The sequence below is a fragment of the Pantoea sp. EABMAA-21 genome (assembly GCF_030053335.1).
GTDB classification, from domain to species: Bacteria; Pseudomonadota; Gammaproteobacteria; order Enterobacterales; family Enterobacteriaceae; genus Pantoea; species Pantoea communis.
Window position 1 is genome coordinate 1 of record NZ_JASGBX010000019.1, and the last position, 57,671, is coordinate 57,671.

The window sequence follows — 57,671 nt, forward strand, 5'->3', positions numbered from 1 at the left end:
ACCCAAGGGCGGTAAAAAAGAAGCCGCAACGTTATCCGCTGCGGCCTCCATTAAGATCTTAACTGACAAGCATTACGCCCATTTGGGCGGCATTTTTTGTTTAGTGCGCTTTGCCCTGCGAAATGCCTACGCCCGTTTGTGAACGAATAAACTGACCACGGAATTTAGCCCGCTCTTCAGCACCCTGTCTGGAGTGATCGGTAATCGAGAACAGCCAGGTACCGATAAACGCTGCCGCCATTGAGAACAGCGCCGGATACTCATACGGATAGACCGGGGTGGCATGCCCCAGCACCTGCACCCAGATGGTCGGCCCGAGGATCATCAACACAACCGCCGTAATCAATCCCAGCCAACCGCCAATCATCGCGCCGCGCGTGGTCAGCTTCGACCAGTACATTGAGAGCAAAATAATCGGGAAGTTACAGCTGGCCGCAATCGAGAACGCCAGTCCGACCATAAAGGCGATGTTCTGTTTCTCAAACGCGATACCCAACACAATCGCCACCACGCCGAGAATCAGCACGGTAATTTTCGACACCCGTAGCTCATCACGCTCAGTCGCCTGACCTTTGCGAATCACGCTGGCATACAGGTCATGAGAAACCGCAGAAGCACCGGCCAGCGTCAGCCCGGCAACAACGGCCAGGATCGTGGCGAAAGCCACCGCCGAGATAAAGCCAAGGAACAGGCTGCCGCCCACCGCATTCGCCAGATGCACCGCCGCCATATTGGTGCCACCAATCAGCGCGCCAGAAGCATCTTTGAAGGCTGGATTTGCGCCGACCAGCAGAATCGCGCCAAAACCAATGATAAAGGTCAGGAAGTAGAAGTAGCCCATAAAGCCGGTGGCCCAGAACACGCTCTTACGCGCTTCACGTGCATCCGCCACGGTAAAGAAGCGCATCAGGATATGCGGTAAGCCAGCGGTGCCGAACATCAATCCAAGACCAAGAGACAGTGCCGATATCGGATCTTTCACCAGACCGCCCGGTTGCATGATCGCGGCGCCTTTCGGATGGACCGCCATCGCTTCGGTAAATAGCGTGTTGAAGCTGAAGCCGGTGGCTTTCATTACCATAATCGCCATAAAGCTGGCCCCAAACAGCAGCAGCACGGCTTTGATGATTTGTACCCATGTGGTGGCCAGCATGCCGCCAAACAGCACATACATCACCATCAAAATACCCACCAGTACCACGGCGATATGGTAATCGAGGCCAAACAGCAGCTGAATCAGTTTGCCTGCGCCCACCATTTGCGCTATCAAATACAGCGCTACCACCACCAGTGAGCCGCAGGCTGACAGGGTGCGAATGGGTTTTTGCTGCAGGCGATATGACGCCACATCGGCAAAGGTATAGCGCCCGAGGTTACGTAAGCGCTCCGCAATGAGGAACAGAATCATCGGCCAGCCCACCAGGAAGCCGAGCGAGTAGATCAACCCATCGTAGCCCGAGGTGTAAACCAGCGCCGAGATACCAAGAAACGAGGCCGCAGACATAAAGTCACCCGCCATCGCCAGACCGTTCTGGAAGCCGGTAATATTGCCGCCCGCCGTGTAGTAATCGCTACGTGAACGGGTGCGTTTGGAGGCCCAATAGGTGATGCCGAGCGTCGCCGCCACAAACACCACAAACATGATGATGGCTTCGTAGTTGGTGGCCTGTTTTTGCACTGCGCCGGTAATGGCATCGGCGGCAAACACGCTGGCAGGCACTACCGCTAACAAGGCTGAGAACAGGCGCTTCATGATTTCACCTCGCCTAGGATTTGTTTGGTCAGGCGATCAAACTCGCCGTTAGCGCGCCAGACATAGACGCCAGTGAGCAGAAACGACACCACAATGAGGCCAACGCCGATGGGTATGCCGCGTGTGACATTGGTGCCTTCATGCAGCGGCGTACCGAGCCAGCCAGGGGCAAAGGCAATCAGCAAAATAAAGCCGACGTACAACACCAGCATGATGATACTGAGCAACAGCGCAAAGGACTGGCGCTTGTGCACCAGTTCCTGAAAACGCGGATTACTCTCGATTTGTTGCCAGACTGCTTCCTGTTGATTTAGGGCTTCGTTCATCACAGTTTCTCCAGAGGAAAGGCAGGCAGATTTCTCACGGTTAAATGATTTAAACTGCTGAATATTCTAGTTATATAGGTTGTGCGATGGTAAAAAGCGTACGGCGTAAGGTAGGGATGACGGAGAGTAGCCTGCCGTGAACAGGCTGACACTCTCCGTCGCGTCGATGCCGGTTACGGCATGGTGATGGACTGCTTCTCCTCCAGCAATTTCTCTACCACGCCCGGATCGGCCAGGGTAGAGGTATCGCCGAGATTACTGGTATCGCCCGCCGCGATTTTGCGCAGAATACGACGCATAATCTTGCCGGAGCGGGTTTTCGGCAGTGAGTCGGTCCAGTGCAGCACATCCGGCGTGGCAATCGGGCCGATCTCTTTACGCACCCAGTTACGCACTTCGGTATACAGCTCTGGCGAGGGCTCTTCGCCGTGGTTCAGCGTGATATAAGCATAGATCGCCTGGCCTTTAATGCTGTGAGGAATACCCACAACTGCCGCTTCCGCAATCTTCGGATGTGACACCAGCGCCGATTCAATCTCTGCAGTGCCGAGACGATGGCCTGAGACGTTCAGCACGTCATCGACGCGGCCGGTGATCCAGTAGTAACCATCTTCGTCACGGCGTGCGCCGTCTCCGCTGAAGTAGCGGTTTTTGAAGGTGGAGAAGTAGGTTTGCTCAAAGCGGTCATGATCGCCAAACAGCGTACGCGCCTGTCCCGGCCACGAATCGTTGATCACCAGGTTGCCTTCGGTTGCGCCTTCCAACGCGTTGCCTTCGTTATCCACCAGCGCGGGCTGCACGCCAAAGAACGGCTTGGTGGCCGATCCGGCTTTTAGCTCAATCGCGCCTGGCAGCGGCGTAATCATAAAGCCACCGGTTTCGGTCTGCCACCAGGTATCCACAATCGGGCAGCGGCTGTCACCAATCTTTTTGTAATACCACTCCCAGGCTTCCGGGTTGATCGGCTCGCCGACGGAACCCATGATGCGCAGGCTGCTGCGGCTGGTACCTTCAATGGCCTTGTCGCCTTCGGCCATCAGGGCGCGGATGGCGGTTGGCGCGGTATACAACAGCGTCACCTTATGCTTATCGACGACTTCAGCCATACGGCTCGGCTTCGGCCAGTTCGGCACACCTTCGAACATCAGGGTAGTGGCGCCGCAGGCCAGTGGGCCGTAAATCAGATAGCTGTGTCCGGTGATCCAGCCCACATCGGCGGTGCACCAGTAGACATCATCCGGATGGTAATCAAACACATATTTGAAGGTGCTGGCGGCATATACCAGATAACCCCCGGTGGTATGCAGCACGCCTTTCGGTTTGCCGGTAGAACCGGAGGTATAAAGGATAAACAGCGGATGCTCGGCTTCTACCGCTACCGGTTCGTGCTGATCGCTGGCCTTCGCCACCAACTCGTGCCACCAAAGATCGCGGCCTTCGCGCCAGCCGGTATCTTTACCGGTGCGCTTGAACACCACCACGTTTCTCACGCTGGTGACGCTCGGGTTGTTCAGTGCATCATCGACGTTTTTCTTTAGCGGGATGCTGCGTCCGGCGCGTACGCCTTCATCGGCAGTAATGACCAGCTTCGCGTTGGAATCCACCACACGACCGGCAACGGCTTCCGGCGAGAAGCCACCAAAGATCACTGAGTGCACCGCGCCGATACGTGCACAGGCCAGCATTGCCACCGCGGCTTCGGGCACCATTGGCATGTAGATGGCGACCACATCGCCTTTCTTCACGCCAAGGCTCAGCAGCACGTTGGCAAAGCTGCACACGTCGCCGTGCAGTTCACGGAACGTGATGGTTTTGCTTTCGCTGGCGTCATCGCCTTCCCAGATAATCGCCGGGTGATCGCCACGCGTTTGCAAATGGCGGTCGAGGCAGTTGGCGGCGAGATTCAGCGCACCGTCTTCATACCAGCGAATCGAAATATTGCCGGGGGCAAAGGAGGTGTTTTTCACCTTGCTGTAAGGCTTGATCCAGTCGAGGATTTTACCTTGCTCACCCCAAAAGGCGTCGGGATCGTCAACCGATTGTTGATACAGCGCCGCATACTGATCGGCATTAATCAGGGCATTCGCTGCGACGGCAGCGGGTACAGGATGCTTATGTATTTGGCTCATGGCTGACCTCCTTGAAGATGTTAATCATATGTCAATCAAAGGTTAATTGAAGAGCGTGACTGGGCTTTGTTTCTGTTTTGTAGTCTGGATCACGACCTTTTGTATGCCTGAAAAGCGCCCGAATTCATACTGTTCATCACGGAAACCAATGAGACCCAGTCTGTGGTTTTTCGTGGAATCAGACGTTGTCGCTGGTTAAATAATCAGCAAACGCGCCAGGCGGTTTTTTGCCCGAAATTGAATAGCTATGCGGAAAATTATCGAATTAACACTTTTCATAACAGCGAGTTATGACTAAAAGTTAATGTCAGCATTTTATGCTACTCAGTTGCGCAGGATTTACGCTAACCCCCCAGGGGTTGCAATTACTGCAGTGAAAATGGTACTTATCTCGGCCCTGTTCAGCAGGTATCCACTCAGGCTGCATCATCGCGCAGGCGCAAAATGCTTACGCAGCAGTGTCTGATGCAGTCCACTATAACCCTCTATTTTATCGGGCTTTTGCTCACTTCCCTGTGCGTCATGTCTTCTGCAGCTTCGCAGAGGAGCAAAGGGGTTTTTACTGAGGAAAGTAACGCGTTATGAAAGGTTTTAAGCTCACCCTTGCCTGGCAAATTTTGATTGCCTTGATTCTCGGCGTTATCGTCGGAACCGTGCTGCATAATCAGCCAGACGATCGTGAATGGTTAATCACTAACATTCTCACCCCTGCAGGCGACATCTTCATTCATCTGATCAAGATGATTGTGGTGCCGATTGTGATTTCCTCCCTGATTGTCGGCATTGCTGGCGTTGGCGATGCGAAAAAACTGGGGCGTATTGGTGTCAAAACCATCGTCTATTTTGAAGTGATCACCACCATTGCCATTGTGGTCGGCATTACGCTGGCCAACGTATTCCAGCCAGGTAGCGGCATTGATATGTCTACGCTGGTAACGGTGGACATCTCTAAATACGAAGCCACAACGGAAGCGGTACAGGGGGCGCCCCACGGCCTGGTGACCACCATTCTGTCGCTGATCCCGCAGAACATTTTCGCCTCGCTGGTGAAGGGCGACATGCTGCCGATTATCTTCTTCTCGGTGCTGTTTGGTATGGGCTTGTCAGCGCTGCCTTCAGAACATCGTGATCCGCTGGTGACCGTGTTCCGTTCAGTGTCTGAAACCATGTTTAAAGTGACGCACATGATCATGCGCTATGCGCCAGTCGGTGTGTTTGCGCTGATTGCGGTCACTATCGCTAACTTTGGTTTTGCCTCGCTCTATCCGCTGGCCAAGCTGGTGTTGCTGGTGTACGTGGCGATTCTGTTCTTTGCCTTCGTGGTGCTGGGAACGGTCGCGCGCATGTGTAAACTGCGTATTACCACGCTGATGCGCATCCTGAAAGATGAGCTGATTCTGGCCTATTCTACTTCCAGTTCAGAAACCGTGCTGCCACGCATCATGCAGAAGATGGAAGCCTACGGTGCGCCGAAAGCCATCACCAGCTTCGTGGTGCCGACCGGTTACTCATTTAACCTCGATGGTTCAACGCTGTATCAGAGCATCGCGGCGATCTTTATCGCGCAGCTGTACGGTATCGACCTGTCGCTGACCGATGAAATCATTCTGGTGCTGACGCTGATGGTGACCTCTAAAGGGATTGCTGGCGTGCCGGGCGTCTCCTTCGTGGTGCTGCTGGCGACGCTGGGCAGCGTGGGTATTCCACTGGAAGGCCTGGCGTTTATCGCCGGTGTGGACCGCATCATGGACATGGCGCGTACTGCGCTGAATGTGATCGGTAATGCGCTGGCGGTGCTGGTGATTGCACGCTGGGAAAACCAGTTCGACACCAGGCAGGCCGAAGCCTACGAGCTGGAACTGCGCACACAGAAAGCCAGTTAAGGCCATCAGCCTTAACGAAATGACGACTTCAGCTGCGTAATGCACCTTGATGCGTAGTTAACGAAACCCGCCATCCGGCGGGTTTTTTTATATCAATTCAAGACGTGTCCTGGGTGTTTGGCCGCCGGAATTGTGATTAATTTCATACCCACCATAACCACTAATAATTTGTTTTGTGATTATGGTGGGTATATTCTTAGCGCTAAGATAACCGGAGGTTTGATTGAGCAGCAGGGAGCTGATCAGGATGTTGCTGGAGCGCGGTTGGGTTTTAGACCGAGTAAAAGGCAGCCACCATGTGTTTGTGAGAGCAGATAAGCCGTATCACATCTCACTTCCTCATCCTGAAAAAGACCTGGCAACTGGAACATTACGTAAGTTAATGAAGTTAATGGACTAAATGTATACGGGGGCAATGCCCCCGATTTGGAAAAAATTAGCAATGTCAGTTGCAGCAGACATTGCAATGAATTCCTAACTGAATATTTCTTTTTAGTGAGGACTGAACATGAGATTCCCCGTTTATCTGCATAAGACAGAGGACAACAGCTGGTCAGGTTTTGTGCCAGATGTGGAGGGATGTTTTTTTGCAGGTAAAAGCGTAGATGATGCGCTGCGCGATGCATGTAACGCGATTGATGTACACGTAGAATCTTTAGCGGATGCCAGCAAAGCCATCCCTAAAGCGGCAGACATTGAGACTCACATTCATGATGAAGCCTGTCAGGGAGGTTACTGGGCATTTGTGGAGATCGATCTGAGTCGCTATGAAGGTAAAGCGGTAAAGCTCAATATCACTTTGCCACAAAATTTACTCAGCAAAATTGACAGTTATGTCGAATCCCACCGCGAATATGGTTCGCGCAGCGGTTTTCTGGCGGAGTTAGCGCGCAGAGAATTAGCGAACGCGTAATCAACATAGCTAAACATCTACCCGCCATCCGGCGGGTTTTTTTATGCCAGCCTCTGCAAAAAGTACAAAAACATGACAACCGAGCAGGAATTAACAATTCAAAATAGTATATAGTTTTTCGAATAAATTATTCTTTCACAGGAGTGCGTGATGCAGATCGACCTGAGCCAGATGATCACCGAAGGGCGTAACCCAGCGAGCCAAAACATTGACGAGCTACCCACCGAAGCGATGCTGCGCGTCATTAATGATGAAGACAAAAAAGTGGCACTGGCAGTGGAAGCGATTGTGCCGCAGATTGCGCAGGTGGTGGATGCGATTACTGCAGCCTTCAGTAAAGGCGGGCGCCTCATTTATTGCGGAGCGGGCACGTCGGGCCGCCTCGGTATTCTCGATGCCAGCGAGTGCCCACCGACTTTTGGCACGCCGCGCTCGCAGGTCGTCGGTTTAATTGCTGGCGGCCACACCGCGATTTTGCAGGCGGTGGAAAACGCGGAAGATAACGTCGAACAGGGCGCACAGGATTTAAAGGACATCGATTTCAACGCTAATGATGTACTGGTGGGGATTGCCGCCAGTGGCCGTACACCCTATGTATTGGGCGCGTTAGCCTATGCGAAACAGCAGGGCGCATTTAGCGCGGCGTTAACCTGCAATCCTAACAGCCCGATGTCACAGGCTGCGGATGTGGCACTCACCCCGGTAGTGGGGCCAGAAGTGGTCACCGGTTCTTCGCGTATGAAAGCCGGTACGGCACAAAAGCTGGTGCTCAATATGCTGACCACCGGCGCGATGATCCGCAGTGGCAAGGTGTACGGCAACCTGATGGTGGATGTCGAAGCCACTAACCAAAAGCTGGTGCAGCGCCAAATCAACATCGTCAAACAGGCCACCGACTGTGACGATGCCACCGCACAGCAGGCGCTGAACGCCTGTCAGGGGCACTGCAAAACGGCGATTGTGATGGTGCTGGCAGGATTGGATGCCAGCGAGGCCCAGGCGCTGCTGAAGCAAAACAGCGGTTTTATCCGTAACGCGTTGCGTGACGCAGGAGCGCAATAATGGCTGCCATCACCGAAGGATTACTGCGCGATATCCTGCAAGCGGTGGGAGGCGCACATAACATTGTGCAGTGCGGCAACTGCATGACGCGTCTGCGCCTGACGCTCGCGGATGCCACATTAGTCGATCATGCCCAACTGAAAACGCTGCCCGGCGTATTGGGTGTGATCGACAGTGATGCGCAGTTGCAAATCGTACTGGGGCCCGGCAAAGCGCAAACCGCCGCTGAGAAAATGCAGGGATTACTGGATAGCGATGAAACGGAAAAACCGCAGGATCTCAGCACTATTGCTGCCGCCCAAAAGCAGCAGATGAAAGCGAAGCAAACCAGCGCGCTGCACCGTTTTCTCTCCTGCTTCGCCACCATCTTCACGCCATTGATTCCCGGCTTTATTGGTGCCGGTTTGCTGTTGGGATTTGCCACGCTGATTGAGCAGATTTTCCACCTCAACCAGCCCGGTGAACATGCGCAGTGGCTGCTGGATACCGTGGCCTACATGAAAGTGTTCGGCAAGGGGCTGTTCACCTTCCTGAGCATCCTAATTGGTTATAACGCGCAGAAAGCCTTTGGTGGCACTGGCGTGAACGGTGCCATTATCGCTTCACTGTTTGTGCTCGGTTATATGCCAAAAGCCACCGTGGGTTATTACAGCGGAATGTCAGATTTCTTTGGCATGGCGATTGACCCGCGCGGCAATATTATCGGCGTATTATTGGCGGCGATATTCGGTGCGTGGATTGAGAAACAACTGCGTAAAATTATCCCCGATAATCTCGACATGATTTTGACATCGTTACTCACGTTATTAATTACCGGCGCCATCACCTTTATGGTGATTATGCCGATTGGCGGTGAGTTATTTAAAGGCATGTCATGGTTGTTTATTCATCTCAATAACAATCCCTTTGGCTGCGCTATTTTGGCCGGTCTATTTTTAATTGCAGTGATGTTCGGGATTCATCAGGGTTTCATTCCGGTCTATTTTGCGCTGATGGAAACCCAGGGCTTTAACTCATTATTCCCGATTCTGGCGATGGCGGGTGCGGGTCAGGTTGGGGCTTCTCTCGCGCTGTGGTGCAAGGCCGATAAGCACTCGCTGCTGCGTACGCAAATCAAGGGCGCAATAGTGCCGGGCCTGTTGGGCGTGGGCGAACCGTTGATTTATGGCGTTACGCTGCCACGCCTGAAGCCATTTATTACTGCCTGTTGTGGCGGTGCGCTAGGTGGATTCTTCATTGGTCTGGTAGCCTGGCTCGGTCTGCCGGTGGGGATGAATACGGTATTTGGGCCTTCCGGATTGGTTACGTTGCCGCTGATGACCTCTTCACAGGGGATCTTTGCCGGTATGGCGGTGTATCTCGCCGGATTAATCGTGGCGTGGGTCGGTGGATTTGCCTTTACCTGGTGGGGCGGAACCAAAGGCGTCGATCTCAGCTAATGCCATTGCTATTCACCGTAGCAGCACACGACATCATGCCGCTACGGTGAAGCTGGAATGAAGCCTGCGATGGCGTGCCGCTATGGGGGATACGCCGGCAAAACCTTGAAGATTTAATGAATTTAAATGTGATTTATGTCACGTTTTTTGCAATTCGCCGTATCGCTTAGCCTGGCGCTGATATCGCCGAATATGCCGTGCCATTCGTAAGTAAACTGCTAAGGAAAAATAAAGAAACTATTAGTAAGATAGCGGGCTAATTATTGGAAACTTCTGGACTCAATTATTGCCAATAATTTATCCCGCCTCACAAATATTTCGCCATTATGACAACGGGTTATCTTTATTTACCTTTTGCGTCCGATGGCAGAAAAGTCTATACCTAAAGCCAATTAATCTATAAAAACAGTTTTAACCGCTTATTCGCTGCACCAGACTTTCTTCACACAGTGGCTCTCAGAAATTAATTGCTCATCGGGGTTGGTGTTATTCCTGCCGTTGTATCCCTCGCGATGAATTTAACGCTGTTGCAATAACAGCGTGGACGCTGCACGCCCACTGGAGGAAGTATGAAGTTCACATTAAATCCGATTGCGTTCGGAATATTAGCTGCGCAGGCGCTGTTCTATCCGGCAATAAGTGCGCAAGCCATTACGTTGGGAAGTTATTCACCGCAGGTTAATGACAACCTCTTTGGCGAGCAGAGTATTAACGTCAACGGCAGCAATGAAACGCTAACGGGCAATCCTGATTTCGCGCCGGGAACGGATGGATCAGTGAACTCCAGCCTGGGGCAGGTCAACATCACATCGGGCGCGCAGTTTCTCAATCAAACTCGTCTCGATCCCGGCCCGCAGAACTTCGCCATCACCGTGCCCGATCCTACTACTGGCGGGAATACCACCTTCCAGGTCTATAACTCCGCCAGTCTGGTGGCTCAAACGCCAGTCACCTCCGATACCGCCGTGCCGGACGTGGTCAACGTTAACGGCGATCAATACATCAATACGCGTGTTGCGGATGTCTCGAACGGTGGCACGCTTGATGTGAATATCGGGCAAGCGAATGCAGCCAGCAGCGCCAGCACCAACAGCTGGAGCATGGCGGCGAAGCAGACCACGCTGTTTCAGGTGGGCAGCGACAGCACCCTGAACTGGAATTCCAACAACCGCATCAGCTTCTTTGGCACCGCCGCCACACCGGATGGTGCCGGCGCGACGCAAACCTTTCAGGTGCAAAACCTCGCCACCTACAATGGCAGCGTGAGCGTACAGACGCTGGATGGCGCCACCAACACCTTCACCGTGACCAATGCCAGCGAACTGCAGACCTACAACAACTGGCTGATTAGCCAACTGCAAGCGGGCAATCTGGACAAAGCCAACTATCTGACCGAATTCAACAAAGCGGTGACCGTCACCAATGGCAATATTGTGTACGACGTCAGCGCCACACCGCCGGATGAAGTCACGCAGCCGATTGGCAACCGCATCGTGGTCAATGCCGATGGCCCAGACGCTCGCGTCAATCTCGCGGCGGGCAACACACTGGAAGTCGTGGGTTCGACAGGCGGGGCGATTAAAGCCTCCAACGGCGCGCAGGCGGTGATTGATGGCAAGCTCGCCAGTCGCGGCACCCTCGCCAATAACGGCACGGCACTGGTGCTTTCTGGCAACAGCAACGGCAGTACCAGCACGACTGGCGTGATCAACGGTGGGTTCCTCAATCGCCAGGATGGCACGGGTATTGGCTCCACCGGCTACGGTGCCAATGGGGTGCTGGTGCAGAGCGGCAGTGCGTTTAACAACAACGGCATCGTCAATCTGGCGACGATCGGTAGTAACTCGCAGTATGGCGTAGCCGGTATTCGGCTGGAGGATGACGCTACATCCCGCAACAGCGGCAATATCAACGTCGGCGTGAACGGCTCCAGCGCGCGCGGTACAGCATCGGGCGTACTGCTGACATCGCCGACCTCCACCTTCACCAACAATGCCGATGGGCAGATTTATATTGGTCGTGGTCCTCAAAACAGCCTGACCGACAACGTGGCGGATACCGCCATGAATCAGAGCGGCCTGACCAGCGGGATCGCGCTGGTGGCAAACGGTTCTGCCACCAACAACGGCAACATCGTGATTGGCTCAAAGGTGCAGAACGCGGCGGGCATGTCGGCGACCGGTGCCAGCGGGGTCACGATGGTCAATAATGGCACCATTGATGTGAATGGTGCTGCCGCGACCGTGCCGCGTGAAAACGTCGGGATGTCGGTGACCAACAGCAGCGGCACCATCGATAACAGTGGCACCATTAACCTTAACGGCGTCAATGGCACGGGCGTGAAAGTCGTGGCGACCAGTGGCAATAACGCTTCTGCAAGTTCAACGGGGACCATTAACGTTGCCGGGGGGGCCGATCCCGCAAGCGGTACACGCAATTTTGGCGTGTGGGTGGAGGGCCAGGGCACCGGACAGGCCAGTGCAGACGTCAACGGCCCGGTGAATCTGAGCGGCACGGGCGCGATTGGCGTGCACGCACGCGGCAATGCCACGGTGGAAGTAGCGGCTAACGCAATACCGACGTTCAGTAACGGCAGTAATCAAATCGCTTTCTTCGCCTATGGCCCCAATGCGCGGATTAACATAGCAGGCAACAATCCCTTCAATGTCACCACCACCAACTCGACACTGTTCCGCGTTGAGCAGGGCGCGGATTTTGACGGCACCGATCTGTCACTCACGGCATCGGGCGCCGGTTCGGTCGCGGTGAACGGCAGCGGCACCGGCGGTACCGAAGTGAACACCCGCAATGCCACGCTCAACGTCAGTGGTGCAGGCGCCACGGGGGTGAATATCGAAGGCGGGGCAACGGGCACCATCGACAATGACACGACCATCAACCTCACCGGCAACAACGCGATTGGCGCGATTGTCGATGGGCAAAAGCATACGCTGGCAGGCAGTAACAGCGGCGCGCCGGTGACCAGCACGACGTTAAGTTCTGCTGCGGCACTGAACTCGTCTCAAAGCGGATTGATTGGCTATCTGGCGCGCAATCGCGCACAGCTCAATAACACTGGCAACATTGCTTTCAGCGGCGCTAACGCCACTGGCATTCGCGTGGAGAGCGGTGCGACCGGTACTAACAGCGGTAACATCAGCATCAACGATGGCGGCACCGGTATTGCGGTGAACAGCAGCGGCAGCACGGCCAATACCACGGCGAATAATAGCGGTAACATCAACGTCAATGGCGGCAGTACCATCAACCGCAGCCGGGGAGTCAGCGCCAGCGGCAGTCGGGCGATTGCGAATCACAACGGTGGCACCCTGAACCTCAACGGCTCTGGCGCGATTGGAGCAGAGGCAATCAACGGCGCATTGGTGAACATCGCCGCCGGATCTGTGCCGATCTTTAATGGCAGCGATCAGATGGCTTATCATGCGGCGGGCAGCGGCTCACGTATCAACTCGGCCGCCAACGCGCTGGACGTGAATACCCTCAATTCCACCGGATACCGTATCGATGATGGCGCGGCACTGAGCTTCAGCAATCCCACCTCATTGACCACCAGCGGCGCTAACAGCACGGGTGTGATCGTCTCGGGCAGCGGCAGTAGCCTCAACAGCGCCAATACCAGCTTCAACGCCAGCGGTCAGGGCAGCACCGCAGTACGTGCCGAGGGCGGCGCGAATGCCACTTTGGCCAGCGGCAGCAGCATTAATGTCAGTGGCAGCAACGCAGTCGGCGTGCTGGTCAATAATTTGCGCACCGATCTCAGCAACGCGCTGGATGGCACCTCAGCGGCCACCACCGTCACCAGCAATGGCAATCTTAACGGCGCAGGCAACAACGCCATCGGCTTTGATGTCACCAACGGCGCCACGCTGGTCAACAACGGTACGGTGGATCTTACCGGCAGCAACAATATCGGTATTCGCTCACGCGCGGGCAGTACGCTGACCAATAACGGTACGGTCAATGTGGCGAACGGCACCGGGTTGGATGTGTCTGGCAGCGGCAGCACGCTGGCCAAAGGCGGCGTGATCAATGTCGATAACGGTGTGGCAGGCGTGCGCATCAGTGACGGCGCACAGCTGGCGTTAACCGGCAGCGATACCGTGATCACCACGCGTGGCACTGCGCACGGCATCCTGGTCGATAACGGTGCCAGCGCGCTTAGCGCCAGCGACGCCACGGTCAACGTACTGGGCAGCGGTAATGGCATCGAAAACCGGGCAGAACTCAGCAATGTTAGCCTGAGCAACCTGACGCTCAACGTGGCGAATGGCAACGGGATCCGCACTGCGGTGCCGTTTGATCCGGCCTCAACGGTGACCACCAATGTGACCGGCAGCGGTACGGGCCTGAACATCGTCAATGCGGATGGATCGACCACCAGCGGCGATTTAACACTGGGCTCCGGCTATCAATTTAATGTCACCGGCGCGGGTGGCAGCGGCATCCGCGCCAACACCACCGGCAATGTCACTACCGCCGCAGATGTCACGATCGATAATCCGGCGGGCGGATCGGCCCTGATCTCCAGCACGGCGGGCACTATCATCAACACCGGGACGTTCACCTCCAACAGCCTGACGGCGCCGGTGGTGGATTTGCGCGGCGGTAAAACCCTCTTCGAAAACTTCGGTAACATCATCACAGTCAATCCACAAACCGTGGCGGTGGCAGGCAGCAATGCTAATGATGAAATCCTGCTGACCGAAGGGGAGGTGCGCGGCGATATCAACCCCGGCGGCGGGGCCGATGTGTTCCGCTGGACGGGCGGATCGCTTAACGGCAGCCTGACCATGGGCAATGACAATAACAATAATGCGGAGGTCAGTAAGGTGGATCTCGGCACCACCTACCACCTCACCAGCGGCAGCGGAACCGGAAACACGCTGACGTTTAATCAGATCGATTCACGTGGTGGCAGCCTGGGCGCTGACGATCTCAATAAAGGGGTAAACCTCGGCAGCGGTTGGAGCACCATCAATTTTGCCGATACCCAATGGACGCTCACTGACAACCTCAAACTGGCGCACAGCACCATTAATATCGATGAGAATTCAACGCTGTATGCGGGCAACAATGTGCATCCGACGTTAGCGGGTGGCACCGCGGACTCACTCACGGTGAATAACGCCGGTATTCTCGATCTGACCAACGGTGCGGGCTCGCCGGGCAACACCTTGAATATCGCTGGTTCGCTGGCGTCCAGCGGCGGGCAGCTTAATCTGATCACTGACCTTAACGCAGGTGGCGCGCTGAACAACCAGTTCACCGACCACCTCAACGTCACCGGCAACGCTACCGGCACTACGCTGGTGAACGTAAAACTGACCGACAGCAGCACCGGTGCGTTAACGGATCTTAATCGCAATGGCGGCATTGAGGGCAACGAGGGGATTTCGCTGGCACAGGTGGCGGGTAACGCTGGTCCCGAGAGTTTTGCCCTTAAAGACGGCTATCTCAGCGCAGGGCCCTGGCAATATCGGCTTTACACCTTCGCGCCGGGCAGCACCGATCCCAGCCAGCGTTTAGTCAGCGGCAGTGGCAACAATTACTGGGATTACCGGCTGGCGAATTATTACGTGTGTGAAGATGGCGGCAGCTGCCCATCGACCTTTATTACCGATGCGTTCGGCAGCGGGCAAAGCTACGATGCGCGTCCCGCTGTGGTGCCGCAGGTGCCTTCCTATATCTCCGCCCCGGTTGGCCTTGCTTATTACACCTCGGCGATTATCGACGATTTGCATAAGCGTCTTGGTGAGTTGCGTCATGAGCAGACACGACCGGAAGGCGATGGCGGCGAAATGTTCCTGCGCTACATCGGTTCCAATCTGAAATACAAAAGTGACCAGCGCTTCCGCGATTACGGCTATGACTTCGATCTGGATTACAGCGCGGTGCAGGTGGGGGGTAACGTGCTACGCCTCGACGGTGACAAAGACAGCCTGCGCGGTGGCTTAGCCTATACCCGAGGTAACACGCGCATCCGTCCGGATGCCGCCGACGGTTACAGCAGCACCACCTTCGATAGCGATAGCCTGGCCTTTTACGGCACCTGGCAGCGTCAGAACGGTTTCTATCTGGATGGCGTGCTGTCATTCGACTGGCATCGTGGTGAAACCGATATCGCACGGCAAAAACAAGAGGCGAAACTGAAAGGTCACGGCTGGACGGCCTCACTCGAGAGCGGTTATCCGTTTGCTCTCGGCGATGGCTACAAACTGGAACCGCAGGCGCAGTTGATGTACATGAAGCTGAATATGAACGATTTTACCGATGAAGACGGCAACAAGGTGCGTTACGGCGATTACAACCAGACCATCGGACGTTTGGGCGCACGACTCGATCGCACCTGGACGGATGACAGCAACCGCCAGTACACCCCTTACCTGCGCGCCAATTACTACAAAGGTTGGGGCGGCACGGCGGACACCAACGTCTCCTCGATGGAAAACCCGGCATTGAGCGCCACTTTCACCAGCGGCCACTTTGGTCAGATGTGGGAAGTGGGCGCAGGTGGGACCGCCACGTTGCAGAAAGATGTGTCACTGTATGCGGAGGCGGATTACCGCAAAGAGATCAGCGGCAACGGGGCCAAAGGTTGGCGCTATAACGTGGGCGTAAGGTGGCAGTTTTAAATGAGGACATTTCAAGCGTCGCCTTGAATATCGTCGTTCAATGGCTGCGGGATTTGGCCAGCTCAAGATAAATGGCGTCATTAAACAGATGCGAAATTGGCCAGGTCGCCATCAATTGCGGGTTGGTTCAGGTGCATATTGCTGTGCACCTTGCTCATCTTGCGCCTCGGCAAAACCTTGATTTCATATACTCTAAATAAAATTTTATCGATGAATTTCTGCCACAAAAAACAGGGATATTGTTCACTGTGGCTTTAATTCAGGATAAAAATTAATTCTCATCGCTAAAGACCGCTCCCTGCGCTGCCGAAAAGGTAAAAAAGTGTAATTGATTTTTTCCTTTAGCCTGCATTTTGCAAGGACAACACACATGCGGAACAACCAGCCTATCACTCAGCGTGAATTTATCTTTGATGATGACGCCACGCTGATGTCGACCACCGATCTCAACAGCCATATTACTTATGCCAACGACGCCTTTATTGAGGTCAGCGGATTTGAGCCGGGGGAGGTCAACGGTCAACCGCATAACATGGTGCGTCACCCGGATATGCCGCCGGAAGCGTTTGCCGATATGTGGGCTACGCTGAAACAGGGTGAACCCTGGACCGCGCTGGTGAAAAACCGTCGTAAGAACGGTGATCACTATTGGGTGCGGGCTAATGCGATTCCGGTGGTGCGTGAAGGCAAGGTACAGGGTTACATGTCGGTACGTACCAAACCTTCCGCCGAAGAGATCCGTCAGACTGAAGCGCTGTATCGTGATTTCCGCGAAGGGCGGGCCAAAGGTCACCGTTTCCATAAAGGGCTGCTGGTCGGCATCGGCTGGCGTCGTCTCGGATCACTGTTAAAAATTATGCCGCTGCGCTGGCGTATTCGCTCTACTTTGCTGACCCTGCTGCCGCTGTCCGTTATCGGCGTCTGGCTGCTGGGGATGGCACCGATAACGCTGGGCGGCTTTGCCGCAGGCATGGCAGGTTTGTTGCTGCTGGCGAGCCTATGGTTGGAGCAGCAGATTTCCCGTCCGATGGAGCGCATCTGCCGCCAGGCTTTAAGCGTCGCTACCGGTGCCAGTCATAAGGTGGAGCAGCTGGATCGCGTGGATGAAATCGGCATCACCCTGCGTGCCATCGGACAGCTCGGCCTGATGTTCCGCTGGCTGGTGGATGACGTCAGCGGTCAGGCGATCAATGTGTTGAGCGCCAGTGGGGCGATTGCGCGCAGCAACGATGAGTTGAGCCGCCGCACGGAACAGGCCGCGGCCAACGTGCAGCAAACCGCCGCCACCATGAATGAAATGACCGCCACGGTGAAAAGCAACACCGATACGGCTAATGAAGTAAACAAGCTGTCAGAAAATACCAGCCACGCCGCGCTGAAAGGCGGTGAAGTGATGCAGGAGATGGTGGGGATGATGGCGGAGATCGCCGACAGCTCGAAACGCATCGCCAATATTACCAGCGTGATTGACGGCATCGCTTTCCAGACCAACATTCTGGCGTTAAACGCCGCGGTGGAAGCGGCGCGTGCCGGTGAGCAGGGCAAAGGGTTTGCGGTGGTCGCGGGCGAGGTGCGCAGCCTGGCGCAGCGTAGCGCCAAAGCCGCCAGTGAAATCAAAACGTTGGTGGAAACCAGCGCGGGTCGCGTGCAGTCGGGCAGTAATCACGCTGATGCGGCCGGGCGCACCATGCAGGATATTGTCGACCAGGTGCAAAATGTCACGGCATTGATTGCCCAGATCAGTTCTGCCACGGCGGAACAGTCCATCGCGTTAAGTGAAGTGAGTACTGCAGTGGAAGATCTCGACGATATCACGCACCAGAATGCCGCTCGCGTGGCGGAAAGCGCCGAAGCGTCCGGGCGCATGACGCGTCAGGCGAATCGCCTGGTAGAAGCGATCAGCGTGTTTCGTTAAAGCGTCTCGCGCGCTGCCCTAAATGCGCCGGGTGGTGAGCCGACAATGCGTTTAAACGCCCGGCTAAACGCCGCCAGCGAGCCGTATCCGAGGTGGAAGGCGACGCTTTCCACCGCTTCGCCCTCATTGACGATACGTTCCACCGCCAGCCGCATGCGCAGTTCAGTGAGGTAGCGCAGCGGCGTCATGCCGGTAGCCGTTTGGAAACGGGCGGCAAACACTGAGCGTGAACTGCCCGATTCGCGTGCCAGCCGCTCCACCGTCCAGTTTTCGCCCGGCTCACGATGCATGGCTGCCATCGCCAGGCTAAGACGCGGATCGCGCAGTGCCTGCACTAATCCACTGCCTTTGCCGCAGCCGTTTTCCACCCAGCCGCGCACAATCTGCGCCGCCACCACATCCGCCAGTCGGGACAGAATTCCGGCGAAACCGGCTTTGCGCTCGCGGGTTTCACGCTCCATCGCATCGAGAATCGGCTGGATTTCCGGGTACTGCGCCAGCAAGGTACTCACCAGCATGACATCCGGCATGGTGTGTACCAGCGGCTGCATACCGCCGAGTTCAAACGCCATGCAGGCGCTAAATAAAATGACATCGCTGTCGTCCGGGCAACCTTCGCTGCTGTCAGCGATGTCACAGACGCTGCCACAGATCGGTTTGCTGTTGAAGGTGCCAATCGGTTCACAAATGGCGTCTTCGCTGGAGATCAACGCGTGCGCTTTGCCGTGCGGGATCAGCATCGCATCGCCTGCCTGCAACGGATAGATCACGCCAGACGCTGAGCGGATCATTAACGATCCACGGCCAACAAAGTGCAATTGTGCTTTGCCCGGCGCGTCATCGTATTGCAAACCAAAAGGGTTATGTAAGGCGATACGCTGATATTTCACGCCATACAGGCGCATGCCCATCAGCAGTTCACTGGTCAGATCTTCATAGCGGCTCATACGAATCCAGACGAATTATCAAAAAACAAAGTTTTTGTATCATAGATCGTCTTGCGTCATCTCACTATGCTTACAACCTGAATTTTTGTGATGGGGATCGCAAATGAGTCTGGATACTGAAGTAGTCGAAACAAGTATAGCGGTGGATAAACCCGCATGGGGCGCGGTGTTTGCCATGGCGTTTGGCGTGTTCGGCCTGATCACTGCCGAATTTCTGCCGGTGAGCTTGCTGACACCGATTGCCGACTCGCTGCAGGTGAGCGAAGGGCAAGCGGGCCAAACGGTGACCGTGACTGCGCTGGTGGCATTGCTCACCAGTCTGGTGGTCGGCAACCTTACGCGTCGTCTCGATCGTCGCGTCGTGATGCTGGCCTTTACGCTGCTGCTGATTGCCTCGGCGCTGCTGGTGGCATTTGCAGAGAATCTGCCAATGATCCTGCTGGCGCGCGTGCTGCTCGGCATGGCGATTGGCGGTTTCTGGACGCTTTCCACTGCGATTACCATGCGGCTGGTGCCCAGCGATCAGGTGCCGAAGGCGCTGTCGATAGTGTTTAGCGGCATTTCGCTGGCGACCATCATTGCCGCACCGTTGGGCAGTTATCTCGGCGGCATTATTGGCTGGCGTAATATCTTTCTGCTGACCGGTGCATTGGGCGTGCTGGCGTTGTTCTGGCAGTTCTTCACACTGCCTGCGATGCCGCCAGAGAATAAAGCGCGCAGCGGCGGCGTGCTGGATCTGCTGCGTAACGGCCTGATGCGCTGGGGCATGCTGGCGGTGATCATGATGTTCACCGGACACTTTGCCTTCTTTACCTATCTGCGTCCGTTCCTGGAAAGCAGCGCGCAGCTCAATATCAATCAGCTGTCGCTGGTGCTGCTGGCGTTTGGCGTGGCGAACTTCTTCGGCACCTCACTGGCGGGTTACCTGGTGACGCGCAGCGTGTCGCTGACGCTGACCGGCATGGCGCTGGTAATGAGTGTGACGGCGGTGGTGCTGGTGAGTTTTGGCAATCTGCCGTGGCTGGTCGGTGCCGGCGTGGCGGTGTGGGGCCTGGCATTCGGTTCGATGCCGACCGGCTGGTCAACGTGGATCTCCCGTGCGGTGCCGGATGATGCGGAATCCGGCGGCGGTTTGCTGGTGGCGACGATTCAGTTGGCGATCACCGCAGGTGCTGCGGCCGGTGGCTGGATGTTTGATCTCAACGGCGCGGGCGGTGTGTTCCTCGCCAGCGGCGTGCTGATGCTGCTGGCGGCCATCACTATCTTTACCCGCGTTCGTCATCACGGTTAATTTACCTGCGGCACCGGTGTTTAGTCACGCGTGATCACGCAGGCTGGGGCCGCTTTGGGACTGGCGTCCTCGCGCCGCTACGCGGTGCCCTCACGTCATTCGTCTGCCTGACGGAACGGCGGGGGATGGCACATCCCTGTGCCGCCCCGCCTTCTGCCCGCGTCCTGCGGGCTATCCTGGCAGACTCATTCTGTTCGGCGCTGCGGATTGCCTGTCCCAAAGCGGCCCCAGCCTGCTTCTGAACACTTGTGCGTATTGTTAGCAATCTCTTTGAAATGCCTGCCTCAAGCCATGAACGGTGACAGATTGAAAAGCAGCTGTTTCAGACATAAATCCTGCACCACTCTAAAAACCCAGTTTTTTAACCCTTTGCACACAGGTTAATCCAAATGTGCTTTTTATATTCAAATTAATCGAATAACTACGGCAAATCTCTCTGCTTTTTTGTGATCGAATTCACGCCTATTATTTATCTCAGCAAGGCGATGACGCCTTATTCGATAAAAAATCATTGAGGAATTGACCATGAAATCTATCAAAACTTTTGCTGCTGTTATCGCTCTCTCTGCTCTGCCATTCGCCAGCTTCGCGCAAAGCGTCACCGCATGTGCTTCAACACTGGATGGTGCAGAAGCGCAAATCGCTGCTCAGGCGCATAAAGCTGGTGCTTCCTATAAAGTGACTGAAGCCAATTTCAACAACGGCGTGCACATGACTGCCGAGTTGACCAAATAAGTCTGCGTTAACGATCTGTGCTGACAGGGTGCCTTAGGGTGCCCTGGCGGCGTTGGTAACTGCATAAAATTCTGTTACTTTCCTACCTAAATGATTACTATTCTCAAAAACTAACATCCTTCGTCGGCTCACCTCGGGCTGTCATTCTGAAATTGGTTGCATTGTCGGGCTTTCACTTCACTGCCATGAGGCGGTGGATTTGCTATGGAGAAGTTATGAAAGCGATTAAAACAACATGGGCGTTACGTCCATTGCTGCTGGCAACGGCGCTGTTATCTTCCGCTGCGGTACTGGCAGCGGAGTCTCAGCCGCTGAACCAGGTGATTTCCAAAGGGGCTTACGAACTGGCGTTCAGCAACAGCGATAACGCGCTGTTCCTCGCCACGGCGCAAAACGCCAGCACCAAAGGCGGCACCGTTTATCGTCTCGATCCGCAGGATCTGTCGGTGAAGCAGACCATCAATACCGATCTGCCGACCTTTGGCGCCGCCATCAACCAGAAAACCAACACGCTGTTCTTTGGTAATACACGCGATGCGGCACTGACCTCGGTCGATGCCAGCAGCGGTAAAGTACTGAACTCGCTGGTGCTGGATGCGCGTCAGCGCAGCGAAACCGTCCGTCCACTGCAGCCGCGTGAAGTGGTTGCGGATGCGGCCACCGACCGCGTGTATGTCACCGGCCTCGGTGAGCAGAGCGTGGTGTGGGTTGTGGATGGCAAAACCCTGAAGCTGGTTAGCACCGTACCGAACACCGGTAAAATGGGCACCGGCCTGGCCATCGATTCTGCGGCACAGAAGTTGTACGTAACCAACGCCGATGGCGAACTGGTGACCATCAATACGCGCCTGAACGCGATTGAAAAACGTCAGAAAATCGATGGTGACAAAGACCACTTCTTCCTGAATATCGCGCTGGATACCCAGGGCCATCGCATCTTCCTGAGCGACTCTAAACAGCCTCAGGTGCTGGTGCTGGATTCCCGCACTCAGCAGGTGATTCATAAGATTGATGTGCCAGAATCGCTGGCGGTGCTGTTCAATGCCGACCGCAACGAGCTGTATGTGACGCACCGTAAAGCCGGCGAGATCAGCATCATCGACGCCAGCTCTTATAAAGTGAAGCGCACGGTGAAAGCACCGGGCCTGCCAAACAGCCTGGCGCTGTCAGCAGACGGTAAAGTGCTGTTTGTCAGCATCAAGCAGCCGGGCACGCGTAAAGAGCCACCAAAAAACCCGGATAGCGTCCTGCGCATCGCGCTGTAAGCGGCAGTTATCTGAAACTCAAGGGCGGCGTGTGCCGCCCTTTGCATTTCCGCACTTTCCTTCCCCGCTCGCCCCGCGATATACGCTACCTTTTACCTCGACAACACCAATGGAGAGGAAGCAATGAGCCAGTTTTTTATGCATGAGAAAAACGATCTGGTGAACGAAGCCATCGAAGGGGTTTTGCTGAGCACGCCCTGGCATAACCTGAGCCGCCTCGATCTCGGTGATGAGATCCGCGTGGTGGTGCGCACAGATTGGGATAAGAGCAAAGTGGCGCTGATCTCCGGCGGCGGATCGGGCCATGAACCGGCGCACGCCGGTTTTGTCGGCAAAGGCATGCTCACGGCGGCGGTATGCGGCGATATCTTTGCCTCACCGAGCGTCGATGCGGTGCTCAATGCCATCATCAATGTCACGGGCGATGCAGGTTGTCTGCTGATTGTGAAGAACTACACCGGCGACCGGTTGAACTTCGGGCTGGCGGCGGAGAAAGCGAAAAATCTCGGCTACAACGTCGAGTTGGTGATGGTGCAGGACGATATTGCACTGCCCGAAAATCCTCAGCCGCGCGGCATCGCTGGAACCGTGCTGGTGCATAAGATCGCCGGTTTTGCCGCCGAGCAGGGGCAATCGCTGGATGAAGTCAAAGCGCTGGCGCAGCGTGCCATCGACGCCACCTCATCGATTGGGCTGGCGTTTGCGACCTGCCATATCCCGGGCGAAAAGCGTGATGAACGTGTCGAAGCGGGCCACAGCGAGCTGGGCATGGGCATCCACGGCGAACCGGGCGTGGTGACACTGGATACCCAAAACAGTCGAAAAATCAGCAGTATTATGACCGATAAGCTGGCGCAGTCGCTGCCAGACGGCAAACAGGCGCTGCTGTTGATCAACAACCTCGGCGGCTTCTCCCAGCTGGAGCTGGCGGTGTTGACGCGCGAAGTATTGCAATCGCCACTGGCGGCGCGGGTTACCCACCTTATCGGTCCGGCAACCCTGGTCAGCGCTTTAGATATGAAAGGCTTCTCGCTGTCATTGCTGGCGCTGGAGGAACCCTTCCTTGAGGCACTCAATGCGCCGGTGCAGGTGCTGGGCTGGGTACCGGTCTATGATTTTGCACCGATCAGTTTGCAGAGCGCGGAAAAAGTCGGCAGCGTGCTGGATTTCGATTCGTCCGACAACGCTGAAGTGGCAAAACATGTCGAGCGCGTGACGCAGACGTTGATCGATCTGGAAAGCGAACTCAATGCGCTGGATGCCAAAGTCGGCGACGGCGATACCGGCTCAACCTTTGCTGCGGGTGCGAAGAAGATTCAACGCGGCCTGCGTGACAAGCAGTTGCCGCTGGATGAGTTGCCGACCTTAATGGCGCTGATCGGTGAGCAACTGGCGACGGTGATGGGCGGTTCAAGCGGCGTACTGATGTCGATTCTGTTCACCAGCGCCGGGCAAAAACTGGAAGAGGGCAGCGCACTGCCGCAGGCATTAATGCATGGTCTGGAGCGCATGAAGCATTACGGTGGCGCGCAGCCGGGGCATCGTACGTTAGTGGATGCGCTGCAACCGGCGCTGGAGGCGTTAGTGGCGGGTGAGTCACTGGCCGCTGCGGCGAAAGCCGCTCAGCAAGGCGCGGATGCCACGGCAAAAATGCAGAGTGCCAAAGCGGGACGTTCGGCTTATCTGAACCAACAAAGTCTGGATGGAGTGAAAGATCCGGGTGCGTATGCGGTTGAGAAGGTGTTTACGGTGTTAGCAGGCTGATGGCAGCTGATTGATGAGAAGGGTAGCGGCGCGATTTATCGCGCACACCTGAAGCGATATAACCGCTGACAGATGCGCAATAAATAACGCCGCTACAACAACCTTACTCCGCCGACTCGCGCATCATCTCTTGATGCGGGATATCCGACAGAATCTGCTCGAAACTGCGCAGACGTTTGTAGATCGACATCAGTTCGACCAGTGTTGACCAGGAGGAGATCAGATACTGGAACGATGAGCGCACCTGGTCAAACACGTTAGTAATCTGGTTGAGCAAACCGAGTGTGATGGTCCCGGCAACAATCGACGGAAACAGCAGGAACAGCCCAAACACGTTATCGACCTGCAGATAGAGAATGCGGGTGATGTTGAAATAGAGATAGTGGAAATAGAGACGGAAATAGTTAAAGCGCACGCGGCTAAACAGCTCATTTACCGTCGGCGGTGACGCGCGATCGGCGTTGTCTTCGCCATACACCAGCTCTTTACGATAGGCCGCTTCCACACGTTGATTGCGGAACTCCAGCCCTGGCAGCTTAATCCCGACGATTGCCAGCAGTCCGGTACCAAACACCGACCACAGCACCGCCGCAATCACCAACGCATACGGGATATTGCCCAACAGCGGGATATCTTTCACGTGATGTGACAGGGTGATCAACACCGGCAGGAACGCTACCAGCGTCATGATCGCCTGAATAAAACTCACGCCCCAATCTTCCAACGTGCTGGCAAATCGCATGGTGTCTTCCTGCACACGCTGAGCGGCACCTTCCACATGGCGCAGGCGCTGCCAGTTGTGCATGTAGTAATTGTTCATCGCGGTGCGCCAGCGGAACACCCAGTGGCTGATAAAGAATGAGTTCATCACGCCAATCACCACCGCAATCAATGCGATACCTAAAAAGGCAAGAACCTGCTGGTAAAATTCAGCAATCTGCACCGATCCGGCTTTGGTTAAGGCTTTTTGAATCAAGTCATAGAATGGACCATACCAGGCATTGACCGCTACGCCGACCTGCACACCAAACCAGGTGACAAAGATGATCAATGCTGCACCCCACACTGACCAGCGCTGCCACGGATGGTTATCGATCACCTTCCATGCAAGGGCGAAAATCGCTGCGACGATCCAGTAATAGGCATAAAACCATAGTTGGCTCGCATGAATAAAGCGGCTGGCATTGGTTGGCAATGGCTGCTGCATTGCGGCCTGTAGCGCAGGCCAGCGTGCTGGAAAATCATTGAAAAAGCCAAACCAGGCAAAAATCGCAATCAAACTCCAAATCGCGGCCGAGCTGAAAAACAGCGCTGGCCGCGGAAAATAGGACTTAAACATAGGCACTCCGCTGTTATGTGTACTCTTTTATACCGCGTCAGACAGTGCTTTGTCTGTTGTGGGTTGTATCTGACGATGACAGCATCGCTGCTGCGATGTAAAGCGACACCATGACTTGTTAAGTATTTTGTGCGCATTTGTTTCGAGAAACTAAATTAATAACAGTTGTGGTGTTACACTATGTGCACTGTTACCGGTAACAGTGACGCTGTATCCCTTAAGCCACAACTAAAAAAACAATACAACGCAACGAGTTAACTTTCATACCGCATTCATGTGGTAATGAGGCAATGTCATGTCAGAACAAAAAAATGGTCACAGTCGCAGGGATTTTCTGCTGAGAACCATCACCCTGGCGCCAGCGATGGCCGTTGGCGGTTCGGCAATGGGCGCGTTAGTGGTGCCGATGGCCGCAGGAGCAGCAGAGCAACCCGTCGCACCTCAACAAGCACGCGCTTATCAGCCAAGCTGGTTCACGGCGGAAGAGTTCGCCTTTATCACTGCGGCAGTGGCGCGCCTGATCCCCAATGATGAACGCGGTCCTGGCGCACTGGAAGCCGGTGTGCCGGAGTTTATCGATCGTCAAATGAACACGCCGTACGCCACCGGCAGCAACTGGTATATGCAGGGGCCGTTCAATCCCGATCTGCCTAAAGAGCTGGGTTATCAGTCTCCGCTGGTGCCGCAGCAGATTTATCGCCTGGGTCTGGCCGATGCCGATGGCTGGAGCAAAAAGCAGCACGGCAAAGTGTTCGCTGAGCTAACCGGCGAACAGCAGGACGCTCTGCTGACCACGTTTGAGAGCGGTGAGGCTCAGTTCCCGCAGCTCAATAGCAAAACCTTCTTCTCCTTCCTGCTGCAGAACACCCGCGAGGGTTACTTCAGCGATCCGATCCACGGTGGAAATCAGGGCATGGTGGGCTGGAAGCTGATTGGCTTCCCTGGCGCACGTGCCGACTTTATGGATTGGGTGGAGCGCGGGGAACGTTATCCGTTCCCGTCAGTGGATATTCGCGGAGAGAGGGCGTAACCGTGGCAAATGAATTGAAAAAAGTAGACGCGGTGGTGGTGGGTTTCGGCTGGGCCGGAGCCATCATGGCGAAAGAGCTGACCGAAGCCGGTCTGACGGTGGTGGCGCTGGAGCGCGGTCCACATCGTGATACCTATCCTGATGGATCTTATCCGCAGTCGATTGATGAACTGACCTATAACATCCGTAAAAAGTTGTTCCAGGATCTGTCGAAAAGCACCGTGACCATCCGTCACGATGCCTCGCAAACTGCGGTGCCGTATCGTCAGCTGGCGGCGTTTTTGCCGGGCACCGGCACCGGCGGTGCAGGTCTGCACTGGTCAGGCGTGCATTTCCGTGTCGATCCGGTGGAGCTGAACCTGCGCAGCCATTACGAGCAGCGCTACGGCAAAAACTTCATCCCGGAAGGCATGACCATCCAGGATTTCGGCGTCAGCTATGATGAGCTGGAGCCGTTCTTTGATCAGGCTGAGAAAGTATTTGGTACATCCGGCAGCGCCTGGTCGATCAAAGGCCAGCTGCAGGGCAAAGAGAAAGGGGGTAACCCTTACGCGCCGGATCGTTCCAGTGCTTTCCCACTGCCTGCGCAGAAGCGTACTTACTCGGCACAGCTGTTTGCCCAGGCTGCTGAATCAGTGGGTTATCATCCCTATGATATGCCGTCAGCCAACACCTCTGGCCCGTACACCAACACCTATGGTGCGCAGATGGGGCCGTGCAACTTCTGCGGTTACTGCAGCGGTTATGCCTGCTACATGTACTCCAAAGCTTCTCCGAACGTGAATATTCTGCCCGCGCTGCGTCAGGAGCCGAAGTTCGAACTGCGTAACAACTCCTACGTGCTGCGCGTCAATCTGACCGATGACAAGAAGCGCGCCACCGGCGTGACCTATCTGGATGGTCAGGGGCGTGAAGTGGTGCAGCCAGCGGATCTGGTGATCCTGTCTGCGTTCCAGTTCCACAACGTGCATCTGATGCTGCTGTCAGGCATCGGCAAACCGTACAACCCGATCAGCAACGAAGGTGTGGTGGGTCGTAACTTCGCCTATCAGAACATCTCGACCCTGAAAGCGCTGTTCGACAAAAACACCACCACCAACCCGTTTATTGGTGCGGGCGGTGCGGGCGTGGCAGTGGATGACTTCAACGCAGACAACTTCGACCACGGCCCACATGGTTTTGTTGGCGGCTCCCCGTTCTGGGTGAACCAGGCGGGTACCAAACCGATCTCCGGTTTGCCGACGCCGAAAGGCACGCCAAACTGGGGCAGCCAGTGGAAAGCCGCTGTGGCTGATACCTATAACCATCATATTTCGATGGATGCGCACGGCGCGCACCAGTCGTATCGCGCCAACTATCTCGATCTCGATCCGAACTACAAAGATGTCTATGGCCAGCCGCTGCTGCGCATGACCTTTGACTGGCAGGACAACGACATCAAGATGGCGCAGTTTATGGTCGGCAAGATGCGCAAGATCACCGAAGCGATGAACCCGAAAATGATCATCGGCGGCGCCAAAGGACCAGGCACGCACTTCGATACCACCGTGTACCAGACCACGCATATGAGCGGCGGTGCGATCATGGGTGAAGATCCGAAAACCAGTGCGGTGAACCGTTATCTGCAGAGCTGGGATGTGCCTAACGTGTTTGTGCCAGGTGCCTCTGCGTTCCCGCAGGGCCTCGGCTATAACCCAACCGGCATGGTGGCGGCGCTGAGCTATTGGTCAGCGAAAGCTATCCGCGAACAGTATCTGAAGAACCCCGGCCCCCTGGTTCAGGCATAAGGAACACGGCGATGATCAAAAGCATTTTGGCCCTGTTTCTGGGCACGATGACGTTCGCCGCAGTGGCGGACGAAGCAGGTTCGGACGCTCTGGTGAAGCGCGGTGAGTATCTGGCACGCGCGGGTGACTGCGTAGCCTGCCATAGCACCGAGGGCGGCAAGCCGTTTGCCGGTGGATTGCCGATGGCGACACCAATTGGCACCATTTACTCCACTAACATCACCCCGGATAAAACCACCGGTATTGGTGACTACAGCTACGACGATTTCCAGAAAGCGGTGCGTCATGGCGTGGCGAAAAATGGCGAGACGCTCTATCCGGCGATGCCATATCCGTCCTACGCGGTAGTCAGCGATGAAGACATGCAGGCGCTGTATGCCTACTTTATGCATGGCGTACAGCCGGTGGCGCAGGCTAACAAAGACAGCGACATTCCCTGGCCGTTGTCGATGCGCTGGCCGCTCTCCATCTGGCGTGGCATCTTCGCGCCAGACGTGAAAGCGTTCCAGCCCGCCGCGCAGGAAGATCCGGCGCTGGCGCGCGGTCGCTATCTGGTGGAAGGTCTGGGTCACTGCGGTGCCTGCCATACACCGCGTAGCATCACCATGCAGGAAAAAGCGCTGACCAACGGCGAAGGCAATGATTACCTGTCAGGCAGTAGCGCACCGATTGATGGCTGGACCGCCAGCAATCTGCGCGGTGACAACCGTGATGGGTTAGGCCGCTGGAGCGAAGACGATCTGAAGCAGTTCCTGCGCTTTGGCCGCAACGATCACACCGCCGTATTTGGTGGCATGACCGATGTGGTGCAGCACAGCCTGCAGTATCTCAACGATGAAGATATCAGCGCGATTGCTAAATATCTGAAGTCGCTGGGTGCGAAGGATGCCAGCCAGACGGTGTTCACGCAGGATGATGCGGTCGCCAAAGCGTTGTGGAAGGGCGATGACAGCCAGCCAGGTGCTTCGGTGTATGTCGATAGCTGTGCGGCCTGTCATAAGACCGACGGCAGCGGTTATCAACGTTTCTACCCGGCACTGCGCGGCAATCCGGTCGTCATGGCGGAGGACCCGACCTCGCTGATACACATCGTATTGGTGGGCGGCACCTTGCCTGGCGTGCAGGGCGCTCCGTCAGCCATCACCATGCCGGCATTCGGTTGGCGTCTGAACGACAACCAGGTGGCAGATGTGGTGAACTTTATCCGTGGCAGCTGGGGTAATGGCGTGAAGTCGACGGTGACGGCGAAGGATGTGGCGAAGCTACGCAAGGATGAGGCGGTCGAGTCGAAGCAGGGCAGCGCGGACATTAAGGTGCTGGAAGGGCAGTAAAGTGACATAAAGCGGGGCGCAAATTTGCGTACCGCTTTAACCAGATAGGGCCGCCATTTTCATCATTGGCGGCCTTTTTACAAAACGCCAGACCCTAAGCGGCTCCAGACTGCGTTATCACCCGTTACTTACCGCTGGATATCAAGACTCCTTACGTCTTGTTAAATATTCTCCAAATCCAGCCCGCGTGTTTTCGGACCGTAAATCCCCACTGACAGCATCACCATCAGCATGCTCAGCACGATAAAGACGATCACGCCCTGGCTGCCGGCGTACTGCAAAATAATGCCGATCAAAATGCTGCTGAACACCGTGGACAGGCGGCTAAAGGAGTAGCAGAAGCCGACCGCACGCGCGCGAATATGCGTCGGGAAAATCTCGGTCTGATAGGCGTGGTAGCTAAAGGTCAGCCACGCGTTGCTGTAGGTGATCAGGAAGCCACAGATGATCATCAGCACCGGATTGGTTGCCAGCGCGAACAGCGTGCCGAATACCACGGTCATCAGGGAGGAGAAAACGATCTGCCATTTGTTCTCGAGCTTATCGGCGTAGCGACTGCAAATCAGTGAGCCGAGCGGATAAGCCAGGGTGATAAAGAACGCATACAGCAGGCTGTGGGTCACCGTTGCGCCTTTGCCGGACAGCAGTGCAGGCAGCCAGTTACCGAAGCCGAAGAAGCCAATTGCCTGGAAGAAGTTCATCACTACCAGCATCAGCGTACGCTTGCGGTAAGCGGGGGACCAAATCTCGCTGAAGCGACCTTTTTTTGGCAACGCTGCTGCGGCATCGCTGTCAGAGAAATCTTCGCCCGGCGCAATCCCGCAGCGTTTTTCCATCTCACTCAGCACCTTATGCGCTTCCTGATGACGGCCCTGCTGCGCCAGCCAGCGCGCCGATTCCGGCAGGTTTTTACGAATCAGCCAGATCACCAGCGAGCAAACCGCACCGGCGATCACCACCCAGCGCCAGCCTTCAAGGCTGAGAATAGTTTGCGGTACCAGCCACCATGACATCAGCGCCACCGCGGGTACCGACAGGAACTGGATAAAGAAAGAGTAGGCAAAAGCGCGGCTGCGCAGATGAGCAGGCACCCATTCGGACAGATAGGTATCAATGGTCACCAGCTCAACACCGAGGCCGATACCGACCAGGAAGCGGAACAGGATGATCATTTCGGCGCTCTGCTGGAAGGCCATCAACAGCGAGAACACGCCATACCATGCCAGTGCGCACATAAAGGTCAGACGACGACCAAAGCGGTCGGCATAGGGAGCCAGCAGGCTGGCACCGACAAACAGGCCGAGGAAAGTGGCAGAAGCAAAGGCGGCCTGGTCAGCAATGCCGAAGACCCCTTCCGAGCCGGTATGAAACACGCCAGCAGCCAGTAGACCAGAACTGATATAGCCGGTTTCAAACAGATCGTAGAGCTCAAAAAAACCGCCCAGCGCCAGCAGCGTAATAAAACGCCATAAGCCTGCGGATGAGGGCAGTGCATCGATGCGCCCGGCTAAGGTGCGGCGATCCGCTGCGATGTGATCGTTCGCCATCCCTGTCGAAGTGATTGTTGTCATTATTGGATAAACCTCGGTGTTTGCAGAACTCGCACGGTTTTATGGGTTTTAAAAATAATTAACCGTTAGCAAGCGAAGGAATAGCAGGATAATCAATTCATCGCGGGTTGCCGAGAGGGGCAACGGTGACATTTTCGCAATCTACGTTGCAGTTCACAGAAGTGTGATCGCCGTCCATGGCGATGCGATTAATGCAGGCTGGGGTAAACGCCCGGTCCAATCGGTAAACCCAGTGCGTACCATGCCAGCAGCAGGATGATCCAGCTGATAAAGAACACCACCGGATACGGGAAGATCAGCACATAATAGGTGCCAAGTTGCGCATCTTTTTGGTATCGCTGCAGGAATCCGAGGAACAGAGGCAGAAACGGTGACATCGGCGCGAGGGGCAATACGGCAGAATCCGCGATACGGAAAATCATCTGCGCGAAGGCCGGATGGAATCCGAGCAGCATAAACATCGGCACGAACACTGGCGCCAGAATCGACCAGATGGCTGAGCCGCTGGCAATAAACATGCACAAGAATGCCGACAGGAACATCAAACCGAGGAACGCGGGCGCGCCACTGATGCCGGCACTTTCCAGCATATCGGTCAGACCGATCGCCATGAATTTGCCCATATTGCTCCAGTTAAAGAAGGCGACAAACTGCGACAGCGGGAACACCATCACAATAAAGCCCGCCATGCTCTTCATCGGATCGACCAGCAGCTGCGGGATGTCATCGGCCCGACGAATCTGCTTCGTCACGGCGCCGTAAGCAATTGCCACCACAAAGAAGAACAGGATGATGATCGGCACAATGCCCTGAATAAACGGCGAAGGAATGATGCCGCCGGTTTTCGGGTTACGCAGGGGGGCATGTTCTGGCACCACCAGCAGGGCCATCAGGGCGATAAACACCAGCGCGGCAATGCCCGCAGCCCGCAGGCCCCGGTTCTCCAGCGCGGTCAGCGGCGGCAGGCGATCGTTGTTGCCGCCGTTCCACGCAGGAAGACGCGGCTCGACAAACTTATCAGTAAGGATGGCACCGGCAATCGTCAGCACAATCACCGAGCTGGCCATAAAGAACCAGTTATCGATCACACTCACGTGCACGGTATCGCTCACCGCTTTCGCGGCTTCGGTACTGATGCCGGAGAGCAGCACGTCGGTGGTAACGATCAGCAGGTTGGCGGTAAAGCCGGAAGCGACACCCGCGATAGCCGCCAGTAAACCCGCCACCGGATGACGACCCACGGCGAGGAAGATCAGCGCGCCCAGCGGTGGCATCACCACCAGTGCGGCATCCGATGAGATATGGCTGAAGAAGGCGATAAACAGCACCATATAGCTGGCGTAGCGGCGGCTGACGCGTGAGGCCATCTTCACCATCAGCGATTGCAGCAGGCCGACTTTCTCTGCTAAACCCGCACCAATCACCAGCGCCAGAATTGACCCCAGTGGCGTGAAGCCGCTGAAGTTTTTGATGATGTTAGGCAGAATCCATTGAATCCCGGCCACGCTCAGCAGGTTGTTGACCCGCACCAGTTCGCCATTGGTGGGATTTTTCACTGCCAGATCGAAGTAGCTGATAATCGCGGTGGCGACCATCAATACCACGATCAAATAGACAAACAGTAAGAACGGGTTGGGCACTTTGTTGCCGACCCGCTCAATCCAGCTAAACAGCTTCCCTGGGCTGCGGTTCTCCGTGGTCACTTCCATCGGTTATTCCTCGTCATGTCTGTTGTATTTGCGCCCGTCATACTTCAAGCCGCTGAGGCGACTCGAAGTATGACGGGCTTTAGTTTTTATTTTTTTGGTTACTGCATCCGGGTTTGCGCCGGATTGAATCTTTTATGCCGCTAAGGCTTTTATAATTTTGATGGCGTCACATCTGCCGGAATCGGGCAGCTGTAGGGCTGTTCGCGGCGCACGCGCTGGAACTCTTCGCGGCAGCGCGCCAGTGCTTCTTCATCCTGCAACAAGGTCAGCGCGGTGGCGCCCATCACTTTGGCGGCCAGACACATGCCTTTGTGGCCCAGCGAAGTGCGGCCCTGCGCCACCAGTTGCCAGGTGTGCAGCGGGGTACCAAAGGCGAAGCAAGGCGCAAAGCACTGCGCGGTTGGCGTCACCCAACTCACATCGCCGACATCGGTTGAGCCATACAGCAGCTCGCGCGTTATGGCATACGGTGCCACTTCATCCATCAAAATTTTGTCGCCCAGCGCCTCGGTCCATGCCACGCCTGCTTCACCGCCGGTGCGCGCTGCGTTCAAACGCGCATTGCGCAGATCGTCCTTTGTTAGCGTGGCACGAATCTCGGCGGCGAACTGCTGCTCCTCCGCGCTGTACTCGGGCAAGCCAAACTGATGCAAGTTGCGCTCCATCACCGCTTCCAGCGCGCGATTCGGCACATAGTTGGAGCAGGCTTTATCGAAGCGCACCGTCATGGTGGTGTCGGTCATCAGGGCCGCGCCTTTGGCGATATTGATCACCCGCTGATAAATATCCTGTGCCTGATCGAGTTCTGGCGCGCGGATCAGATACAGCACTTCGGCATCGGCTTGCACCACATTGGGGGAAACACCGCCGGTGTTAGTCACGGCGTAGTGCACACGCGCTTCCTGCACGATGTGCTCGCGCAGGAAGTTGGCACCGGTGTTCATCAGGGTGACGGCATCCAGCGCGCTGCGTCCCAGATGCGGCGAGTTAGCGGCGTGCGCGGCCACGCCTTTGAAGTGAAATGCGGCCTGGATGTTGGCCAGCGTGCTGAGGTTGAACATGCCGCTAAAGCCTTCAGGATGCCAGGTGACAGCGGCATCCACGTCATCAAACAGCCCTTCGCGTACCATAAAGGTTTTGCCAGAACCGCCTTCCTCGCCTGGGCAACCGTAAAAGCGTAGCGTGCCGCGCTGGCCGTTTTCTGCCCACCATGCCTTGATGGCAAAGGCCGCGGCCAGTCCGGCGGTGCCCAGCAGGTTGTGGCCGCAGCCGTGCCCGTTGCCGTTTTCCACCAGTGGTTGTGGTGTGGCGCAGCCTGATTGCTGGCTCAAACCGGCCAGCGCATCAAACTCACCGAGGATAGCAATCACCGGTTTTCCACTGCCGATGCTGGCGATAAAGGCGGTGTCGATATTGCCGACGCCACGCTCGACGGCAAAGCCTTCCTGCTCCAGCGCATCGGCCAGAATGGCCGCGGATTGCGTCTCTTCAAAGCGGGTTTCCGGTACATCCCAGATAGCATCGCTAAGGGCGGTGAAGCGCGGCTGGTTTTCGTTGATGTAACGATCGATAAAATCGTGATGGCTCATCGCTGACCTCCAAACTGTGCCTGGTTCAGCGCCAGCGTCGCGAGGGTTTGCACCGCTGTGGCCATAATCGCTTCGTCAAAATCGAACTTCGCGTTGTGGTGGCCTGCCGCCAGATCGCAACCAAAGATCACATAGGATGACTGACCGCCACGCTGCTGCACGCGCTCCAGCATGTATGTGGCATCTTCCGAACCCGCCGCCTGCTTTTTGGTATCCACTACCGAGGTGAAAATCCCCATGGCATCGGCCTGCTGGTGGATAAAATCGACCCACGGCTGGCTTGGGGTACAACTGCGTGCGCCACCCATTAGTTTGATGTCGTACTCAACGCCATACATCGCCGCTGCGCCGGAAATCACGCGCAGGGCTTGCTGATAGATGTCATCGTTAACCTGATTGCTGACGCCACGGGTTTCCACTTTCATCAGGGCATAATCGGGTACCACGTTGCGTCCGGAGCCTGCCTGCAGCACACCTACGTTGACGCGTGCGACACCGCCGCTGTGTTGTGGCAGGTTATGCAGCGCCAGTGTAGCTTGCGCGGCGGCCAGCAAGGCGTTACGACCCTCTTCTGGTTTACCGCCCGCATGCGCGCCGACGCCGGTGAAATTGACGTCCAGTTTGGTGGTGGCCAGGAAGCTGTCGCTGCCGCAAACGATTTCGCCAGCAGGTACGCCTGTGCCGAGATGGATAGCGGTAAACAGATCCACATCATCCACCACGCCTGCGGCCACCATCGCTTTAGCGCCACGCACGCCCTCTTCGGCAGGCTGGAAGATGATCTTAATGGTGCCGCTGAGCTGATCTTTCATCTCCATCAACACGCCCGCCAGCGCCAGGCCGATAGTAGTATGGCCGTCGTGGCCGCAGGCGTGCATCATGCCGGAGTTGCAGGAGGCAAATCCTTCACGGGTAGGGATGTGGTCGGCATCACGGCTTTCGTTCTGGTCCAGCGCATCCATATCGACACGGAAGCCCATCACCGGGCCGGGACGACCGGTCTCCAGCGTGGCGACTACGCCGCAGAAGCCGCCTGAGAAATGCGAGATCCACTGTGGCAGTGCGCCTTGCTCCAGTGCACGGGCTTCCTGTTGTGCCAGTACCTCGTCAGAAGGTAAGCCCATGCGCGCATCGGCATCGATCACGTCGCGGCCGAGCTTGAGCTGATAACCAAGACGATGCAGCTCTTCGGCCACTATCGTTGCAGTACGGAACTCCAGCCAGCCCGATTCGGCAAAATGGTGCAGATCGCGACGCCAGCTTTGCATCTGTGGAATCCGCGCGTTGACGAGGTCGGAGAGGGTTTTCATCGGCATATCCTTTGTGTTGGTTTTTTATGCATTATCCCGAATCTACACAATGGTATTGGTGCGCATAAGATGCGAATATCTTGTCACTGATAAACAACGGTTATCACAAAAATCATGCCTGCCAACCTCAAACTTCATCAACTGCGCGCCTTTGTCGATGTGGCCCGCCAGGGCAGTATTCGCGCTGCCAGCCGCTTATCGGGACTTTCACAGCCTGCGCTGACCAAAGCGATTCAGGAACTGGAGCTGGCGCTTGGCGCACGTTTGTTCGAACGTCGTCAGCAGGGCGTCACGCTAACGGATATCGGTGATAACTTTTTTCGTCATGCCAGTCTGGTGCTGGAAGAATTGCGCGTGGCGCAGGAGGATATTCAGCAGCGATTGGGGTTGGCGGGGGGAAGGGTAAATATCGGCGTGGGAGGCAGTATTGCGCGCACCATCATGCCTCAGGTCATCACCCAGTTTCATCGTGAATACCCGCTGGTGAAGGTGCGTATCGTTGAGGGGCAGCTGGTGTCGATGGTGCATGAACTGCGTCAGGGCGCCCTGGATTTCACCGTTAATACCTACGATCAACATCATCTGGATCAGGAGCTGATTTTTGAGCGGCTAATGGAGCGTGACTATCAGGTGGTGATGCGAAAAGGCCATCCGATGGCGCATGCCCGCTCACTGAATGAGTTGCAGCACTGTGACTGGACGATGCCGACGCCGCAGGGTAGTTACTATCGGTTGCTGCACGATCTGTTTGGTGAACGCGGTATGGCACCGAAGATCGTGGTGACCTGCGAAACCTTTATGGCCTGCACCAGCCTGGTGGCAAAGAGTGATTTTGTCAGCATCATCTCGCGCGATGTCATTGAGGATCCGACGCACGGTGGGCAACTTATTGCCCTCGATCTTGACGATCCGTTACCAAAAGCCACCTTCTATTTGATCCAGCGGAAAGACACCGCGCTGACCCCAATGAGCGCTTATATGGCCCAGCTGTTCCGCCGCTATTGTCAACAAAAGTAAGATTGTGTCCTGGATTGTCAGCAAAGTTAAGAGTGCGGTTTGGCTCGCAGCTTTTTAAAAATTGCGCATTACACTCGCTCCGTACGTTTACGTTAAGGAGAACCGACCATGCAAATTACACCTTATTTGTTTTACAACGGCCGCTGTGAAGAGGCGATCGCCTTTTATCTTGCGGCCACTGACGGCGAACTACTGTTTAAAATGACCTTCGGTGACATGCCGGATGAAACCCCTGTTGAGGATGAGGGCTGCCCCTCTGGCGTGACCTTCTCGCCAGAACAAATCATGCATGCCCAGCTGCGCATCGGTCAGGGTGAATTGATGATGAGCGATGGCGCACAGCAGGCAAACTACGCCGGCTTTTCCGTATGTTTATCGACACTCGATGAAGCGCAAGGAAAACGTTGGTTTGATGCTTTATCCGCAGGCGGAGAGGTGACGAAAGCGTGGGAGCCGACATTCTGGGCGCACGGTTTCGGCATGTTAACCGATAAGTTTGGCGTGCCCTGGATGGTGAGTGCGGACATGCCGCAGAGTTAAACCGGAACAGTTTGTGACCAGGTACGCATAAATGCGTACCTTACAAGGGTCGCCAGTGATGGCGACCCTTGTATTCATACGAATTAGAAGTTGTAACCCACAACCAGATAGTAACCCCAGCCCGTCGATTTCACTTCAAACGGACCGTTGCCGAAGTTCAGCTCCTGCCCATCCGCCCACTGACCGCCATTGTGGAAATAACGTGCCACGGTAGAAACGTGCCAGTGATCGTAGTTCAGCGACAGAATGTGGCTGGACGCGATCGAATTGCTGGTACGTGATGGACCGGTCTCATCGCGCAGGTCTGAACCCCAGTCGAAGTTGGTGAAGCCGATGTAGCTCAGCTTGCCGCCCCACAGATCGGTAATCGGCACAAAGTATTTCACTTTGAAGCGATAACCATCCCAGCTGTTTTCGTTCGCTGCACCGTAGTTCTGCCACTGGTATTTGGCATAAACGTTCAATGACAGACCGATATCGCTGTGGGTATCGATGTCGGTACCCAGACCCATGTACCAGGTGTTCTGACGCTGTGAAGCGTTGCGGCCCATGTCATAAATATAGTTGTTCGCGAAATACCACTCTTTAAACGGACCAAACGCCAGGCTGGTGCCGGTCAGTTTATCGATAGAGAAACGTGGCTCAATTTCCATGAACAACGGCGAACCGTGGTCGAAAATGCCGTTCGCGTTGCTGTTACCCACGCCGAAGAAGTTGGTTAAATCCGCATAGCCGTAAAAATCGAACCAGTCTTTTTTAGCAAAGGCTTCGTATTCGAGATACACGTCATTGTTGAACTGTGGTCCGAAACGGGTGTGTGTACTGCCCACCACGTTAACGCTCTGATGCCACCAGTCTGAAAGATACTGCGGATCGCTGTCTGCCGCTTGTGCCGCGCCGGTCCAGCTGCTGGCCAGTAAGGCCCCTGCTATCAATGCTTTAAATTTCATTATTTTATTAACCACATGCTAGTGATCGCCGCAGATGCGTCGCGATCGAGTGAAAGCGATCCCAGGGGATGGGCCGTGAGTTGTTTTTTAACCGGTCTAATTCGCCGAATTTTCAAGTGTGCGTAATGTGCCTGTAACACAGCGATAGGAAATAGATTTTGATCACGTTTGTCAAAAAATGTTGCATTTTGATTCATTAAAAATGTGACTATGATCACATAGTTGCCGTGTAGCGAACGGAACCCCGCAACCGTTTACGTTGTCGCGTACAACCGCAAAGATCTCAGATGAAGAAAAAGAACGTAGCGGCACGATTCATCGTGCGCCTTTAAAATATGACGTTGGAAAAAGCGTGGTTCGGCGCGCCTTTGGAATTGGCGGCAGAAAATGCGGGGTTCATCGCGCCTTTGGCATTTGATGGCGGAGAAATGTCCGGTGCATCGCGCCCAGGAATTTGAAGCGGAAAAATGTGTGATTTATCGGGGATTGCGAGTTTGAAGAGTAAAAGACTCAATACGTTGTGCCGCTACCGTGTTTGTTATTCAACACAGTAGCGCACGTTGATCATGGCAGGGTAACACGCACCTGCAGGCCGGAAATTTGTCCCTGGGCGTTATGGCAGTTCGACAGCGCGACCTGCATCTGATGCTTCTGCGCTACGCTGCGCACAATCGACAGACCCAAACCGCTGCCTTGCGCCTGAACATCTGGCGAACGGGTGAAGCGATCAAAGGCGCGTTCGATAAAGGACTCCGGCATGCCCGGCCCGTTATCGACGATATCCACCACGGTGTGATTGCCCACCCGATGCAGCAGCACATCCACCAGGCTGCCTTCCGGCGTGTGCAGCATCGCGTTGCCGATGAGGTTATCAAACAGGCTACGCAAATCGGAACGGCTGGCGTGCAGGCGATAGTGCGTGGTGCCATTAAAACCGATATCAATGCCGCGTTTATCGGCGACCACCATCAACTGCTCGATGCTCTCTTTCAGCAAATCATCGAGCTGGATGGTTTCCACCGTGGCCACCACTGACTGATCTTCCTGGCGCGAGATATTCAGCAACTGCGTCACCAGATGGCGCGTCCGCGTGACGCCGGCTTCCAGCTGATCAAACTGGCGACTGGCTTCACCAGGCTGAATATGCTGGCGCAGATTTTCCAGCTGCAAGGTGACGGCGGTAACCGGCGTGCGCAGTTCATGTGCCGCATCTTCAAGGAACTGTCGTTGCGATGACCAGGCTGCCCGTAGCTTATCGAGCAGAGAGTTATAAGCAGCGACCAGCGGCAGCACTTCATCCGGTAAGCCATCCGGCGATACCGAGTGTGGATGCAATGTTTCTTGTGCGGCAATCTGTCGCGAGGCAACGCGCAAATCTCGCGTGATGGCACGTACTATCAGCCAGATCACCAGCAGTGACAGCGGCATCATCAGCATTAAAGGAATGATGGCGGACAGCACCCGCTTCACCATCAAACTTTTCATGTAGCCGATGTTGTGTAAAACCTGAATATTACCGATTTCACTGCCCAGTTCGCCGGGACGGGTATACACGCGCCAGTCACAGTCATCGCCACAGTCGCCAACTTTTAAATCGGACCAGCCTTTTTTTGCCTGCAGCGGCGCCTGTAAAGCAGGCCATGAGCTGGCGCGCAGATGATTGTTGGTGTCCCACAGCTGAACGATGTAGGTGCTCTTCAGCTTTTCTTGCTGCATCACCATTGGCATCAGCGCAGGCATGCGCTGGCTGGAGGACCAGGCATCAGCAATCTTGGCGAGCTGATCGTCCTTCATGGTGCCCATCATGTCGCCATAACAATGGTAGAAATACCAGGTGACGCCGCCGATCATCGCCAGGTGCAGCAGCACCAGCGTGGCGAGCAGTTTGTTACGCAGGGAGCGCATAAAAGTGAAAGGTTTCATATTGCCGGTACTCGCCAGCCCAAACCGCGCACGTTGCGAATCACTTCGTTATCGAGCTTGCGGCGCATGCCGTGGATTAGCACATCAACGGCGTTGCTGGTGACTTCTTCACCCCAGCCGTAAATGCGGTTCTCTAATTGTTCGCGTGACAGGATGGCACCAGGGCGCTCCAGCAGAGCGTAGAGCAGGGCATATTCGCGTGCAGTCAGCTGTTCGCGTTGGCCTTTGTACAGCACTTCGCGCGTCATCATATCCAGCTGCACATCGCCACTGCCTAACAGGGAATCCGCCGCTCCGTGACGACGTCGGGTGATTGCACGCATGCGCGCCAGTACCTCTTGCAGATCAAAGGGTTTAAGCAAATAGTCATCGGCGCCGCTGTCGAGTCCCTGAATGCGTTGTTGCACTGTGTCACGCGCAGTCAGCACCAGCACGGGCGTTATATCGCCACGCGTACGCGCACGCTTCAATACGTGAATACCGTCTTCCCGCGGTAAACCGAGATCGAGCAGCACGCAGGTATAACCGCCTTCGGCCCAGGCGTTGGTGGCAAATACGCCATCGCGCACCCAGTCCACCGACCAGCCCGCCGCTTCCAGCGCCTGCTGCAAGTTGGCGCCAATCATTTCATCATCTTCTACCAGCAGCACACGCATAGAGTTCTCCCAAACTGATGGACGCAGTGTAGCGCCAGATAATTAGGCCAGAATTACCCTCCGTCATACTTCCCGCTGCAGAGGCGTGAGCTGCGAGCGTTCACCCCCTCACTGACTTATGCAAGCCTCTGAGGATTCACGCTCTTGCTGCCTTTCTGCCGCTGAACTTATTTAGGCGGAGCACCCACTTTCCCCCTTGCTAATTCTGCGCTAATTTTCTGCTAATTAAGGGATAAATTTAGCGCGCTACAGTGACTGCACTGGACATATTGTCGAAGCAGGAGGTTCCCATGAATCAGCGCGAATTTATCCGTAGTTTGCTGGACTGGATTGAAGACAACTTAGGGCACGATTTGCATCTGGATGAAGTAGCACGCCGCTCGGGATACTCCCGCTGGCATCTGCAACGTCTGTTCCGTCAGCACACCGGTTTTTCTCTGGCAGAGTACATCCGTCAGCGCCGGTTGACTGAGTCCGCGCTCACGCTGATCAACAGCGATGAAGCGATTCTGCAGGTGGCGATGAGCTACGGGTTTGATACCCAGCAGGCCTATACACGTACATTCAAAAACTATTTCAGCGTCACGCCGGGCCAGTTACGCCGCCAGCGCCGCGTTGAACAGGAACGCTTATTGTTCCCCTTAGCGGTGGCCAGTTGATCGATGACGCTAAGATTAGCTCGCACTGGAGACGTAGCGGCGCAATTTATTGCGCAGTGAATCGCGAAGGCGTTACACGATAAATTACGCCGCTCCGCAATGTGCGCTGATTAAATTCGATGCTTATTGCTGCTTTTACTTTTAAGCTGCTGTTCTCAGTTTGTTACTCATCAGAGAACATGGACAACAGCGACAATCTCACCGCCATGATGCTGTTTGCGCGCGTCGTTGAGCGGCAAAGTTTCAGTGAAGCCGCGCGAACCTTAGGCGTCTCTAAATCCCATGTCAGTCGCGAAATCGCGCGGCTGGAAGTGCGACTCGGCATCAAACTGCTGCAGCGCACTACGCGAAAAGTGGCGTTGACCGAGTTGGGTCAGGCTTACTATCCGTTTTGTACCCGCATGCTGGAAGAGATGCACCGCGCCGATGCGTTTGTGCAGCAGGTTCATCAACTGCCCGCAGGTAATGTGCGCTTACAGGCGCCAATCACCTATGGCTGCCAGTGCGTCGTTCCCACTCTGAATGACTTTATCCGCCGCCACATTCATATCAACGTCGATCTCGACCTCACCACCAGTGACGATCCACAGCCCAGCGCGGATGTGGCAATAGTGATTCGTGCGCGTGCGCCGGAAGTCGCTAATTATCGCGAACTGAGCACCATCGAGTGGGGACTCTATGCCACGCCGGATTATCTGGCAGCGCATCCCGCTATCGACCATCCAGAGCGCCTGACACGTCACGATTTGTTGCTGTTCCACGGACCCGCGCATACTGCCGCACTACCGTTTCGCCGCGATAAACAGCGACTGGCGCTGGATGTGCACAGCCGTTTCCGCGCCAACAACAGCATGGCGCTGCTGAATGCGGCGCTGGCCAGCACCGGCATCGCTTATTTACCAGCGTATATGACGCAAGAGGCGCTGGGGCGCGGCGAGATCCAACAGGTGTTGCCCGAGTGGCAAATGGACCGTTTACACAGTTATCTGCTGCTCAAAGAGCTGCCGCAACCCTCATCCCCCGTGACGTTGCTGTGTGATGCGTTAATCAATGCCTTGAGCGGCAGTTAATTGTTGTTGCCTGACAACAATATTACGCTGGTTGGCAAATATCTCTCTCTCCCTGTTTTATGTCGTGCTCCGCTGTTAGCCTGCTAAAAAAGCAAAAACAGGGAATGACTATGTCGCAATCATCAACAGTGTTAGCGCCTGAGCAGCAACACTGGAAACGTAATTTGTTTGTCTGCGTGCTGGGTTCGTTCAGCACCATTGTGGCGATGACGTTGCTGCTGCCGTTTCTGCCGCTGTATGTGCAGCAGCTTGGCGTGCAGGAACCTGCCGCGATTGCACGCTGGTCGGGGGCTGCGTATGGTGCCACTTTCCTCAGCGCCGCGTTAACCGCGCCGTTGTGGGGAAAACTGGCGGATCGCTATGGCCGCAAACTGATGTTGATTCGTGCCAGCCTCGGAATGGCGATTGCCATGTCGCTGATTGGTATGGCGACGGCGCCGTGGCAACTGGTTGCCTTGCGTTTGCTGGCGGGATTATTGGGGGGCTACGCATCGGGTTCAACCATCATGGTCGCGGCGCAAACGCCAAAAGAGCACACGGGTTGGGCGCTGGGTGTGTTGTCTTCCGGCATTATGGCGGGTAACGTGGTGGGGCCACTGCTGGGCGGGGTGTTGCCACCGCTGATTGGTATTCGCCATACCTTCTGGCTGACCGGCGCCGTGATTTTCCTCGCCTTCCTTGCCACCACCTTTTTATTAAAAGAAGCGCCGCGTCAGCCGGGTAAAAAGACGGTGCAAACTCACGATGAGAGTGAGAAGCCGGTCAATCTGCCACTGGTGCGACTGATGTGGCTGTCCGGCATGCTGCTGATTTTTGCCAATATGTCGATTGAACCGATCATCACGCTGTATATCGGTCAGTTCGTGCAGGGCGATCATGCGATTACGGTGACGGCGGGCGTGGTGATGGCGGCGGCTGCACTGGGCAGTATTCTCTCTGCGCCGCGTTTGGGGCGCCTGGCGGATAGAATAGGGCATGGCCGCGTGCTGGTGTATGGCCTGGTGGCCTGTGCTGTGCTGCTAATACCTCAAGCATTTATCACCGAAGCCTGGCAGTTAGTGGTGCTGCGTTTCCTGATGGGCATGGCGTTGGGCGGTTTAATGCCGTGCGTGACGGCGCTGATTCGCCACAATGTGCCGCAAGGGCAGGTGGGGAAAATGTTGGGGTATTCGACCTCGGCCCAGTATGTCGGTCAGGTCTCAGGTCCGTTATTTGGCGGGTTTGTTGGCGGTGCTTTCGGCATGCGGCCAGTGTTTCTGGCGACTTGTGTGATCATGGCGCTGTGCGCGCTGTTAAATGCGCGGGTGTTAAAGAAGCCGTAACGGCGACAGGTATGGCGCTTCGAATAACCTTTAGCTTCTTCATAATGACGCGATACGCCAGAGTGCAGGCAGTGAGACAATAAAAAAGGCGGGCTTCGCAGCCCGCCTTTGTCACATCAAACCAGAAACTTATTTAGCATCTGGCAGTGCGTAGGCAATGACGTAATCGCCCAGCTTAGTACCAAACGAACCGTGACCACCTGCAGCAATGACAACGTACTGCTTGCCATCCACTTCGTAGGTCATCGGTGTTGCCTGGCCACCGGCTGGCAGACGTGCCTGCCACAGCATTTCCCCGGTGTTGGTGTCGAACGCGCGCAGATAGTTATCGGCAGTCGCACCAATGAAGAACACGTTACCGGCCGTGGTAATTGGGCCGCCCAGCATTGGCATACCCATTTTGAACGGAACCGGAACCGGCGCGCTGTCGCGAACGGTACCGATACGTTTTTTCCACACGGTTTCGTTGGTTTTCAGGTCAACCGCTGAGACATAGCCCCAGGCCGGTTGTTTACATGGCAGACCCAACGGAGACAGGAACGGATTCAGCTCCACGCCGTACGGTACACCGTACTGTGGCTGAATACCGGTTTCAGTACCTGAACCGCCTTTGTCATCGGCTGGTGGCTCGATCGGGTTGCCCGGACCGCGTGGCACCAGTTTAGAGACAAACGGCAGCGCCATTGGGTTAGCAATCGCGATCTGACGATGTGGATCCACCGCGATGCCGCCCCACTCGAACATACCGAGGTTACCTGGGAACACCAGCGTACCTTGCTCAGACGGCGGCGTGAACGGACCTTCGTAGCGCAGACGCTTGAAGATCACGCGGCACACCAGTTGGTCGAACATGGTCGCGCCCCACATGTCCTTGTCCGTCAGATTGTTCTTCGGACGGAAGGTCAGTTCGGAGTACGGCTGAGTAGGAGAAACGTGGTCACCTTTCGCAGCGCCCTGTGGCACTGGAGTTTCCGGTGCGGGGACAACTGGCTTACCGGTACGACGATCCAGGACAAAGATGTTACCGGTTTTGGCCGGGGCATAAATCACCGGAACGGTGTTGCCATCTTTGTCAGTGATATCGGCCAGCGTCGGTTGTGACGGCAGGTCCATATCCCACAGATCGTGATGCACGGTCTGATACGACCACACCAGCTTGCCGGTGGTGGCATTCAGTGCCAGTACGCTGCTCGCGAAACGTTCCTGGTCAGGCGTACGGTTACCACCCCAGATGTCTGGTGTCGTCACGCCCATTGGCAGGAATACGGTATCCAGTTTTGGATCGTATACTGCCGGTGCCCAGGAGTTCGGCGAGTTCATGGTGAAGGTATGTTCATCATTTGGAATCGCGTTGGGATCTTTCGCGCCCGGATCAAACACCCACAGCAGTTTACCGGTGTTCACATCAAAGCCACGAATAGCGCCTGACGGTTCACGGGTAGAGTAGTTATCAGTGACCGCACCGGCAATCACGATAGTGGTATCCGTGATGATCGGTGGTGAAGTCGGCTCATACTGGCCTGGGGTCAGTACCGGCTGTTTGTGCTGCAGATCCAGCTCACCGTTGTTACCAAACGCGGCACAACGTTCACCGGTTTCGGCATCCAGCGCGAACAGACGACCGTCGTTCACTGGCAGATAAATGCGACGTGAACACAGCGCAGGCTGGGTGTTAGACGCATCCGCTGCTGCTGGCATTTCATGGTAAGAGACACCACGACAGGTCACATGCTGGAAGGTTGGATTCGGTTTTAAGCCCGGATCAAATTTCCACTTCTGCTTACCGGTTTTTGCATCCAGCGCAAACAGAATCTGGTGCGGTGAGCAGAGATACAAGGTGTCGCGGATTTTAATCGGCGTCACTTCGTCGGTGATTTCACCTGGGTCGTTCGGGGTTTTCAGATCGCCCGTCTGGAACTGCCAGGCTACCTGCAACTCTTTCACATTACCGGTGTTGATTTGCTTCAGTGGAGAGAAGCGCGTGCCTTGCTGGTCACGCGCGTACGCCGGCCAGTCAGCATCCTTGATGTTGCTCAGCGGCTGCGCTTGCGGGGCATTATCTGCCGCCGCTGGGATTTCACCGTTCAGCTCCTGCGGATCGTGGAACACTGCCCACGCCAGCACCAGCACGCTGGCAATCAGCGCAACGGCCATCAGACCCAGCGCGCCTTTACCTGCATGATTCAGACCGCGATACACAAACGGCAGAATCAGCCAGATGCCGAAGATCACCAGCACATCGGTACGTGGTGCCAGCGCCCAGAAGTCGAAACCAACTTCCCAAACGCCCCACACCAGCGTTGCCAACAGCAACAGTGCATACAGCATGATCGCTGCACCGCTACGGCGCCACAGCAGGATAGCGGTGATCAACATAATCACACCGCCAATAACGTAGTACCAGGAACCACCAATTGCGGCTAGCCATACACCGCCTACCAGCATAAATGCGCCTGTGAGCAGTGCGAACAGCACCGTCAAAAAGCGAATCACGCCAAAAGATGAGGAAGCTTTCCCCATAATATTAACCTCTTTCTTTGCCATAAACTTAAAAGGAAACAACGCATTAGGTTGTTTCCCGACATAGAGTACGAAGTGACTTAAAATGTTCGATCGCAGCGCTTCCGTTACGCCAGATGATCCCTTTGCGTTAAATTTTATCTTAAAAACGTTAACGGGTTTGATTTTTTTAGTGCTTTGCGCTTGTGGAATGGTAGTAGTGCGACATTTTATGAGGAGATTCTAACGTTATGCCCGAAGAGATCGGGACATAACGGCAAGAGGCGGCATTTCGTGTAAGCGTTTACACTTCAAACAGGGTGTTGCTGGTGCGTTGTTCCTGACAGCCAGAAAGTTGCAGGTCTTCATAGACAGACAACGGCAGAGTTAATTGCGGAGTGCGTAATATCACATCTGCTTCTCTTTCCCGGCAGGATCCGAGCAAAAAGGGAAAGCTGAACTTGAGATAATTATCATTGAAGAAATCATCGTTCAGGACAATTCCACTGAAGGGAAAAGAGGCAATATTCTTCCAGCACGTTCCTGGCGGAGCCAAATCATAAAGCCAGAATGCGTGATGCTGTACGGCTTCTCGCAATGCCGCTTCATGCTTAACTAAACTGGCATAATTGATAGCAAGGGAGACATTTTCCATTTGCAGGCTGGGATAATTTTCTGGCGCCTTTAAAAAGCGCGCAAGACTATTTCCCACTAAAGGGATAATTATTCGTTCGGGCGCATCGGGCAACTGATTGTGCAGTGAAATTATGTTGCTTCCGTTAAGTAATACTGTGCTTTCCTGTTCACAATGCATAAAGGGTGCTAAATAACACACGCCCATCAGTGCCCCGTCGAGGCGACGGATACGCTCAGTAACATAAGGATTGTATGAACTGTTTTCCATTTATCTCTATGAATAAATTAATTAACTGGAACGTCTTAATTATTATAAGGACGGCAAGGTTGCTGTGATCTTTACGCTTCCAATATAGATCGAAATGTTTGTTAAGGTCACCTTTTTTAGCTGTCTCTGATAGAGAGATATGGCGGCTAAAAGATGTATTTAATATTGAGTTATTGGAATTTCTGGAATGATTCAGATATTTTCAGGTGAAAACAATCAGCCTGCTAATATTCAGAACTCTATGCTTAGTTAAATTTTAGATAAGCAACTGTTTTTAAAGCGCACGGCTAGCCATTGCTTGCCAGCGTCAGATGTCGCACTCTGTGGCCGCAAAATGATAATGAGAGTCGGTAAACGGCTTTTCACCAGGCTGGTGCAATGATGCTGGCCGGAAGATGATTTAGGATGGGATAAAATATGGCTTCACCGTTATCCGCAGCAGAAGACTCTCTGTTGCGGCACAGGTCGTTTGTCGCCTTCTGGCTGGCGCGCACCTGTTCATCGTTTGGTTTCCAGATGTTCTCCGTGGCGGTTAGCTGGCAAATCTACGCCCTTACGCACAGCGCGATGGCGTTGGGGATGATTGGCCTGATGCAGTTCCTGCCTTCGGTATTACTGGCTCTGCCGGCCGGCCATCTTGCCGACCAGTTTGATCGCCGCCGCATTGTGCTGGTCGGGCAATTGATTGAATGGCTAGCTCTGCTTGGCCTGGTGGCACTGACGCTGATGCACTGGGCGGATAAAATTGAAATTTGGGGACTGGTGTTTCTGATCTCCGTGGCCAAAGCGCTGGAGTGGCCGTCGATCACGTCGATGCTCCCTGCGCTGGTGCCTCAACCGATTCTCGCGCGTGCCATGGCGGCGAGTTCAGTGGGCGGCCAGGCTGCAGTGATCGTCGGCCCAACCTTAGGTGGCCTGCTGTATGTGGCCGGTCCCGAGGTGGTTTACGGCGTCTCCGCCCTGTTTTATCTCTTCTCTCTGGTGTTGGTCAGCCGCCTTCGTTATGAACGTCCACCCCAAACGCGGATGCCGATGAATCTCACCACCATGTTTGCGGGCGTGCGTTTTATTCGTGAGCGCAAAGATGTGTTGGGTGTGATCTCTCTCGATCTGTTCGCCGTGTTACTGGGAGGTGCCACCGCGCTGTTGCCGATCTTCGCGCAGGATATTCTGCATACCGGCCCCTGGGGATTGGGCATGCTGCGCGGTGCACCTTCTGTAGGGGCGCTCATTGTTGGCGTGTGGCTCAGCCGTCACAAGCTGGAAAAACACGTCGGCATGATTATGTTTGGTTCGGTGGCGGGCTTTGGGGTCGCCACGCTGGTGTTCGCGCTCTCCACGCAATTATGGCTCTCTCTGCTGGCGCTGGCCGCGCTGGGTGGGTTCGACATGGTGAGCATGGTGATTCGCGGCGCGCTGGTGCAACTGGATACGCCGGATGACATGCGCGGTCGCGTGAATGCGGTCAACGCCATCTTTATTAACACCTCAAATCAGCTGGGCGAGTTTGAGTCAGGCTTGCTGGCGGCGTGGATGGGGGCGGTGCCTGCCGCAGCACTTGGCGGGATCGGCACGCTGGTGGTGGTAGCGGTCTGGATGACGATTTTCCCGCATCTGCGCAAACGGCAGAAGCTGGAGAATGAAAACGCAGGTTAAGTGCCAACAAAAACCGGCTCGCGGGCCGGTTAATGATGTCACCACTCTGCACTGCCATGAAAAGCCCCGCGCAAAGGGGGATCTGCGCGGGGAGGTTGACCTTATACGGTCGCGGTTTTCCCCAGGCTGGCGTCAAATTGTTTCCAGCTGTCTGTCATATCCACCACGGTTTTCGATTTTCGTGCTTCATCGATTTTGATCGCGGTCAGACCCGCTTCCAGTGCATCCACCACGGATACTTTCAGTGGCGTTCCCTGTTTAATGTGTTTGACGATCTCTTCAGCCATCAACGCATCGGCACCATAGTGACCGTCATAAGCATTGCCGCTGTAGGTGGTATCGACTTCACGCTCGCCGGTACGGGCGTTGTGTACGCGGAAGTAGTTACGTACAAAGTCGCCCTCGGCCATGCCGTCGGTGCCCATCACGCAGAAACGACGAAATTCATCCGGCACGTTGAGGTTGGCGTGGAAGGCGAGAGTTGCGCCATTGGCGTATTCGATCAGCGCCGTCTGGTAATCGACGATATCGGCGTCGCCGTCAAACACCGCATCCGTGCTCGACCAGCCGCTGGGCTTCACGTGATACACCTCTGATTGCGGCGTGACAGCCCCGGTGGGTGCATGCTGCGGGGTGAAGTTCTTACGTCCACCAAAGCTGGCAACGCGCACCGGGCGTTCACCGACCAATCCCTGATAGAGATCGATGTCGTGGCAGCATTTTTCCAGAATATAAGGACCGGCGTATTTTTCCAGACGTCGCCAGTCGCGCTGGAAGAAGGCGCCGTGATAAGGCTTGATGTGTTCAGTGGCTTCGATTGAGGTGATTTCACCGAGACGATTTTCATCGCGTGCGTTCAATAGATCGTGATACAGCGGTGAGTAACGCAGCACCAGGCCGACCAGAATGCGCTCATGGCCATATTGTTGTACCAGTTGCGCCATCGCCATCGTCTGCTCTTCATTGATCACCACCGGTTTCTCGGTAAACACGGTGTAACCGGCGGCCAGCCCCTGACGGATATGCTCGAGGTGCATAAAGTTGGGTGACCCCACCAGCAACAGATCGAAACCACCGTGCTGGAGCAGCGCATCCACGCTGTCGAACGCCTTCCCGGCATCAATACCGAAGGTGTGAAGATTTGGCAAGCCAGCGGGAGCCGGATCGACGTAACCCACCACGGAGAACTCTGCGTCAGCTTTGTTGAACTCTTTCACCACATGGGAAAGACGAAAGCCCAGACCAATAATGCCCACTTTCATGTTGTACCCCTGAAGCCCGTTGCTTGTTAGCTGCCCGACCCATCAGGCTGCTGATAATCTGACCATTAACTTATTACGGCAGAAAAACTAATGTCAATCCGTAACGCCGATCTCAAATTGGTACTTTTTGTTATCTTTATGTTTTAAATGAATATTAATTAACTATACGGAATGCGTATTTATTTGTGATTGCGATTTAAGTTTTTTTCCCCTATCTTTCGCACATCTATAAGCATCATGCCGTTCGTGGCAGGCAGGAGGAAGCGCGTGCAATCACTTTTGCTGGGTATTGATGGCGGTGGTACACACTGTCGCGGGCGCCTGACGGACCACGCTGGCCACGTGCTGGCGGAAGCAACGGGCGGGCCCGCCAATGTCTGGTCGCAGTATGATGCCGCCATCAACGCCATTGAATCGGTCATCGACACGCTCTTTCAACAAGCGGGGCTGGCTGCTGATGCGCGTGACCGCACTCTGCTGGTGGCGGGTTTGGCGGGGGCCAATGTGGCATCGGTGCATTCACGGCTGCAAAGCTGGCAGCCTCGTTGTCAGGCGCGTTATCTGTTTACCGATGTCGAGATCGCCTGCGCGGGTGCGCACGATGGTGCACCAGGCGCGGTGCTGATTGTCGGGACGGGCAGCCAGGGCGCAGCCTGGGACGGCGCGCAGTTTACCCTGCTGGGTGGCTGGGGTTTTGCCCTGTCGGATGCCGGTTCAGGCGCCATCCTTGGACGCCGTGCACGGCGCTTAGCGTTGCTGGCGCACGAAGCTATCGTGCCTGCTTCAGCGCTGACTGAACGTATTATGGCGTTGCATCAACACAGCCCGGAACAGATGTTACTCTGGTCACAGCAGGCAACACCCGCCGAGTGGGGCAGCGTGGTACCTGAAGTCTTTGCCGCTGCACAGCAGGGCGATCCCCATGGCATTGCGCTGGTGCAGCAGGCCGCTGCCGATATCGTGCAGATGGTGCAACCCTTGCTGGCACGCAGTCACGGCAAACTGGCCCTGATGGGGGGGCTTGCGGTGCCGATTCAGCCCTGGTTACCGGCCGAGATTGCTGCACAGCTTGTGCCGCCGCAGGGCGATGCCTTAAGCGGCGCACTGCGCCTTGCCAGCCAGTTCAGCCAGCAACCGGCTTAGCCTCTTCTAACTTAAAAAAGAGATCCATGAGCGCTCCCAACGTAACTGCACGCATTTTGCGGCTGATTGTCGAAAATGCGCCAATCAGCCAGTCTGACCTCAAAGTCCGTAGCGGCCTGAGTATGTCCACGGTTTCGCAGGCCACCAACCGCTTGCTCTCCGGCGGTATTGTGCAGGAGCTGGGGTTGCGTCGTGTATCAATGGGACGACCGAAAACCCTGCTCGGCCTCAACCCGGATCACGCCAGTGTGGTGGGCATTCAGCTTAACGCCGAACGTAATTTGATCGTCTTAACCGATCTCAGCGGCAACATTATTGGCGAACAGCAGATCCCTTCAGGCGCGATGACCCCCAAGCAACTGGGTGATGCGCTGGCGAAGTTTTTGCGTGGTGTGGAAGGAAAGAAAGTCGGTGCCATTGGGCTTGCACTCTCGGGGCTGGTGGATGCCAGCAACGGCGTTTGCGTCTTGTCACGCGCGCTGGGCTGGAACAACGTGCCGATTGCACGCCTGCTGGAAGAACGTTTTTCACTGCCGGTCTTTATCGAAAATGATGCCAATGCCTTAGCCATGGCCGCGCTGGTATTTGGTCAATTGGGCCATGCGCAGTCAGCAGTGATCGCCACCTTTGGCAAAGGGATTGGGGCCGGAATCTTGCTGGATCGCCAGCTCTATCGCGGCCGCCATGGCAAAGCCGGTGAGATTGGTGTGTCATTGCTCGGTGATGGCTCCGAACGTTTGCTGGAAGATGTCGCCTCGTCACAGGCGATTTTGCAGCGTGTGGCAGTTTCACTGAAAGAGGCGCTGCCGCAGACGTTACGCGATCTGGATAGCCAGCCCACACCTGAAGTGCTTAGCGCGCTGGCGGAGGCCGGGCAGCATCTGGGCATGTCGCTGGCGAATCTGTCGGTGGCTTACGATCCTGACGTGGTGTATCTGGCGATGGAGCCGCAGATGGCCTCGCGCATCCTGCTCGACCACATTACGCAGAGCTTCCAGACCTATCGCCTGAAGATCACGCCGCAGATGACGCCGCTGCAGTTCCTCACTGAGTCGAATCGGATGTGGGCACAGGGTGCGGCAGGTTTTGCGGTGAATAAGCTGTTGGATTTACTGGCGGCGCAGGCTGATGAAGAGACGGTGTCTTAAAGCAGCAATAGCTGTAGTGGCGCGATCTGCATCGACGTTGTTCACTCGTTATAAGGAGAGCGCCGTAGCATAACTACGGCGCTTGCTTCGTTCAGGCGCTTAACGCAGGCGCAATCCCTGCTCATCAAACAACATTCCGCGCTCAGCATTGATCTGATAGCTGACGCGGTCGCCAATCTCATGTTCTGCCGCGTTACGCTCCTCAATCACCAGTAACTTCTCCTCACCGATATCCAGGTAAAGATAGTTGGTATGCCCCAGCATCTCGCTGAATGACAAATCAGCGCTAAAGCTCAGCGTATCGGTTTCCTGCTGCGCCGGTGAGAAATGTTCGGGGCGAATCCCCAGCGTGACTTTTTGTCCTTCATGGCAGGCTGCGTCGATCTTCATGGTCAGCGTGTGAATGCCCAATACGGGCACGCGCAACTGCACGGCACCTGGCGCGATCGTAGCGATTTCCGCCTGCAGGAAGTTCATCTTCGGTGAACCGATAAACCCGGCGACAAACAGATTGTCGGGATCGTGATACAGCGCCATCGGTGCACCTACCTGCTCAATTTTGCCCTGACGAAGTACCACGATGCGATCGGCCAGCGTCATCGCTTCCAGCTGGTCGTGCGTGACATAAATCATGGTGTTGCCCAGTGAGGCGTGCAGGCGAGCGATCTCAATGCGCATCTGTAGCCGCAGCTCAGCATCCAGATTGGAGAGAGGTTCATCAAACAGGAAAATACGTGGATGGCGGATGATGGCGCGACCAATGGCCACACGCTGACGCTGGCCGCCGGAGAGCGCACGTGGCAGGCGATCCAGCAGTTCCGTCAGATGCAGACGCGCCGCCGTCTGGTTAATCGCTTTCTCAATTTCCGCTTTGGATTTCTTCATCACTTCCAGCGGGTAAGCCAGATTGCCGCGCACCGTCATATTCGGATAGAGCGCATAGGACTGAAACACCATGGCAATGCCACGCTCGGTGGCGGGCTGGTGCGTCATGTCTGCGCCTTCAATCAACAGCTTGCCGTCGCTGATCTCCTCCAGCCCGGCAATCATGCGCAGCAAGGTCGATTTACCGCAGCCGGAAGGGCCGACAAACACCACGAACTCGCCGCTGTTAATGGTGAGATCGATACCGTGAATCACATTCACATGGTCGTAGGACTTTTTAACGCTTTGCAGATGCAGGCTGGTCATGGTGATGCCTCAATCAGAGTAGTTGGCCCATGTAGATGGCGTTGCTGCGCATAATGGGCGTGAAACCGAGACGTTGATAAAAGCCGCACACCTTCTCGTTTTGCAGGCTTACGCCCAGATAAACACCCGGTACGCCAGCGGCACGCAGATCCTGCAGCAACTGCTCAATCAGTTTTCGTCCCCAGCCGCCCTGTTGCGCTGGCGGCAGCAGATTGATGTGCAGATGTGCAGGCCATTGCGCTACCAGTTGTTCTGCAGCGGTATCCGGCTGGAGGATGGCGTCCAGCACTTTGCTGTCGAGGGGGGCTCGCGGCGTGTAGTCGCGATATTGTTGTTGCAGTGGCGGCCACCACTGCGCATCCAGTTCTGCTTCGAAGGCGCGTGTATCCGGTGCTGCCACCGCATAACCCATCACTTCGCTTTCTATTTCAAGGGCATAAGCGAAGTCAGGCGCAAAGCGCGCGTAGGGAATGACAAAGCGCAGGCCGGGCAGTGCCGGGTCGGAATAGAGCGCGGTGGCGTCAGTGCCCGCATTGGCCGTTTCTAAGCAGATGCGCGACAGGGCCGGAAAATCGCTCTCGCTGGCGCGGCGAATAACACCTTTAGCCGTCATGGTGATGCCTCTGTGGTCATGAGATGAACAGATTTTACGGTAAATAAAGCTGACTTAGTTTTCAAGGTGTAATAATTGCGCTACCGCACAACATCGAGGTAAATCCTGAGGGCGGACGGTGGCGTGAACGGCCACGTGAAGCGGCGCAGAGCCTGTGGTGCCTGTGTTCTGGGATGATTTTGCCGCAAAGGCCTCTCACATCTCTCAATAAGTATAGAATTTTCATATGGTCTGTCAGTGGGTTAATGCGGCTGAATGGCGTAAGTGATTTGTGCTGTCGGCAGAGGCATGTCTTCTTATGGTGTGCGCTTCAGCGGCTGTCTTGCAGAATTCTCTACTGCATAGCCCGCTTTTCTTCTCACAGTTTGCACTGTATCACAGAGCAAAAATTCCGCAGTGAGGGTGTTTGACTTTCTTTTGTTCATAAAGTAAGTATGAATTAACGTCGTTATTACTGCTGCTGAATCAACCTGCCAGGACATGCAGGTGTCGCGATGAAGGGATGCCAGTCATCTGTTGGAGAAACCGAGCATGATGTGTGATTCAACCAAACGTCCGTCCCGTATGAAAAGCTCACTGCGCAGTGTGTCGCGTCTGGTTTCAGCCGGGATTTTGCTCGGTGCGACCCTGGCGACGGCACAAGCGGTCACGCTGAACGAATGGGATATTTATAACTATCCGCAGCAAACCGAAGCCGTGGATGAAGCGGTTAAAGCGTTCCAGCAGAAGAATCCGGGCATTACCATCCAGCGCTCGGTGCACTCTTTTGAAGACACACGCATTCCACTGAAGCTGGCGCTGACTGCCGGTGATGGCCCGCAAATCGCGCAGGTCAATCAGGGCGGTGGCGATATGGGTTCGCTGGTGAAAGACAAACTGCTGTGGCCGCTGGACGATTATGCCAAAACTTACGGCTGGACCACGCGCTTCCCGGATTCGATCCTCAAGCGTAACCGCTGGTCTGATAAGCAAGACTTTGGTAGCGGCAAACTGTATGGCGTGGCGAGTCTCGGTGAAATGGTGGGTCTGTATTACAACAAGGCGCTGCTGGACAAAGCGGGTGTTGCGATACCGAAAACCCTGCCTGAACTGGAAGCGGCAATGGAGAAACTGAAAGCCGCGGGTACGCCGCCGATGATGCTCGGCCTGCTGGATGGCAATATGGGCCAGCAGTTGCTGAGTACGGTATGGGAAGCACAGATTGAGAGTAAAGATCGCAAAGCCCTCGACGATCTGATTTACGACGTCGGCGGCACCTTCAAAGACGACAAGCTGGTGAAAGCGGCGAGCATGATGAAAAGCTGGAAAGACAAAGGCTACTTCTTCCCTGGCTTCGAAGGCATTGGCCATGATGATGCGGCCACGCTGTTCCAGAATGGTCAGGCCGCGTTCCTGGTGAGCGGCACCTGGTATCTCGGCCAGTTTAAAGACAATAAAGATGTGCACTTCGCGGCGATGCCGATGGGTGAGGGGGTACAGCATGCGCTAATGGTGGGCGGTACCGATCTGGCGTTCTCGATCACCAACACCGCGAAAACCAAAGAGCAGCAGGATGCGGCGGCCAAATTTATCGACTACATCGTTTCCGATGAGATGGCTAACCGCTGGTTGAAAGTGGGCTTCCTGCCGGCGGGTACCAGTAAGAATGCACAAATCCCTGCGGATAACCCGTTGCTGGCGGAGACGTATCAGGTATGGGTGACCCTCAACGAGCATGATGGCCTCGGCCATTATCTGGACTGGGCCACGCCGACCATGAATGCTGAGCTGAATCAGAACGTGCAGCTGTTACTGGCCGGAAGACAGACGCCGGAGCAGATGGTCACCAATTTCGACAACAACTATCAACGTTACCTGAAAACCCTGAAGCACTGATGACGTCCGGCCCGACAGCAATGCCGGGCCGTGAATTAGCCTGCAAGCGAGTAAGGTTATGCTGAACAAATCTGCCTGGCGCAATGCGCTCTATCTTCTGCCTGCCGTACTGGTCTATGCGGTGTTTTTACTCCTGCCGCTGCTGGCCTCGCTCGGCATCAGTTTCACCGAGTGGGATGGCACCTCCTTGCCGATTTTCACCGGTATCAGCAACTACGTGCGCATGTTCCAGGATCCGGTTTTCTGGGTGGCGCTCGGTAACAACGCGCTGCTGATGTTGTTTTACACCTTACTGCCGATTGGCGTCGGTCTGCTGTTGTGCAGCTTCCTGTATGAAACGCGCAACGGCAAAGAGCGCAGCGTATTGCGTATTCTGTTTTTCCTGCCTTACATCATGCCGATGGCGGTATTGGGCGTGGTGTGGCGCTGGCTGTATAACCCCGCGTTTGGTCCTATCGATCAGTTCCTGCGCGCGATTGGCTTGCCGCAGTTGGCTCTGTCGTGGCTGGGGGATTTCACCTGGGCGTTACCGGCCGTGGGTTTTGTCGCCACCTGGTATTTCTTTGGATTCTGTCTGGTGCTGTTTATGGCTGGATTACAGCGCATGGATCCCTCGCTATTAGAAGCCGCCGATTTGGATGGTTCTTCACGGCGTCAGAAGTTTATGCGTATCACGCTGCCCTCACTGCGCCCGGAACTGCGCATTGCACTGCTGCTGACGGTGATTGCCAGCCTGAAGGCCTTCGATCTGGTGTATGTGATGACGCAAGGTGGGCCGGGCACCTCGACCATGGTGACCAACATCTTTATGTATAAGCAGGGCTTTGATCTGCACTACTTTGGCTACGCGTCTGCGGTTGCCGTGTTCAGTATGTTGATTGTGCTGATGATCAACGCCTGTATTCATTTTGCTATTCGGGAGCGTCACTGATGCGCGGTACGCCTGTTGTCTCACGCGCACTGATTTGGATTGTCGCGCTGATGACCATCCTGCCGTTTTTAATGGCGCTGATGACTTCGTTCAAAACGCAGATGGAGCTGTTTCAGGGCGTGTTCACGCTGCCTTCATCGCTGAACTTTAAAAATTACGTGACGGCCTGGCAGCAGGGGCACTTCAACGTCTACTTTATGAACTCGGTGCTGGTAGTGATTCCGGTGGTAATCAGCAGCATTTTGCTAGGGATTCTGGCGGGATTTGGTTTTGCCTGGCTGAAAATCCCTGGTAAGAAGGTGATAGCGGCGATGCTGGGTCTGGGCATGGTGCTACCGAGCGAGGCTTTCATTATCCCGCTCTACCACGAACTGCGCTGGATGGGGCTGACGAACACGTATCTGGCGCTGATCCTGCCACAAATTGCCTTATCACTGCCGTTTACCACGTTGATGATTGCCACTGCACTGCAACAGGTGCCACGTGAACTGGTTGAAGCGTCAGTGATGGATGGTGCATCCCGGCGCAAAATCCTGTGGGGCATTCTGGTGCCCGCCATCTGGCCCACGCT

General features: G+C 55.4%; 42 protein-coding genes (1 of these 42 running past the window's edge). 25 read left to right on the top strand and 17 right to left on the bottom strand.

Annotation, left to right across the window (positions count from 1 at the left end):
• Window positions 1–100: 100 nt before the first annotated feature.
• The 3 genes from QMZ65_RS21530 to acs form a co-directional block, all read right to left on the bottom strand.
• Complete coding sequence (locus QMZ65_RS21530; protein ID WP_034826878.1) at window positions 101–1,753, bottom strand: cation acetate symporter; 1,653 nt, start codon at window positions 1,751–1,753, stop codon at window positions 101–103.
• Window positions 1,750–2,079 carry a DUF485 domain-containing protein gene (locus tag QMZ65_RS21535; RefSeq protein WP_034826875.1) on the bottom strand — a complete coding sequence of 110 codons (330 nt, stop codon included), beginning with the start codon at window positions 2,077–2,079 and terminating at the stop codon, window positions 1,750–1,752. Before QMZ65_RS21535 ends, QMZ65_RS21530 begins: the two co-directional genes overlap by 4 nt.
• Window positions 2,080–2,252: 173 nt before the next feature.
• Entirely contained in the window at window positions 2,253–4,208 is a 1,956-nt protein-coding gene (gene acs, locus QMZ65_RS21540) for an acetate--CoA ligase (protein ID WP_283216654.1), read from the bottom strand.
• A gap of 581 nt (window positions 4,209–4,789) precedes the next feature.
• Between acs and gltP the strand changes: the two genes are divergently transcribed.
• From gltP to QMZ65_RS21575, 7 genes are all read left to right on the top strand, one after another.
• Entirely contained in the window at window positions 4,790–6,091 is a 1,302-nt protein-coding gene (gltP, locus tag QMZ65_RS21545; RefSeq protein WP_058960091.1) for a glutamate/aspartate:proton symporter GltP, read from the top strand.
• Window positions 6,092–6,314: 223 nt separating this feature from the next.
• Window positions 6,315–6,491, top strand: a complete 177-nt coding sequence (locus QMZ65_RS21550; protein WP_097118966.1) for a type II toxin-antitoxin system HicA family toxin — start codon at window positions 6,315–6,317, stop codon at window positions 6,489–6,491.
• 108 nt (window positions 6,492–6,599) lie between these two features.
• On the top strand, window positions 6,600–7,004 hold the full coding sequence (locus tag QMZ65_RS21555; RefSeq protein WP_283216655.1) for a type II toxin-antitoxin system HicB family antitoxin: 405 nt from the start codon (window positions 6,600–6,602) through the stop codon (window positions 7,002–7,004).
• Between the two features lie 150 nt (window positions 7,005–7,154).
• Window positions 7,155–8,066: an N-acetylmuramic acid 6-phosphate etherase gene (murQ, locus tag QMZ65_RS21560; protein ID WP_211729085.1), complete on the top strand. Its 912-nt coding sequence runs from the start codon at window positions 7,155–7,157 to the stop codon at window positions 8,064–8,066.
• Window positions 8,066–9,505, top strand: coding sequence for a PTS N-acetylmuramic acid transporter subunit IIBC (murP, locus tag QMZ65_RS21565; RefSeq protein ID WP_034826865.1), 1,440 nt, complete (start codon window positions 8,066–8,068; stop codon window positions 9,503–9,505). Before murQ ends, murP begins: the two co-directional genes overlap by 1 nt.
• A 569-nt stretch (window positions 9,506–10,074) precedes the next feature.
• Window positions 10,075–16,158: an autotransporter outer membrane beta-barrel domain-containing protein gene (locus QMZ65_RS21570; RefSeq protein WP_283216656.1), complete on the top strand. Its 6,084-nt coding sequence runs from the start codon at window positions 10,075–10,077 to the stop codon at window positions 16,156–16,158.
• A 370-nt stretch (window positions 16,159–16,528) separates the two neighbouring features.
• On the top strand, window positions 16,529–18,073 hold the full coding sequence (locus QMZ65_RS21575) for a methyl-accepting chemotaxis protein (protein WP_283216657.1): 1,545 nt from the start codon (window positions 16,529–16,531) through the stop codon (window positions 18,071–18,073).
• Here the strand turns inward: QMZ65_RS21575 and QMZ65_RS21580 are convergent.
• Window positions 18,070–19,020 (bottom strand): AraC family transcriptional regulator, encoded by a 951-nt coding sequence (locus QMZ65_RS21580; protein WP_283216658.1) that lies wholly within the window; start codon window positions 19,018–19,020, stop codon window positions 18,070–18,072. The genes QMZ65_RS21575 and QMZ65_RS21580 overlap by 4 nt on opposite strands.
• 103 nt (window positions 19,021–19,123) lie before the next feature.
• Between QMZ65_RS21580 and QMZ65_RS21585 the strand changes: the two genes are divergently transcribed.
• From QMZ65_RS21585 to QMZ65_RS21600, 4 genes are all read left to right on the top strand, one after another.
• On the top strand, window positions 19,124–20,311 hold the full coding sequence (locus QMZ65_RS21585) for an MFS transporter (RefSeq protein WP_097118971.1): 1,188 nt from the start codon (window positions 19,124–19,126) through the stop codon (window positions 20,309–20,311).
• A gap of 525 nt (window positions 20,312–20,836) precedes the next feature.
• Window positions 20,837–21,046 (top strand): YdgH/BhsA/McbA family protein, encoded by a 210-nt coding sequence (locus QMZ65_RS21590; RefSeq protein WP_097118972.1) that lies wholly within the window; start codon window positions 20,837–20,839, stop codon window positions 21,044–21,046.
• A 215-nt stretch (window positions 21,047–21,261) separates the two neighbouring features.
• Window positions 21,262–22,311: a 7-bladed beta-propeller protein YncE gene (gene yncE, locus QMZ65_RS21595; protein ID WP_283216659.1), complete on the top strand. Its 1,050-nt coding sequence runs from the start codon at window positions 21,262–21,264 to the stop codon at window positions 22,309–22,311.
• Between the two features lie 123 nt (window positions 22,312–22,434).
• Window positions 22,435–24,075, top strand: a complete 1,641-nt coding sequence (locus QMZ65_RS21600) for a dihydroxyacetone kinase subunit DhaK (RefSeq protein ID WP_283216660.1) — start codon at window positions 22,435–22,437, stop codon at window positions 24,073–24,075.
• 103 nt (window positions 24,076–24,178) lie between these two features.
• Here the strand turns inward: QMZ65_RS21600 and sbmA are convergent, their stop codons facing one another.
• The gene (gene sbmA / locus QMZ65_RS21605) at window positions 24,179–25,414 is read right to left on the bottom strand and encodes a peptide antibiotic transporter SbmA (RefSeq protein WP_034826847.1); all 1,236 of its coding nucleotides are present in this window, start codon (window positions 25,412–25,414) and stop codon (window positions 24,179–24,181) included.
• Between the two features lie 295 nt (window positions 25,415–25,709).
• Here sbmA and QMZ65_RS21610 point away from each other — a divergent pair, with 295 nt between their 5' ends.
• From QMZ65_RS21610 to QMZ65_RS21620, 3 genes are read left to right on the top strand one after another with little or no spacing between them, the layout of a single operon-like run.
• Complete coding sequence (locus tag QMZ65_RS21610) at window positions 25,710–26,444, top strand: gluconate 2-dehydrogenase subunit 3 family protein (RefSeq protein ID WP_058962216.1); 735 nt, start codon at window positions 25,710–25,712, stop codon at window positions 26,442–26,444.
• A gap of 2 nt (window positions 26,445–26,446) precedes the next feature.
• Window positions 26,447–28,231 (top strand): GMC family oxidoreductase, encoded by a 1,785-nt coding sequence (locus QMZ65_RS21615; RefSeq protein ID WP_038643584.1) that lies wholly within the window; start codon window positions 26,447–26,449, stop codon window positions 28,229–28,231.
• Between the two features lie 11 nt (window positions 28,232–28,242).
• A complete protein-coding gene (locus tag QMZ65_RS21620; protein ID WP_097118975.1) occupies window positions 28,243–29,562 on the top strand; it encodes a c-type cytochrome in 1,320 nt (439 codons plus the stop codon).
• 161 nt (window positions 29,563–29,723) lie between these two features.
• Here the strand turns inward: QMZ65_RS21620 and QMZ65_RS21625 are convergent, their stop codons facing one another.
• The 4 genes from QMZ65_RS21625 to QMZ65_RS21640 form a co-directional block, all read right to left on the bottom strand.
• Window positions 29,724–31,133 (bottom strand): MFS transporter, encoded by a 1,410-nt coding sequence (locus tag QMZ65_RS21625; RefSeq protein WP_097118976.1) that lies wholly within the window; start codon window positions 31,131–31,133, stop codon window positions 29,724–29,726.
• 188 nt (window positions 31,134–31,321) lie between these two features.
• The gene (gene abgT, locus QMZ65_RS21630; RefSeq protein ID WP_058962220.1) at window positions 31,322–32,842 is read right to left on the bottom strand and encodes a p-aminobenzoyl-glutamate transporter; all 1,521 of its coding nucleotides are present in this window, start codon (window positions 32,840–32,842) and stop codon (window positions 31,322–31,324) included.
• Between the two features lie 149 nt (window positions 32,843–32,991).
• The gene (locus tag QMZ65_RS21635) at window positions 32,992–34,431 is read right to left on the bottom strand and encodes a M20 family metallopeptidase (protein WP_283216661.1); all 1,440 of its coding nucleotides are present in this window, start codon (window positions 34,429–34,431) and stop codon (window positions 32,992–32,994) included.
• Window positions 34,428–35,741 carry an amidohydrolase gene (locus QMZ65_RS21640; protein ID WP_160834348.1) on the bottom strand — a complete coding sequence of 438 codons (1,314 nt, stop codon included), beginning with the start codon at window positions 35,739–35,741 and terminating at the stop codon, window positions 34,428–34,430. The genes QMZ65_RS21635 and QMZ65_RS21640 overlap by 4 nt, the downstream gene beginning before the upstream one ends.
• Window positions 35,742–35,855: 114 nt before the next feature.
• On the opposite strand from QMZ65_RS21640, the gene QMZ65_RS21645 reads away from it, so the two are divergent.
• Window positions 35,856–36,758 carry a LysR family transcriptional regulator gene (locus QMZ65_RS21645; protein WP_097118980.1) on the top strand — a complete coding sequence of 301 codons (903 nt, stop codon included), beginning with the start codon at window positions 35,856–35,858 and terminating at the stop codon, window positions 36,756–36,758.
• A gap of 108 nt (window positions 36,759–36,866) precedes the next feature.
• Window positions 36,867–37,298, top strand: coding sequence for a VOC family metalloprotein YjdN (gene yjdN, locus QMZ65_RS21650; protein ID WP_283216662.1), 432 nt, complete (start codon window positions 36,867–36,869; stop codon window positions 37,296–37,298).
• Window positions 37,299–37,381: 83 nt separating this feature from the next.
• Here yjdN and QMZ65_RS21655 read toward each other — a convergent pair whose 3' ends face one another.
• The 3 genes from QMZ65_RS21655 to QMZ65_RS21665 all read right to left on the bottom strand — a co-directional run bounded on the left by QMZ65_RS21655 (window position 37,382) and on the right by QMZ65_RS21665 (window position 40,827).
• Window positions 37,382–38,248: a nucleoside-specific channel-forming protein Tsx gene (locus tag QMZ65_RS21655; protein WP_034826809.1), complete on the bottom strand. Its 867-nt coding sequence runs from the start codon at window positions 38,246–38,248 to the stop codon at window positions 37,382–37,384.
• A gap of 564 nt (window positions 38,249–38,812) precedes the next feature.
• Window positions 38,813–40,171, bottom strand: coding sequence for a sensor histidine kinase (locus QMZ65_RS21660; RefSeq protein ID WP_283216663.1), 1,359 nt, complete (start codon window positions 40,169–40,171; stop codon window positions 38,813–38,815).
• Entirely contained in the window at window positions 40,168–40,827 is a 660-nt protein-coding gene (locus tag QMZ65_RS21665; RefSeq protein ID WP_283216664.1) for a response regulator, read from the bottom strand. The genes QMZ65_RS21660 and QMZ65_RS21665 overlap by 4 nt, the downstream gene beginning before the upstream one ends.
• Window positions 40,828–41,117: 290 nt before the next feature.
• On the opposite strand from QMZ65_RS21665, the gene QMZ65_RS21670 reads away from it, so the two are divergent.
• The 3 genes from QMZ65_RS21670 (at window position 41,118) to QMZ65_RS21680 (ending at window position 43,878) form a co-directional block, all read left to right on the top strand.
• Complete coding sequence (locus QMZ65_RS21670; protein WP_034826803.1) at window positions 41,118–41,486, top strand: helix-turn-helix domain-containing protein; 369 nt, start codon at window positions 41,118–41,120, stop codon at window positions 41,484–41,486.
• A gap of 179 nt (window positions 41,487–41,665) precedes the next feature.
• Window positions 41,666–42,556 (top strand): LysR family transcriptional regulator, encoded by an 891-nt coding sequence (locus tag QMZ65_RS21675; protein ID WP_283216665.1) that lies wholly within the window; start codon window positions 41,666–41,668, stop codon window positions 42,554–42,556.
• Window positions 42,557–42,666: 110 nt separating this feature from the next.
• Entirely contained in the window at window positions 42,667–43,878 is a 1,212-nt protein-coding gene (locus tag QMZ65_RS21680) for an MFS transporter (RefSeq protein WP_283216666.1), read from the top strand.
• Between the two features lie 129 nt (window positions 43,879–44,007).
• Here QMZ65_RS21680 and QMZ65_RS21685 read toward each other — a convergent pair whose 3' ends face one another.
• Window positions 44,008–46,398: a glucose/quinate/shikimate family membrane-bound PQQ-dependent dehydrogenase gene (locus tag QMZ65_RS21685; protein ID WP_283216667.1), complete on the bottom strand. Its 2,391-nt coding sequence runs from the start codon at window positions 46,396–46,398 to the stop codon at window positions 44,008–44,010.
• 283 nt (window positions 46,399–46,681) lie between these two features.
• Entirely contained in the window at window positions 46,682–47,281 is a 600-nt protein-coding gene (locus QMZ65_RS21690; RefSeq protein ID WP_283216668.1) for a hypothetical protein, read from the bottom strand.
• A 417-nt stretch (window positions 47,282–47,698) separates the two neighbouring features.
• Here QMZ65_RS21690 and QMZ65_RS21695 point away from each other — a divergent pair, with 417 nt between their 5' ends.
• Window positions 47,699–48,937, top strand: a complete 1,239-nt coding sequence (locus QMZ65_RS21695) for an MFS transporter (RefSeq protein ID WP_283216669.1) — start codon at window positions 47,699–47,701, stop codon at window positions 48,935–48,937.
• A gap of 101 nt (window positions 48,938–49,038) precedes the next feature.
• On the opposite strand, the gene QMZ65_RS21700 is transcribed toward QMZ65_RS21695, so the two are convergent.
• On the bottom strand, window positions 49,039–50,199 hold the full coding sequence (locus QMZ65_RS21700) for a Gfo/Idh/MocA family protein (RefSeq protein ID WP_160834344.1): 1,161 nt from the start codon (window positions 50,197–50,199) through the stop codon (window positions 49,039–49,041).
• 267 nt (window positions 50,200–50,466) lie between these two features.
• Here QMZ65_RS21700 and QMZ65_RS21705 point away from each other — a divergent pair, with 267 nt between their 5' ends.
• Window positions 50,467–51,342, top strand: coding sequence for a glucosamine kinase nucleotide-binding domain-containing protein (locus tag QMZ65_RS21705; protein ID WP_176505788.1), 876 nt, complete (start codon window positions 50,467–50,469; stop codon window positions 51,340–51,342).
• A gap of 26 nt (window positions 51,343–51,368) precedes the next feature.
• Complete coding sequence (locus tag QMZ65_RS21710) at window positions 51,369–52,490, top strand: ROK family transcriptional regulator (protein WP_058961835.1); 1,122 nt, start codon at window positions 51,369–51,371, stop codon at window positions 52,488–52,490.
• A gap of 99 nt (window positions 52,491–52,589) precedes the next feature.
• On the opposite strand, the gene QMZ65_RS21715 is transcribed toward QMZ65_RS21710, so the two are convergent.
• The gene (locus QMZ65_RS21715) at window positions 52,590–53,681 is read right to left on the bottom strand and encodes an ABC transporter ATP-binding protein (protein WP_283216670.1); all 1,092 of its coding nucleotides are present in this window, start codon (window positions 53,679–53,681) and stop codon (window positions 52,590–52,592) included.
• A gap of 13 nt (window positions 53,682–53,694) precedes the next feature.
• Window positions 53,695–54,294 carry a GNAT family N-acetyltransferase gene (locus QMZ65_RS21720; RefSeq protein ID WP_160834342.1) on the bottom strand — a complete coding sequence of 200 codons (600 nt, stop codon included), beginning with the start codon at window positions 54,292–54,294 and terminating at the stop codon, window positions 53,695–53,697.
• Window positions 54,295–54,825: 531 nt separating this feature from the next.
• Between QMZ65_RS21720 and QMZ65_RS21725 the strand changes: the two genes are divergently transcribed.
• The 3 genes in view from QMZ65_RS21725 to QMZ65_RS21735 are tightly spaced (at most 58 nt apart) and all read left to right on the top strand, a layout consistent with a single transcriptional unit that may run on beyond the window.
• On the top strand, window positions 54,826–56,169 hold the full coding sequence (locus QMZ65_RS21725; protein WP_097118990.1) for an extracellular solute-binding protein: 1,344 nt from the start codon (window positions 54,826–54,828) through the stop codon (window positions 56,167–56,169).
• A gap of 58 nt (window positions 56,170–56,227) precedes the next feature.
• A complete protein-coding gene (locus QMZ65_RS21730; RefSeq protein WP_038643559.1) occupies window positions 56,228–57,100 on the top strand; it encodes a carbohydrate ABC transporter permease in 873 nt (290 codons plus the stop codon).
• Window positions 57,100–57,671 carry the 5' portion of a carbohydrate ABC transporter permease gene (locus QMZ65_RS21735; protein ID WP_034826777.1) on the top strand. Its footprint extends 244 nt past the window's final position, so the window shows 572 of its 816 coding nt (coding positions 1–572); the start codon lies at window positions 57,100–57,102; its stop codon lies beyond the right edge, outside the window. The genes QMZ65_RS21730 and QMZ65_RS21735 overlap by 1 nt, the downstream gene beginning before the upstream one ends.

What these genes read in the sequence shown, in the direction of transcription:
- QMZ65_RS21530 (WP_034826878.1), bottom strand. Translation starts at nt 1,753, where the DNA reads ATGAAGCGCCTGTTCTCAGCCTTGTTAGCGGTAGTGCCTGCCAGCGTG.
- QMZ65_RS21535 (WP_034826875.1), bottom strand. Translation starts at nt 2,079, where the DNA reads ATGAACGAAGCCCTAAATCAACAGGAAGCAGTCTGGCAACAAATCGAG.
- acs (WP_283216654.1), bottom strand. Translation starts at nt 4,208, where the DNA reads ATGAGCCAAATACATAAGCATCCTGTACCCGCTGCCGTCGCAGCGAAT.
- gltP (WP_058960091.1), top strand. Translation starts at nt 4,790, where the DNA reads ATGAAAGGTTTTAAGCTCACCCTTGCCTGGCAAATTTTGATTGCCTTG.
- QMZ65_RS21555 (WP_283216655.1), top strand. Translation starts at nt 6,600, where the DNA reads ATGAGATTCCCCGTTTATCTGCATAAGACAGAGGACAACAGCTGGTCA.
- murQ (WP_211729085.1), top strand. Translation starts at nt 7,155, where the DNA reads ATGCAGATCGACCTGAGCCAGATGATCACCGAAGGGCGTAACCCAGCG.
- murP (WP_034826865.1), top strand. Translation starts at nt 8,066, where the DNA reads ATGGCTGCCATCACCGAAGGATTACTGCGCGATATCCTGCAAGCGGTG.
- QMZ65_RS21570 (WP_283216656.1), top strand. Translation starts at nt 10,075, where the DNA reads ATGAAGTTCACATTAAATCCGATTGCGTTCGGAATATTAGCTGCGCAG.
- QMZ65_RS21575 (WP_283216657.1), top strand. Translation starts at nt 16,529, where the DNA reads ATGCGGAACAACCAGCCTATCACTCAGCGTGAATTTATCTTTGATGAT.
- QMZ65_RS21580 (WP_283216658.1), bottom strand. Translation starts at nt 19,020, where the DNA reads ATGAGCCGCTATGAAGATCTGACCAGTGAACTGCTGATGGGCATGCGC.
- QMZ65_RS21585 (WP_097118971.1), top strand. Translation starts at nt 19,124, where the DNA reads ATGAGTCTGGATACTGAAGTAGTCGAAACAAGTATAGCGGTGGATAAA.
- QMZ65_RS21590 (WP_097118972.1), top strand. Translation starts at nt 20,837, where the DNA reads ATGAAATCTATCAAAACTTTTGCTGCTGTTATCGCTCTCTCTGCTCTG.
- yncE (WP_283216659.1), top strand. Translation starts at nt 21,262, where the DNA reads ATGAAAGCGATTAAAACAACATGGGCGTTACGTCCATTGCTGCTGGCA.
- QMZ65_RS21600 (WP_283216660.1), top strand. Translation starts at nt 22,435, where the DNA reads ATGAGCCAGTTTTTTATGCATGAGAAAAACGATCTGGTGAACGAAGCC.
- sbmA (WP_034826847.1), bottom strand. Translation starts at nt 25,414, where the DNA reads ATGTTTAAGTCCTATTTTCCGCGGCCAGCGCTGTTTTTCAGCTCGGCC.
- QMZ65_RS21610 (WP_058962216.1), top strand. Translation starts at nt 25,710, where the DNA reads ATGTCAGAACAAAAAAATGGTCACAGTCGCAGGGATTTTCTGCTGAGA.
- QMZ65_RS21620 (WP_097118975.1), top strand. Translation starts at nt 28,243, where the DNA reads ATGATCAAAAGCATTTTGGCCCTGTTTCTGGGCACGATGACGTTCGCC.
- QMZ65_RS21625 (WP_097118976.1), bottom strand. Translation starts at nt 31,133, where the DNA reads ATGACAACAATCACTTCGACAGGGATGGCGAACGATCACATCGCAGCG.
- abgT (WP_058962220.1), bottom strand. Translation starts at nt 32,842, where the DNA reads ATGGAAGTGACCACGGAGAACCGCAGCCCAGGGAAGCTGTTTAGCTGG.
- QMZ65_RS21635 (WP_283216661.1), bottom strand. Translation starts at nt 34,431, where the DNA reads ATGAGCCATCACGATTTTATCGATCGTTACATCAACGAAAACCAGCCG.
- QMZ65_RS21640 (WP_160834348.1), bottom strand. Translation starts at nt 35,741, where the DNA reads ATGAAAACCCTCTCCGACCTCGTCAACGCGCGGATTCCACAGATGCAA.
- QMZ65_RS21645 (WP_097118980.1), top strand. Translation starts at nt 35,856, where the DNA reads ATGCCTGCCAACCTCAAACTTCATCAACTGCGCGCCTTTGTCGATGTG.
- yjdN (WP_283216662.1), top strand. Translation starts at nt 36,867, where the DNA reads ATGCAAATTACACCTTATTTGTTTTACAACGGCCGCTGTGAAGAGGCG.
- QMZ65_RS21655 (WP_034826809.1), bottom strand. Translation starts at nt 38,248, where the DNA reads ATGAAATTTAAAGCATTGATAGCAGGGGCCTTACTGGCCAGCAGCTGG.
- QMZ65_RS21660 (WP_283216663.1), bottom strand. Translation starts at nt 40,171, where the DNA reads ATGAAACCTTTCACTTTTATGCGCTCCCTGCGTAACAAACTGCTCGCC.
- QMZ65_RS21665 (WP_283216664.1), bottom strand. Translation starts at nt 40,827, where the DNA reads ATGCGTGTGCTGCTGGTAGAAGATGATGAAATGATTGGCGCCAACTTG.
- QMZ65_RS21670 (WP_034826803.1), top strand. Translation starts at nt 41,118, where the DNA reads ATGAATCAGCGCGAATTTATCCGTAGTTTGCTGGACTGGATTGAAGAC.
- QMZ65_RS21675 (WP_283216665.1), top strand. Translation starts at nt 41,666, where the DNA reads ATGGACAACAGCGACAATCTCACCGCCATGATGCTGTTTGCGCGCGTC.
- QMZ65_RS21680 (WP_283216666.1), top strand. Translation starts at nt 42,667, where the DNA reads ATGTCGCAATCATCAACAGTGTTAGCGCCTGAGCAGCAACACTGGAAA.
- QMZ65_RS21685 (WP_283216667.1), bottom strand. Translation starts at nt 46,398, where the DNA reads ATGGGGAAAGCTTCCTCATCTTTTGGCGTGATTCGCTTTTTGACGGTG.
- QMZ65_RS21690 (WP_283216668.1), bottom strand. Translation starts at nt 47,281, where the DNA reads ATGGAAAACAGTTCATACAATCCTTATGTTACTGAGCGTATCCGTCGC.
- QMZ65_RS21695 (WP_283216669.1), top strand. Translation starts at nt 47,699, where the DNA reads ATGGCTTCACCGTTATCCGCAGCAGAAGACTCTCTGTTGCGGCACAGG.
- QMZ65_RS21700 (WP_160834344.1), bottom strand. Translation starts at nt 50,199, where the DNA reads ATGAAAGTGGGCATTATTGGTCTGGGCTTTCGTCTTTCCCATGTGGTG.
- QMZ65_RS21710 (WP_058961835.1), top strand. Translation starts at nt 51,369, where the DNA reads ATGAGCGCTCCCAACGTAACTGCACGCATTTTGCGGCTGATTGTCGAA.
- QMZ65_RS21715 (WP_283216670.1), bottom strand. Translation starts at nt 53,681, where the DNA reads ATGACCAGCCTGCATCTGCAAAGCGTTAAAAAGTCCTACGACCATGTG.
- QMZ65_RS21720 (WP_160834342.1), bottom strand. Translation starts at nt 54,294, where the DNA reads ATGACGGCTAAAGGTGTTATTCGCCGCGCCAGCGAGAGCGATTTTCCG.
- QMZ65_RS21725 (WP_097118990.1), top strand. Translation starts at nt 54,826, where the DNA reads ATGATGTGTGATTCAACCAAACGTCCGTCCCGTATGAAAAGCTCACTG.
- QMZ65_RS21730 (WP_038643559.1), top strand. Translation starts at nt 56,228, where the DNA reads ATGCTGAACAAATCTGCCTGGCGCAATGCGCTCTATCTTCTGCCTGCC.